We start from the raw sequence: 44,454 nt of genomic DNA on the forward strand, positions 1-44,454 counted from the left end.
CCAACCCCCCCCCCCCCCCACCCCCCACCCCCCCACCCCCCACCCTATTTGTGTACACGACGCACATCCCACCTAAGAAGGCAAGTGCGGCGAAGGTAAATGTGGCGGCGACGCAAAAGGTAAAAAAGAAGGCAAGTGCGGCGAAGGTAAATGTGGTGGCGACGCAAAAGGTAAAAAAGAGGGCAAGTGTGGCGAAGGTAAATGTGGTGGCCGTTAATTTCTTAATTTAATTAAGTTATGCTAAAGGGCCAATGGCCCTTTTTTGTTAATATCAGAGGCACTTATGACACAAATGCATAGTACTGAATTTGGAATGGTCGGCCTAGGTTTGCGCCGCGAAATGCTAGATGAGTTATTAGAACACGTCCCACAGCCAATTGACTTTCTGGAAGTCGCGCCTGAAAACTGGCTAAAACTGGGCGGCCGATTTAAAAAGCAATTTAAAACATTAACCGATGCTAATAATTTTGTGTGTCATGGCTTGTCTTTGTCAATTGGTTCGCCAGAGCCGCTTGATATTGAGTTTATTAAATCGTTAAAAGTTTTTTTTGATCAGTATAACATTAAAATGTTTAGTGAGCATTTGAGTTATTGCTCTGGTCAAGGACATATGTATGATCTAATGCCCATCCCTTTTACCGAAGAGGCAATTGCGCACGTTGTGCCCCGAATTAAGCAAGTACAAGACATGCTTGAACGACCTATTGCGATGGAAAATATATCTTATTACGGTGCGCCAGGCCAAGAGTTAACTGAACTTGAATTTACTAATGAAATTTTAGAGCAAGCAGATTGCAAATTGTTGCTTGATGTAAATAATATTTATGTTAACTCGATAAATCATGGTTATGACGCAAATACTTTTTTAGCCGGCTTACCTACAAAGCGAATAGCTTACGGGCATGTCGCGGGGCATTATAATGAGGCTGATGACTTAATTGTCGATACCCATGGTGCTGATGTGATTGATCCCGTATGGGAGCTGCTCGATAAAGCGTATAGCGTTCATGGTGTATTTGCGACTCTCCTCGAGCGTGACTTTAATATTCCTTCAATGCATGTATTAACTAAAGAGCTTGATATTATTTATCAATTACAACAAAAGCATTTGAATTATGGGCGTTCAAAAAAACATGCTTAAAGCGAATTTTAATTAAGCAGTGGGTACTCAGCTATGAGCTTTACAGATGTACAAAATGAATTTATGGCGCACATACGTGAGCCAAAAAAAAATAAAAAGCCAACTGATATTGAAGATAGACGTATGGCTATATATCGCGACCTGTTCTTTAATAATATTGAAGGATTCATTTCTTCTGGATATCCGGTCTTAAAAACCCTCTACAGTGACAAACAGTGGAAAAAGCTGGTCAGGCAGTTTTTCAGTGAATATGATTGTCAATCACCCTATTTTTTAGATATTGCAGGGGAGTTTATTCATTACTTATCCGGTAATTATAAAATGAAAAAATATGATCCTGCTTTTATGTTAGAGCTTGCGCATTATGAATGGATAGAGCTTGACGTCTCAATAGCAAACGAAGACCCTAACGAGAAAAAACTACAACAAACAGCTTTAACTAAAAGTCCATTATTTTTATCAAGCTTAGCGAGAAATTTGAGTTACCAATTTCCAGTGCAAACTATTAGCGCTCAAGTCCGGCCAAAAGCGCCATCGGTTGTACCTAACTATTTTGTTGTTTATAGAGATGAAGAAGACGATGTACAATTTTTAGCAACCAATGCAATGACGGCTTTATTACTCTCTATCATTGAAAGCGTTGAAGGCATTACATTTGATAACCTGTGTCAACAGGTCATTAATCAGGCACCTCAGTTTAACGAAGAGCAAATAACACAAGGGGCACTTGTGACAATCAATGCGCTGATTGAACGTGGTGTAATCGTGACAAAAAATCAAGATTAAGGCCTTTATTGATGTTTTTACATCGTCTATCATGGCAGCCTTATTTATCGTGCTTAATAAAAGGTTGTACCATGTCAGATGATAAAGACTTTAAAGATCCGTTTAACGCTACTTACTTTATTGCTTTTCTAGCGGTATTTGCAGGTATTGGTTGTTTAAATGCAATTTTAGGTTGGATCACTAGCTTAACCTAAAACGTATTTATAGCTTAAGGCTGTTGTCAACATCAGCCTTAATGCTTTGCCTCTCTATCCTCTATAACCCTTCAATTTTTTGTTAAAGTCACAGCAAACTCGCAATTAAAGTTCACTTAAGGTTATAATCACCTGCTTTGTAATATCAACCATTGAGCAGCAAAACTTATGACTCAAGTAACACCAGCAATTATTAAAAACAGCATTACCACAATTGCTGATTATCCAAAAGCGGGCATTATGTTTCGCGATGTAACTACATTAATGGCAAATCCTGAAGCGTTTAAAGCCACTATTGATGCGTTCATAACCGAATATAAAGACCAAGGTTTTACAAAAATTATTGGCACAGAATCTCGTGGCTTTATTTTTGGAGCGCCTTTATCTTATGCTTTAGGTATTCCTTTTATTCCTGTGCGTAAGCCTGGCAAATTACCGCGTGAAGTTATTCGCCAAGATTACTTGTTAGAATACGGTGAAGACACGCTAGAACTTCATGTTGATGCAATTGTACCCGGTGACAAAGTGCTTCTTGTTGATGATCTTTTAGCAACAGGCGGAACAATTGAAGCGACCGCTAAACTAGTTAATAAACTAGGTGGTGAAGCGACTGATGCTGCATTTGTTGTATCACTGCCTGAATTAGGTGGCGAACAACGCATTGAGAAAATGGGTATCAAAATCTTAAAGTTGGTTGAATTCGAAGGCGAATAATCGATGAGTTATCAGGTTCTAGCGAGAAAATGGCGTCCACAAACCTTTCATGAATTGGTTGGGCAGTCTCATGTTAAACAAGCGCTTGTAAACGCGCTGACACAAAATAGACTGCATCACGCGTATTTATTCACTGGAACCCGAGGTGTTGGTAAAACAACTATTGCGCGTATTTTTGCAAAAAGCTTAAATTGCGACGAAGGTATTTCGGCATTTCCTTGTGGACAATGTAGCAGCTGTACAGATATTGAAGCAGGGCGCTACATTGACTTACTAGAAATTGATGCTGCCTCTCGTACTAAAGTAGAAGATACGCGTGAAATACTTGATAATGTTCAATACGCACCTACGCGTGGGCGTTATAAAGTATACCTAATAGATGAAGTTCACATGCTTTCAAAGCATAGTTTTAATGCGCTTTTAAAAACGCTCGAAGAACCGCCAGAGCATGTGAAGTTTTTACTTGCAACAACCGATCCCCAAAAGTTACCCGTCACTATTTTATCGCGATGTCTACAGTTTAATTTAAACGCTTTGTCGCAAAGTGAAATTAAAACACAGCTCCAACACGTATTAACGCAAGAGCAACTCAGCTTTGATAACGATGCACTTAGCATTATTGCAAAAGCTGCTGATGGCAGTATGCGCGATGCACTTAGCTTAACCGATCAAGCTATAGCACAAACGAATGGTGATATTAATAACCAAGCGGTTCAAGCAATGCTTGGTTTAATGGATACACACTACAGCCAAAGTTTATTAGCGGCATTGCTGAGCCAAGATGGCGCAGCGCTCATGAGCGAAATAGCCAATGTGGCGAGCAAAAATCCAAATTATATAGCGTTACTTGATGATTTAATTTCATTAACGCATTTAATTCAGCTTACCCAATTAGTGCCTCAAGCCGCTGGGCTTGATGAAACCAATGCTGATTACATAAAACACGTCGCAGAGCACACCAGTGCAAAGCAAGTTCAGGTTTATTACCAGTTACTGTTAAATGGTAAAAAAGATTTACAATGGGCCCCTGAGCCACGTTTAGGTTTTGAAATGATCTTACTGAGGTTGCTTGCATTTCAACCTGCAGGAAACGACACTCAGCAGAGCGTGATAAATACGCCTCAATCATCGGTAAGTGATACTGAAAGCCGAGCTAATGCACTGCGTGATATTTTAAGTAAAAAAAAACCTGAAAACAGCAATAACCCTGCTGAACACAGTGACACAAGTAATATTCAGCAATCAGCCGAAAAATCGCTTGTAACTATCGATCAGCAAGCGGAAGTGACACCGAGTGTCATCGACAGGCCTGTTGATTCTGAGCAAGTAGAGCATGTACAGGTTAAAACTGAAGAGGCTCAAACTGAAGCGAGCCAAAACACGCCTAAAGAGCAATTAAGCGACGATCAAGCACAGCGTAACAGCGAAAATGAAGCTTACATGCAGCACAGTGATGTGGAGCAAACATTATCTGCACAATTTGATGACGTAATGAGCAGCGCGCTAGACCAAGGCTTTAATCCTCACATTCACAGTGATCAGCAGGTAAACGAATCACCTCAAAGCGCATCGCAACAGGTTGAATCGCAAAGCGAACAATCATCTACCGATTCATCTTCACTGCATGATAAAGAGTCTCAGGCACAATCAGCCATTGCGCGAATCTTACGTGACAGAAATATATCAGGTTCAGGGCGGTTATCGGGACATAACATAGCCCAGCCGCCAGTTCCCAAAAAACCAGAAATTGACACTAGGGAGCAAAGTAATAGGCCGGTTAGTTCGCCAATTGCACAGCAAAGCGAAGCCACTAATAAAGATAGACAAAGCCATTTTGATAATACAGAACAACAAATCCCTGCGCCTCCAACGGGATCTGCTAACCCACCGCCGTGGGATAACTACAATATAGGCGAGCATGAAAAAAAGCCTGAGCTCCCTGTTAGCGGGAGCCAAATACAACGCCCAAGTGTAGTCGCTGCAAACGCACAGAAAGTTGATTTTAAAGCTAAGCATCAAACAATCACTGAAAATTTAGCGCCTGAATTATTGGAACAAATTAATCCTCAAAGTGTGCCAACTCCAGCTCCGCAAGAGGAAAGTATTCCAGTCCCCGACGATTTTCAAAGTCCTATAAGTGAAATAAAGTTTGCTCATCAGCAAGATGAGTGGGCTTATTTAATAAAACGCATGGGGCTGGGCGGACGAATGCGCCAATTTGCGCTGCATTCAATTTTTACAAAGCAGGGAAGTAATTTACATATAGATGTTGATGAGTCGCAAAAACATCTCGATACTCCCATGCTTCGTCAAAAACTTGATGCCGCACTATCGAGTATTTACGATCACAATGTATCGCTGAGTATAAACTTTGCTCAAGGAGTTATCGATTCGCCTTACTTAATTCAGCAAAAAATAGATGCAGGGCGTCATCAGCAAGCAATTGATGTGATCACTAGCGACGAAAATATAGTACAATTTCAACAACTATTTAGTGCCGAAATTGACGAAAACAGTATTCAGGCATTGTAATTCTATACAATCGCCCTTATCTTCATGACAATTAAAGATTAAAAGAAAGAGAGAAAATTATGTTTAAAGGTGGAATGGGTAACATGATGAAGCAAGCGCAGCAAATGCAAGAGCGCATGCAAAAAGCCCAAGACGAAATTGCAACAATGGAAGTTGTTGGTGAAGCGGGTGCAGGCTTAGTTAAAGTAACCATGCTTGGTAACCACAATGTTCGTCGCGTTGAGCTTGATGAAAGCCTAATGGAAGACGACAAAGACATGATTGAAGACTTACTTGCAGCAGCGTGTAATGATGCTGTGCGCCGTGTGGCTGAAGAAACACAAGAGCGTATGAGCAAAGTAACTGGCGGTATGCAATTACCACCAGGTATGAAAATGCCGTTCTAAATAATAATGCAACTTTCAGATAGTTTAAACCAGCTTATTGAAGCATTACGTTGCCAGCCAGGTATTGGCCCTAAGTCTGCACAACGCATTGCATTTCACTTGCTTGAACGTGATCGTAAAGGCGGTGCGCAATTGGGTAACGCATTAACAAAAGCGATGACAGCCATAGGTCATTGCCAGTCTTGCCGTACCTTTTGTGAGCAACCACAATGTGATATTTGTCTAAGCACAAAACGCCAAGACAGTGGTATTTTGTGTGTCGTCGAGTCGCCTACTGATGTGCTTGCCATTGAGCAAACCGGTCAGTACTTAGGTTTATATTTTGTGCTTATGGGGCATTTATCACCGATTGATGGCATTGGTCCTAAAGAAATAGGCTTGGATGTTTTAGAGCAAAAACTTTCTCAAGGTGGTATTAACGAGGTAATATTAGCAACTAACCCAAGTGTTGAAGGCGAGACTACAGCCCACTACATTGCTCAGCTTTGCCACAAAAATAATGTGGGTGCCTCGCGAATAGCGCACGGTATTCCGGTTGGAGGCGAACTTGATTTAGTTGATGGTAGAACCCTAATGCATGCATTTAGTGGTCGCCGCGTGGTTACACAAGAATAGTTCATTAAAGCGACTGTTTGAAAAGATATGTAAAAGCCTACGTAATTAATTTATGTAGGCTTTTTTGTTTTTAAGGTAAGCTAGCTAAAAATAGTATGCAGTTAATTTGACGGCTAAGTAATCAAAGCCCTTTTTGAGATAGGTTTATTTAGAGTTAAAACGTAAGGATCACAATGAAAACGCATTCAACAAATCAAAGCGGTTTACTCAATAGTAAACGGTTTTTACCTCTGTTTATTACTCAGTTTTTCTCTGCCGTTAACGACAATGTATATAAACAATCGGTCCTTATTTTATTAGTTTTTCAAGCCGCCACGCTTGCCGATGGCGCGCTCTATTCTAACATTGCTGCCGGGCTATTTATTTTACCGTTTTTTTTATTTTCGGGTATGGCAGGGCAGCTTGCTGAAAAAACAGAGAAATCAAAATTAATCAGATGTGTAAAACTGTGCGAAATACCGATTATGGTTGTGGGTGCACTATCAATTTATACCCAGTCCATATGGCTTATGCTCACAACCATATTTTTTATGGGGTTTCAAAGTACGTTCTTTGGCCCCTTAAAATACTCTATTTTACCTCAGCACGTTGGACCAGAGGAGTTAACAAAAGCGAATGGCTTAGTTGAATCGGGCACCTTTGTTGCTATTTTACTAGGGACAATTTTTGGCACTTATTACATTACGCAAAACGTAGGCCCTGCAATTATTAGTATTGCTGTACTTGTGCTCGCTGTAATGGGGTATTTAAGTAGCCGCTTTATTCCTATGAGTGCAGCCAATGAACCTAATTTAGCGTTTACTTACAATATATATGCTTCTACAAAAAATGTGTTTTCAGCCCTTAATTCACAAACAGAGTCTGTGGGTAAATCAGTATTAGGAATAAGCTGGTTTTGGCTAATTGGCGCCATAGTGTTAACCACATTGCCAAACTATGTTAAGCACGTTATGGGTGGGAATGAATTGGTGGTTACGAGTGCGCTGGTAGTGTTTTCGTTAAGTATCGCTGTAGGTTCTTTATTATGTGAAAAGCTGTCGCGTTCGCGAATAGAATTAGGCATTGTGCCTTTCGGCGCCATTTTAATTACTCTATTTTTATACTTACTTAGCCAAGAGCCCGACATTATAAGTTATGGCATGCAAAGCGATGAATTATTAACTTTAAAACAAGTAATAAATACCGGCGATATGCAGTGGCACTTTGTTTGGATGGCAGGCATTGGAATAGCATCAGGCTTTTACACTGTTCCCTTATATGCATTGATACAGCAAAGAACAGAAGAAGCCTGTCGGTCTCGGGTTATTGCAGCTAATAATGTACTTAACGCGTTGTTTATGGTGTGTAGTGCGATTTTAAGTATTGTGACATTGTCTATTTTACAGTGGAGTATTTCGGAGCTACTGCTTTTACTTGCGGGGTTAAATTTACTGATCTCAGTGTATATTTATACCAAAGTACCTGAGTTTTTCTTGCGCTTTATTATCTATATTTTAGCTATTTGTATGTATCGCGTGAAAACCAGAGGCGAAATAAACATTCCAGAGCAAGGTGCAGCGGTTATTGTTGCAAACCATGTCAGCTTTGTTGATTGGATGTTTATTTTAGCCGCATCACCAAGGCCAATTCGTTTTATGGTTTTTGCGCCCATTTATTATTCTCCTGCGTTGCATTGGTTATTTAAAATGGCCAAAGCAATTCCCATTGACAGTGAAAAAGCAAACCCTGAAGCCTTTAAGAAAGCGTTTGACGATGTTGCAGAGGCACTTGAACGCGGCGAGCTTGTGGGTATTTTTCCTGAGGGTAAACTAACCGATGATGGTGGCATTGATATGTTTAGAAGAGGCATAGAGCGAATAATTGAGCGAACACATGTTGCTGTTGTGCCTGTGCATTTAGGTGGGTTATGGGGCAGTATGTTTAGCCGTAAAACTAAGTGGCAATTACCCCGCTTGAAGTGGTCGTTAGTATCGGTGTCAGTTGGCGAGCCTGTTTCAGCAAATAAAGTAAAAGCTGATAACCTGCGCGAACGTGTACTTGATTTAAAACAACTTCATTCTAAAAATAACGATTAATAGGCATGAATAGTAGCCAAACAAACCCTATTATCGACAATTTTATAGCGCCAAAATGTATAGATACGTTTAGTATTTTGTATGAAGATGACGATATTTTAGTTATTAATAAGCCCAGTGGGTTACTGAGTTTATCAGGGAAAAATCCAGTAAACTGGGATTCAGTACATTATCGCTTAGTAAATGGACAAAAAGGGTTAACGCCGCCCTTTTTAAACGCTAAATTAGTTCATCGATTAGATCTAGGCACATCGGGAATAATGCTTGTAAGTCTTAACGATTTGGCGTCAAAGCGCTTAAATAAACAGTTTCAACTACGTAATGTAGAAAAGCATTATGTGGCAATGCTAGAGGGATGTATTAGCGCTGATGAAGGGCAAATTGATGCCCCTATAGCTAAAGATAAACAACTATTTCCGCGTGTAAAAATCTGCAAGCTAGAGGGGAAGCCTGCTGTTACCGAGTTTAAGGTTATAGAGCGCCTTACTAACCCTGTTAGAACTTATGTACGCTTTTCTCCTTTGACTGGGCGTACTCATCAGCTACGCATACATAGTCATTTTATAGGCCACCCTATTTTAGGGTGCGACCTGTATAAGAATGCACAAAGTGAAAAGCTATCAAAACGTCTACAGTTGCATGCAAGCGATCTGTTTTTTGAACATCCCACTACAAATCAAGCAATTCACATCCATTGCCCAAGCCCATTTTAGTGTGAATTAACATTACATTTTTATTTTTTAATTTTTTCCCTTGAAGTTCTATTAGCTCCCCCCATATTAAGTGCATAACGCAGACACTTTGCTAATTGGAGATATATAAATGACTGCAGCACAAAAAGAAACATTAGGCTTTCAAACAGAAGTAAAACAACTATTAAACTTAATGATTCATTCTCTTTATTCAAATAAAGAGATCTTTTTACGTGAGCTTGTATCAAACGCATCAGATGCAGCCGACAAGTTACGTTTTTTAGCGCTTTCAAATGGTGATCTTTACCAAGGCGATGCAGACCTACGCGTTCGTATTAGTGCAGATAAAGAGGCCAATACCGTCACTATTTCAGATAACGGCATCGGTATGACCCGTGAAGAAGTTATCAACTCTTTAGGTACTATTGCAAAATCGGGCACCGCTGAGTTTTTCAAAAACTTAACGGGCGATCAAAGTAAAGATTCACAACTTATTGGTCAGTTTGGTGTTGGTTTTTATTCTGCATTTATTGTTGCTGATTTAGTGACTGTTCGCACACGCAAAGCTGGCGAAACAACTGCTTATGAGTGGGAGTCACAAGGTGAAGGCGAGTACACGCTGCAAGAAATTGAAAAAGAAGGCCGTGGTACCGAAATTATTTTACACCTTCGTGATGACGAAAAAGAATTTGCTGACGAATTCCGCCTACGTGGTATTGTGACTAAATACTCGGATCATATTTCTACGCCTGTACAAATGTACAAAGCAGAAGTACCAGAATCTGAAGGCGAAGATGGCGAAAAAATTCCAGCAGTACCGGGTGAGTGGGAAAGCATTAACCGCGCAACCGCATTATGGACACGTGATAAGTCTGAGCTTTCTGATGAAGAATACAAAGAGTTTTATAAGCATGTAAGCCATGATTGGGAAGATCCACTTAGCTGGGCACATAATAAAGTTGAAGGTAAAACAGAGTACACCAGCCTTTTATATATCCCTAAAAAAGCACCTTTCGACTTATGGAACCGTGAACGCCAAAGTGGTTTAAAACTTTACGTACAACGTGTATTCGTAATGGATGATGCTGAGCAGTTTATGCCAAGCTACTTACGTTTTGTAAAAGGATTATTAGACTCAAACGATTTACCATTGAACGTATCGCGTGAAATTTTACAAGATAACAAAGTAACGCAAGCGATTCGTAAAGGGTGTACCTCGCGTATTATTAAAATGCTTGAGCGTATGGCGAAAAACAAAGCTGACGATTACCAAGTATTTTGGAATGAGTTTGGCCAGGTAATGAAGGAAGGTCCAGCGGAAGACGCAGCAAATAAAGAAGCGATTTGTAAGCTACTTCGTTTTTCTTCAACTCATACTGATTCGCAAACGCAAGATGTGTCGCTTGAACAATATGTTGAGCGTATGAACGAAGGCCAAGAAAAAATATACTACGTGGTAGCTGATACCTTTACAGCCGCTAAAAATTCGCCGCATTTAGAGATTTTCCGCAAAAAAGGCATCGAAGTATTATTGCTAAGTGACCGTGTTGACGAGTGGATGATGAGCCACCTAACTGAGTTTGCAGATAAGCAACTACAGTCAATCACACGTGGTGACTTAGACTTGGGTAAGCTTGATGATGAAGAGACTAAGAAAGCCCAAGAAGAGTCTGAAAAAGAGATGGCAGGCTTAGTAGAGCGCATTAAAACAGCGTTAGGTGAAGATGTTAAAGACGTGCGCTTTACGCATCGTTTAACCGATTCTCCAGCCTGTGTTGTAAGTGATGAGAACGACATGAGCTCGCAAATGCAAAAGTTAATGGAGTCTGTTGGCCAAGCAGCACCAGAGGCTAAACCTGTGTTTGAATTAAACCCAGAGCACCAACTTGTTAAGCATTTAAATGACGAGCAGGATGAAGATAAATTTGCACAATGGTCACATGTATTATTAGACCAGGCATTACTTGCAGAGCGCGGAACATTAAAAGACCCAACAGGATTTGTTACACGCCTAAATAAATTAATGTTAGAGCTAAGCAAATAAAAGTATAAATTGTGTACATATTTAAAAAGGAAGCCTAGGCTTCCTTTTTTTATACGCTACAAAGTAGGCAATTAGTATAAGTTGCTTGAGTATCAGCGGCGCTTATGGAAGAATTCAGGCTTTAAAATAAACTCTCATACTAGGGGACAATGATATGCGCATTATTCTTTTGGGCGCGCCGGGTGCAGGTAAAGGCACTCAAGCTCAGTTTTTAATGGACAAGTACGGTATTCCACAAATTTCGACTGGCGATATGCTACGTGCTGCTATTAAAGAAGGCACTCCACTTGGCTTAGAAGCAAAAAAAGTAATGGACGCAGGTCAGCTAATTTCTGACGATATCATTATTGGTTTAGTGAAAGAGCGTATTGCTAAAGCTGATTGCGAAAAAGGTTTTTTACTAGATGGTTTCCCACGTACTATTCCACAAGCAGATGCAATGAAAGAAAATGGCGTAGTGGTCGATCACGTTATTGAATTTGATGTAGCTGATGAAATTATTGTAGAACGTATGGGCGGACGTCGTGTTCACCCTGGTTCAGGTCGTGTTTACCATGTTGTTTACAACCCACCAAAGGTGGAAGGTAAAGATGATGAGACGGGCGAAGAGTTAATTGTTCGCGCCGACGACACTGAAGAAACAGTGCGTAAACGTCTAGGTATTTACCACGAGCAAACGATGCCATTGGTTGATTACTACCAAGCAGAAGCTGCATCGGGTAACACCCAGTACCACAAACTAGACGGTACACAAGCCGTTGAAGCAGTAAGCCAACAATTAGGTGAGCTGTTAGGCTAAGCCTAATAACAAAAAAACCGCCAGTTGGCGGTTTTTTATTTAGACACTTATAAAGTTTTAAGTTTTTCTATTACGCTGTCGTATTCGGGCTCGGTAGATAGGTTATTCACCAATTGCTTATAAACCACTTTATGGCTCTTATCGAGTATAAAAATAGAGCGCGTTAGAAGCCCCATATCTTTTATAATCACACCATATTTTTGGCCAAAATCACGCCATACCGAATCAGATAATGTGATAACTTTATCTATGTTCTCTGCTTTACAAAATCGTTTTTGGGCAAACGGTAAATCAGCACTGATAGTCAATATTTCAATACTTGGAAATTGCAGCGCCACTTTTTCGTTAAAATGCTTTGTTTGTAAACTGCACACGCCTGTATCTAAACTTGGTACTACACTAATTAGTAAAGCTTGCCCTTTATAATCGTTAAGTGTTACTGGCGTAAAATTACCATCAACTACTTTAAAGTCAGGAGCGTTATCCCCTATAACTACGCCTTTGCCCATTAAAGTAATTGGTTTACCTTGGACCGATACTTTACCTGCATCGAGGATATTTTCTGGGTAATCGGCTGCAAAAGCAACGGAGCAAAATGCACTCAGCACAAACGCGAGCGAACGAAACATAAGGTATTTCCTTTTAAATTAACGCAATGGGTGACAGTGTATTATACTGCGTATAAGTAACCAAGAGATTATACGTTCTTGCTCAGTAAGAATTAATTATGAGATTTTAAATTGTAAACGGCTGAAACTTTGATTAACATATAGTTACAAAAAATATCTTAAATAATAAAAATAATAAGCCACTATCATTTTTTGATGTTAATACTTGGTTTAAAAATAGAGAGATAGTATGCCAACATCAGTATTAGTATGTGATGATTCCAAATTAGCGAGGCGTCAATTAGCTCGCTCATTGCCGGAAGATTGGGACATAAAAGTTGAGTTTGCAATTAACGGTGTTGATTGTATAAAGCAAATAAAAGCTGTTGAACCAGAAATTCTATTCCTTGATCTTAATATGCCTGAAATGGACGGGTATGAAGTGTTAATGGCAATGAAAGAGTTAGGGTTAAATTTGCTCACCGTTGTTGTGTCTGGAGACATACAACCTAACGCTCATCAGCGTGTACTAGACTTGGGTGCTATCGATTTTATTCAAAAACCTTGCTCACCAGAAAAGCTTGCCGAAATAATAGAGCATCATGGAATTAAAGATAAGGCCATGCGTGAGCGCTTATCTCACTCATTAGGCGAGCAAGTTGACCCTGATGTTAGAGATATTTACCAAGAACTTACAAACGTTGCTATGGGGCAAGCAGGCGACTTGCTTGCAAGATTACTCAATGTGTTTGTTGAATTACCCATTCCAAATGTCAATATTTTAGAGGTGAGCGAACTTGATATGGCGCTTCGCTCCATTGATAATAACGCCTCTACATCTGGTGTGTGCCAAGGCTTTATTGGCGGTGGTGTATCGGGAGAGGCGCTTTTATTATTAAATGATTCCAGTTTTAAAGAAATTGCGTCTTTGATGAACTACGACGGTGTGCTTAACGATAACGTAGAGCTTGAGTTACTGATGGACATTAGTAACATTTTAATTGGTGCTATTTTAACTGGGCTTTCAAAACAACTCGACATGTCGTTTAGTCAAGGCCACCCAATTGTTTTAGGCCAACACAGAGATGTTTCTGAACTTGTAAAAGCAAACAAGTCTCGCTGGCAGCGAACACTTGCAATTGAGATTAGCTACGGCATTGAAAATCACGATATAAACTGTGATTTAATGTTGTTATTCACCGAAGACTCACTCAAAACTTTGAAATACAAAGTTGCTTACCTATTAGAAGATTAAGTTATGGCTGCTGATTTAGATATGAATGAGATCCATTGGTTAATGGATATGTTTAATACCGTTGATGTGGGTTTGGTCGTTCTTGATAGAGATTACAAAGTATGTGTGTGGAATGGCTTTATGGAAAACCATTCAGGCCTGTTGCCAAGTGCGGTAAAGCATAAAGATTTATTTGATTTGTTTCCTGCAATAGATGAGAAGTGGTTCAGAAGTAAGTCTGAATCTGTATTCGTTTTAAAAAATCGCTCATTTACTATTTGGGAGCAACAGCCTTACATATTTAGATTTAAAAATTACAGGCCTATTACCGGCAAAGCCGAATATATGTATCAAAATGCCACATTTATACCATTGACTAATATTCGTGCTGAAGTGAGTCACTTGTGTATTATTTTGTACGACGTAACCGATATTGCTGTAAATAAAAAAGAATTAGAAGATTTAAACGCACGTTTAGAACAAGTAAGCCAAACAGATAGCCTTACTCAATTGTATAACCGTGGTCATTGGGAATCGACGCTTAAACAGGAGTTTTTGCGGATTAAGCGCAATGGTGGTTCTAGCGCTTTACTGATGTTTGATATAGACAGGTTTAAAGTCGTTAATGATGAGTATGGCCATACCTGTGGTGACGAAGCATTGCGCCACTTGTCAAAGTTATTAAAAACAACACTGCGCGAAACAGATATTGCAGGAAGGTACGGTGGTGAGGAGTTTGTTGTAACCTTACTTGATACTGACGAGAAGGGGGCCGAGATTTTCGCTGAACGCTTAAGGGTATTAATTGAGCAAAGTCCTGTTTTATACAAACAACTTGAAGTGAAAGTGACCGTGAGTATTGGTTTTGCTTGTTTTAGTAATGAGTTCAAGGACCATGAGCGCTGGATAGAAGCTGCAGATAAAGCCATGTATCAATCTAAAAAGAATGGGCGAAATAAAGTCACCGCCTATGCTGATATGAAAAATGACGCTTAAGCGTCATTTTTTATTAATTATTTTTAGTCTGCCGCTTTGATTTTAATTACTCGGTTGTATGGCGAAAGTCGTCTTTAGGGCATTGGCCAACTGTTGTTACTTGTTCATTATTGTCGAGTTCTTCAAGTTTTACTTTAAATCCCCATAATCTATAAAGATGCTTAAGTACTTCCTCATGTGTATTTGCTAAAGGTATATTATTGTGCGGCACATACCTAAGCGTTAACGAGCGATCTCCTCTGATATCAACATCGTACACTTGAATGTTAGGTTCGTGATTACTTAAGTTATATTGAGCTGAAAGCGCTTCTCTTACAGCTTTGTAGCCACTGTCGTTATGAATTGCACCTATTTCTAAATGCGGAGCGCTTGCGTTATCAATAAGTGTAAATAGCTTAAAGTCGCGAATTAATTTAGGGGATAAAAACTGGCTTATAAAGCTTTCATCCTTAAAGTTTTGCATAGCAAAATGCAGGGTATCAAGCCAATTACTTCCAGCGTATTCAGGAAACCACCTTTTATCCTCCTCAGTAGGGTGTTCGCATAGTCTCCTTATATCAACCATCATATTAAAACCCAAGGCATACGGGTTTATCCCCGAGTAATACTGACTATTGTAAGGTGGTTGGTAAACAACATTTGTGTGGCTTTGTAAAAATTCCAGCATAAATGAATCAGTAAGTTTACCTTCATCATATAGGTGATTTAAAATGGTGTAATGCCAAAAGGTGGCCCAGCCTTCATTCATTACTTGTGTTTGTTTTTGGGGGTAAAAGTATTGTGATATTTTACGTACTATACGAATAACTTCACGTTGCCAAGGCTCTAAAAGAGGGGCATTTTTTTCTATAAAGTACAAAATATTTTCTTGTGGCTCTTTGGGAAAGTGGCGTTCTTTCTTTTTAGCTTCTTGATGGTTTTCTGGGATTGTTCGCCATAATTCGTTCACTTGAGATTGCAAATAAGCCTCGCGTTCTTCTTGGCGCTTTTGCTCTTCAAATAACGAAATTTGTTGCGGGCGCTTATAACGATCAACGCCATAGTTCATAAGTGCATGGCATGAGTCTAGTAAGGTTTCTACTGCCGTCACACCGTATTTCTCTTCGCAGCGGCTGATATAATTTTTAGAGAATACAAGGTAATCAATGATAGAGCTGGCATCGGTCCATGTTTTAAATAAATAATTACCTTTAAAAAAAGAGTTGTGGCCATAACATGCATGCGCCATAACCAGTGCTTGCATAGGTAACGTATTTTCTTCCATTAAGTATGCAATACAGGGGTCTGAATTAATCACTATTTCATACGCCAAGCCCATTTGCCCGCGTTTATAGTTTTGCTCTGTTTGGATGAATTTTTTCCCGTAAGACCAATGGTTGTAGCCAATAGGCATCCCAACGCTTGAGTATGCATCCATCATTTGTTCGGCGGTAATCACTTCTATCTGATTAGGGTAAGTGTCTAACCGGTAATGATCTGCAACGCGGGCTATTTCTGTTTGATACTCATTTAACAAATCAAAAGTCCAATCAGGGCCGTCACTCATTCGTTTAGTATTCATATTAATACCTCGCTTAGTTATGCAGCGCCTTCTTGTTGCCGACCTTTTTTAAATAGCTCCCTAAATATAGGGTAAATGTCTTCAACACTTTGAATGTGCTGTATGGCAAAGTTAGAGTGTGTTTGCGTAATATTTAGATATTCTCGCCATAGGCTTTGATGAGCACGCGTTGTGATTTCAATGTAGGCAAAATAGCGAACAGCACCTAAAAGGCTATTACGTAATATTTGCCCGCAATGCGGAGTATCGTCAGCCCAGTTATCACCGTCAGATGCTTGTGCTGCATATATATTCCATTCGTCTGCGTTGTATCGCTCTTTAATTATTTTATCCATTAATTTAAGTGCGCTGGATACGATAGTTCCGCCAGTTTCTTGAGAGTAAAAAAACGTTTGTTCATCTACTTCAGTGGCTTGCGTATGATGACGAATATAAACCACCTCAATGTCTTTATAGCTGCGAGTTAAAAATTGATACAACAAGATGTAAAACCGTTTTGCCATGTCTTTCGTGGCTTGGTCCATAGAACCCGACACATCCATAATACAAAACATAACTGCTTTACTGGTGGGATGAGGGCGCTTCTCGTAATTTCTAAATCGCAAGTCGTAGTTATCAATAAATGGCACAGCTTTAATTTGCTGTTTAAGTAGGCTTATTTCTTTTTGTAAAAGTGCAACAGCTGCTTTATCGCTATGTTGTTCATGTATTAATATTTTTAACTGGGCTTCTAACTCGGCTAAGCGGCGCTTTTTACCTGCGCTCATAGCAACACGTCGAGCTAGTGAACCCTGTAGCGAACGTACAATATCAATATTACTTGGCATGCCTTCACTGCAAAAACCGGCACGGTGGGTTTTCATTTGTACAAGTTTATCAAGCTGATTTTCTTGAAGGTTGGGTAGTTCTAAGTCTTCAAAAAGTAGATCGAGGTATTCATCTTTTGAAATAGAGAATACAAATTCGTCTTGACCTTCACCAGAGTCGCTTGCCTCTCCTTGACCTGAACCATCACCCTGACCGCCTTTGGGGCGCTCTATTTTATCACCAGTTGCAAATTGATCGTTACCCGGGTGAACTTGTTTTTTATTACCGCCTTTACCTTGGTGAAAGCTTGGCTCACTAATATCACGTTGCGGAATAGAAATACTTTCACCCGATGTAGAGTCGGTAACACTGCGATTATTTATTGCATCGGACACTGCTTCTTTTATCTGTTTTTTATAACGCCTGATAAAGCGCTGACGATTCACGGTACTTTTATTTTTACCGTTTAAACGCCTGTCTATAAAATGCGCCATATTTACCTCCTAAAACCACAACTATGAAGGTTATTGCGATTTTCTAACACGTAGATACCACTCAGATAACAACCTGACTTGCTTTTGCGTATAGCCTTTCTCGACCATCCGATTAACAAAGTCTTCGTGCTTTTGCTGATCTTCAGCGGAGGTCTTAGTGTTAAACGAAATCACAGGCAATAGATCTTCTGTGTTCGAAAACATTTTTTTCTCAATCACAGTGCGTAATTTTTCATAGCTCGTCCAGAGCGGGTTTTTACCATTGTTGTGAGCCCGTGCGCGAAGTACAAAATTGACTATTTCGTTACGAAAATCTTTAGGATTAGAAATGCCAGCTGGTTTTTCAATTTTTTCAAGCTCAGCATTAAGCGCAGCTCGGTCAAATAATTGGCCTGTATCGGGGTCACGATACTCTTGGTCTTGAATCCAAAAGTCGGCATAAATAACATAGCGATCAAATATATTTTGCCCGTATTCTGAGTACGATTCTAAATACGCGGTTTGTAGCTCTTTACCAATAAATTCAACATACTGAGGAATTAAATAGCCTTTTAAAAAGCTCAGGTAACGTTCTTCAACATCGCTACTAAATTGTTCACGTTCTATTTGTTGCTCAAGTACATAAAATAAATGAACGGGGTTTGCGGCCACTTCAGTGTTATCAAAATTAAATACTCGAGATAAAATTTTAAATGCAAAGCGTGTAGAAAGACCTGTCATGCCTTCATCCACCCCAGCGTAGTCGCGATACTCTTGATACGACTTTGCCTTTGGATCTGTGTCTTTGAGTGTTTCACCATCGTACACTCGCATTTTAGAATATAGGCTTGAGTTTTCTGGCTCTTTTAACCGCGAGAGAGTTGTAAATTGTGCTAAAGCTTTAAGGGTACCCGGCGCGCAAGGGGCGCTATGAAGTTCACTATGCTGAAGAAGTTTGTCGTAAATTTTAATTTCTTCAGTGACACGCAAACAATAAGGTACCTTAACTATATACACACGGTCTAAAAAGGCTTCATTATTTTTGTTATTTTTAAAAGTTTGCCATTCAGATTCATTTGAATGCGCGAGGATCATGCCATTAAAGGGGAGAGCGCTAATACCTTCAGTCCCATTGTAATTACCTTCTTGTGTGGCAGTTAGTAGTGGATGGAGCACTTTGATAGGGGCTTTAAACATTTCTACAAATTCCATCAAGCCTTGATTTGCCATACAAAGTGAACCTGAATACGCATAAGCATCGGGGTCATTTTGGGCAAAATGTTCAAGCTGACGTATATCTACTTTACCGACTAATGCGGATATGTCTTGGTTGTTTTCATCGCCAGGTTCTGTTTTAGCAATACCTATTTGATTAAGAATTGAGGGGTAGCGTTTTACCACTTTAAATTTACTTATATCGCCGTTAAACTCTTTGAGCCTTTTACCTGCCCATGGTGACATAATTGTTTTTAAATAACGCGGCTTAATTCCGTATTCTTGCTCTAGTACATTTGCGTCTTCAATGGGATCAAATAGAGACAGTGGATGATCGTTTACCGGCGAGCCTTTAATTGAATAGATTGGTACTTGTTGCATGAGGTACTTTAGTTTTTCAGCAATAGATGATTTACCACCACCTACAGGACCTAATAGGTAAAGAACCTGTTTACACTCTTCGAGCCCTTGGGCTGCATGTTTTAAATAAGAAACAATTTGTTCAATGGCATCCTCCATACCATAAAAATCGGTAAAGGCAGGGTAGCGTGCAACTACTCTATTAGAAAATAACCGACTGAGGCGTGCATCCGTTGCGGTATCGACCATGTCAGGTTCACCAATGGCCATTAAAAGGCGCTCTGGTGCACTGGCGTAGGCAGACTTATCGGTTTTACATATATCAAGAAACTCGGCGATACTGTACTCTTCTTCTTGTGCCGCTTCGTAACGTGCTTGGTAATGCTCAAAAATCGTCATAATAACCTCCGAAACCCGCTGTAAAAGGTGCTTACATTTTAAAGTTTAGTCGCGAAAGTGTATGTTTGTGTAATAAAAATAAAAATTTAAGTGAAAAAAGATCATGTTGGAGAAGGTTATTTTGTCAAATTACAGAGTGTAAAAGTACAAATAACAGGCACAAAAAAAGACGCTGAAGCGCCTTTTTTAAATTAGTGGTAAGTACTAATTAAGCGAAGTTTGCGTTTGCAAATTCCCAGTTAACTAGTGACCAGAAACCTTTAAGGTAATCTGGACGCACGTTACGGTAATCTATGTAGTATGCGTGTTCCCATAAATCCACTGTAAGAACAGGTGTAACGCCTTCGTCAGTTAATGGTGTCGCAGCGTTAGATGTATTAACGATGTCTAATGAACCATCAGCAAGCTTTACTAACCAAGTCCAGCTTGAACCGAAGTTGTTTACTGCTTTGTCGTTTAATGCATCTTTAAACGCATCAAAAGAACCCCATTTAGCGTTAATTGCATCTGCAACTGCGCCAGTAGGCTCGCCGCCGCCATTTGGAGATAAGCTGTTCCAGTAAAACGTGTGGTTCCAGATTTGCGCTGCGTTGTTAAATACACCGCCTTCTGATGAACATACGATTTCTTCTAGAGATTTGTTTTCAAACTCTGTACCAGGGATCAAACCATTAAGCTTTACAACGTAAGTGTTATGGTGCTTACCGTGGTGAAACTCTAATGTTTCTTTTGAAATATGTGGCTCAAGTGCGTCGATTGCATATGGTAGTGACGGTAGTTCAAATGCCATTTTTTATCTCCATCTTTTTTAGTTGATAGTCCATTTGGTAATACGTAATGCCTGTTGAAACAGACCACTTACCTATACCAAGCGGGAATATAGTGTTACTATAATTGTTGAGTATTTTACTCAAGTTTAAGCAAACAGCAATGCTATTGCGAAAGACTATTTCAATTGTGGCTTTATTTGCCCATTTTAAGTTATATATTTATGGTCACGATGAGTTATTTTCAAGACCTAAGTATATTTAGCTATCGTTACTTTGAGGTTGTAGATGGAAACCATTGATAAAATTAAACAGCAAATTTCAGAAAACCCAATTATCCTTTTCATGAAAGGGTCACCTAAGTTACCAAATTGTGGTTTTTCTTCACAAGCTTCACAAGCACTTATGTCGTGTGGCGAACCGTTTGCATACGTTGATATTTTACTAAACCCAGACATTCGTGCTGAACTTCCTGCGTACGCAAATTGGCCTACATTTCCACAACTTTGGGTTGAAGGTGAGCTAATTGGTGGGTGTGACATCATCATCGAAATGTTTCAACGTGGTGAATTACAACCGTTAATCACAGAAACAGCGGCTAAGTACAAAGAAGCTGACGCTGAGTAATCTTACTTTGCGAGTGCTATTTTTATAGTGCTGTGATGATAAAAGCCACGTTAAGTGGCTTTGTTGTTTTTAGCTGTTTTTAACAACATCAATTATGTGCATGGCAAGGTAATTTGCACGTTTAGGCCACCACCTAATTTATTATGTAAGCTTATTTGTCCCTTATGTGCTTCAGCAATCTCTCTGCATAACGCTAACCCTAAACCACTTCCTGTACTTTTTGTTGAATAAAAAGGTACGAGTGCATTAGCCATGACCTGCTCACTCATCCCTTTTCCGCCATCGCTTATATCTACTATGCAAGCATTATTAAAAAACGCTACAGATATATTTACTTTAGACGGATCCGAGCCTGACTCGTGTGCATTTTTGAGTAAGTTGATAAGCAATTGCTCAAGTTGTGCCTGATCTGCATGTAATATGCTTTGAGTTGTGTTTACTGTGTAGCTAAACTGCCATTGCCTATTCAGATCACTTAATGTGTTTTGCCAATTTATTGCTGATTTTTGTGGTGTAGGTAGCTTTGCAAATTTGCCATAGCCTTGAACAAATTCAGTTAAGTGGCTTATTCTCTCATCGATTGTTGAAAACACTCTTGCAAGACGCGGCTCATCTACGCGGCTAGCTAAAAGCTGAGCGCTATGCAGCATCGATGACATAGGGCCAAGTGAATTATTAAGCTCGTGGCTTATTATTCGAATAACTTTTTTCCATACTGCTACTTCCTGGCGGCTGAGCTCACGGGTAAGTTGTTTAAATATGTATAAGTGATGTTTTTGGTTATTAAGTAAAAACTCGCCAGTAGATAAATGCCAAGTTTGAGAATCGTGATTGTCTACTTCAATATTAAATAAACCATCTACGCCTTGCTCAATAGCATTAGCAAGCTGAATAGGCGCATCAGACAATAATTGTTGAAGCTGCGTGCCTTCCAATTGTGTTGTGCTATTAAATAACGTACGGCTGATTAAGTTACTAAATACAACAATACTGTTATCGTTAACGAGTAAAAGGGCTTGTGGAGAGCTTTGTAATACCTTGTCTAGCATTAACTCTCGTTGATAAATCCACTGTTTTTCTTGGCGAAGTTGTTTTGCAGTTTGATTATAAAGCTGACATAGCTTTCCTAACTCATCGTTGTTTTTATAAGCTAATAAACTTGAAAGCTCACCATCCTTAAAATTAAGCAAGCCAGTTTCTAACGATTGCAACCCTAACTTAATGGGCTTTGTTAAGGCTCTAGCAAGTAATAAACTTGTAAGCATAGCTGCTATGACTAACAACACAGAGTAATAAAGCGGGGGTTGTGCAATTATTGTAATGCTCATAACAGGTAAAACGCTGCATATAATGCATATGCCTACCACTTTGTGAGTTAATGATAAGCGACTAATAAAATTAAACATTAGTAATCAATACCCATTTTTTGTAAGCGCCTATATAGTGCTTGGCGGCTTAAACCAAACTCTCGTGCTACTTTGGCAATAACACCCTGATTAGCGCGTATTGATTGTTCAATTTCGAGTTTTGAAGGCTCTTTTTTTTCGTCATTAATTTTTATTGGCAGTGATGGTGTTAGGCCAAAGTCTTCAGCGCTAAGCAAGCCATCAGGCTTTATAACACCCACACGTTTACAGGCGTTTTCAAGTTCTCTCACATTACCTGGCCATTGATATTGATTAAGCGCCTGCTCTGCATCAATGCTTAGCTCTCTATGTGGTAAAAAATGATTGATGAGTGGGGTAATATCATCAATACGTTCACAAAGCGCAGGTACGTTTAACTCAATAACATTAAGACGATAGTACAAATCTTCTCTAAAACGACCTTCGGTTATTGCGTGCAATAAATTTTCGTTGGTGGCAGATATAACACGAACCGTAACTTTGCGCGTTTGTGTAGAGCCTAATCGTTCAAATTCACCTGTTTGTAATACTCTCAACAACTTCATTTGCCCAGAAAGTGGCAAGTTGCCAATTTCATCTAAAAATAATGTTCCACCATCGGCCGCTTCAAAGCGACCTATACGTTGCTTGGTTATACCTGTGTAGGCACCGGCTTCTGCGCCAAATAATTCAGCCTCTAAAAGTTCTTGGGGTAGGGCGCCAGCATTTACTTTTATGAAAGGCTGATTTATTAGTGAAGAGTTTTTTTGAATTATAGTCGCAATGCATTCTTTTCCGCTGCCATTAGGGCCTGTTATGAGTGCAGAGATATCAGATTTAGCCACTTGTAATGCCATTATGACTAATCGCTCCATTGCGGTACTTTTAAAAATAAGGCCTGCTAAGTTAGCCGTATTATATTTATCATCCCGCTCTTTTTGTAGGCGGTTGTGCGTGGCCACAAGTTGCTTAGTGCGCCCCAGCTCTATTAAATTATTAATGCATGTAAGAAGCTTGTGGTCATCCCATGGCTTTGGAAGGTAATCGGCAGCGCCTGCTTTAACAAGTTCAATAGCCGTTGAAAGTTCAGTCCAGGCGGTTATTAATATAATAGGGAGGTGTGGGTTTTCTTCACGCAACGCATAAAACAAAGTTTTACCTTCTTCGCCGGAGGTAGTATCGCTGGTAAAATTCATATCTTGAATAACGAGAGCAATGCGTTGGTATTGCACAATTTGAATGGCTTCAAAGGGCGTTGATGCGGTAACTACATTAAAGTCATGTATCTCTAGTAGTAATGATAATGCCTCTAAAACGGCCGGATTATCATCAACAATAAGTATTTTTTCCATGTGAATTTAATCGCTGTTTATTATTATTTAAATATTGAAAATGCTACACCGTGTTTGGTCAGTGTAGCATAGGTTGGGAGCTGTACTATATGGTTCGGGTTGCGATACTGGGCGAAATATTTGCAGCGCGTTTAGCTGGGCCTAATACAGCCAAAAGACTCATTATAAAAACCATAATGGCAGTAGCTGCAACATAGCCTAAGGGTAACGCAGCAATTGAAAAGTGTTGCATTAGCAATTGCCCAAGTACGAGGGCAGCAATTACGCCTAAAACTAATCCAGCAATGCAAATCAAGGCATTTTCAACTAAAAAGTAATTGATAATAGCAGATTTACGAGCGCCTAAAGCACGACGGGTTCCAATTTGCTTGGTGCGCTTACTTATGTTGAACAAGGTTAAGCCAAATATTCCTAAAGCGGTGACAAGTAAAAGGATAGTTATAAGCACAACTAACATACGCATCATTAATGTGTCTTCAGCCATATATTGCGCTTTATCTTGGTCTAGCCCACGAATTCGGATAATTACACGTTTGTTATAATTTTTAAGCATTTCGTCTTCAATCTGTTTGGCTATTTCTGCACGGTCATTAGAAGCAGTACGAACTAAAAAGTTGCCAGATATATTGGGGTTAATGTAAGGAATTAATGCGATATTATTTGGGCGGCTGTCTTTTAACCAAGGCCCTTTTGCATGCTTAATTACACCAACAACTTTCAGTGGAATATCACCAAGGAAAATTGTTTTTCCTAGGCCATTTTCACCAGGAAAAAGCTCATTTAGTAATGCTTGGGTCACAATAGTTACATTAGCGCGTTGATCATTATCGTTGGTTACGACAATGTCGTCTTGGGTGAAATTTCGTCCTGCAACCAGCTCAACACCAAGTGTGTTAATTGCATGATCATCAGTAAAAAAGTAAGCCGTCCTTGCTGAAAGTCCAGGTTCTGGCGCTGAGTTAACACTGAAGTCAGAAGAGCTACCACTACCTGATAACGGTATATTATTAATATACACGGCGTCTTTAACACCGGGTATAGCTCTAAGCATGGTTTCATCCAGTTCAAATTGCTGGTGGCTTTGAACATCTTTACCAAAATGCATGACATGAAAAGCAAGTATTTCGTCTTCTGGGTAGCCAGTTTCTTGGTTAAGGTAGGTTACTCTGTCTTGAATAATAAAGGCTGCGTTACTAACAATTGCAGTGGTAATCGCTATTTGGATGAGTAGCAAAAGTGCACCCACTTTAGATCGACACAGCGCATGAAAAATAGGTTTAATTTCTAATATCATTGCGTTCGCCCTTATTGGCTTTTTAGATAAATTGCAGGGTTGGTTTTACATACCAGCCAAGCAGGGTAAAGCCCGGCAATTACACAGGTACTGATAGCAATAACAGGGGCGCTCAGTAACATACTTAAATCCATCGTCGCTAAGCTTTCGTAATAACGGTAGCTCTGACGAACACCTAATAAACCTAACTGAGCAAATACAATCCCCAGTAGCCCGCCCAAAAGCCCTAACATAGCGACTTCAACAATATGTTGCATAAAAATCTGACGTTTATTAGCACCAAGTGCACGACGCACACCAACCTCCGGCGCTCGACGTAAAAATTTGGCAAGTAGTAAGCCAAGAATATTAGCCAAACACACAGCTAAAAACATAAAACTGAGTGCCACTAAAATTTTGTTATCTTCACTAACCACATTATTGTAAGCCATCCATTGGTTAACATCTCGAATGCTGAAGGCGAGCTCTTTGCGATCAAATCGACCAAGCTTTTGCTGATCTTGCATATAAGCTAATAAATAATTTTCGTAAACATTTTTTTGTTGCTCGGTAGTTAACTCAACCCAGAATTGAATCCAGACCATTTCTGACTGTAACTTGGCAGTAAAGCTTCGAACATCTTCATGCTTCCAACCATTAGTATTGCCCCAATTACCCAGTTGTTTTGCTTCAAGAAGGCCAAATGGCATAAAAAGTTGTTCGGGATCGTTAAATGCGCCATTATTTAAATCGTAATATTTAATGGTTAGTGGCCAGTTTTTTGTAACACCAATTACTTCGTAACTTGCATCGTCAAGATAGATAATCTGACCTACTGAATTTTTACCAGCAAATAACTTATCGTTTAACTCCTCGCTAATTACAACAACGGGCGCTGCATCGTCTTCTTGCTGCTGTGACCACTTGTTACCATAAATAAATTCGAGGTCAAACATATTAAAAAACTCAGGAGTAGTAAGTCTTGCACTTTGGCTAAACGGTTTTACTTTGTCTGAATCTATGTATACAGAAAAACCACTTCGTACCATTTTTAAACGTTGAGCACCTAATTGAGACTGATAAAGATTTGCAGCATCTTGATACGTCAGTTGAAGAGGGAGGTTATCGGACGTCCACCATGTACTCCCATCATCCATTATTTGTAATTGCACACTGAAAAGCTGGCTGCTTTTATGTGGAATTGGATCGGCCGACATCATGTGGTAAACGCTCAAACTAGTCATGGTGATGCCAATACCAATTGCTATAGCAAGTACCATTAAAGAGCTTACAAGTGGTGTGCGCTTAAAGCTACGCCAACTTAGGTCAATATAATGAACAAGCATGAATTATACTCCTTGTGCTACATTTATTGGCTGTGCACCTTGGTACAAAGTAAAGTCGGCTAGTTGTCCATCAACTACTTGAATGTTGCGCGGTGCACGGCGGGCTAATTCGCTATCATGTGTCACCATTATAATAGTGGCGCCATCGCGATTTATTTGCTCAAGTAACTCCATAACTTGGCGAGCCATCAGGCTGTCTAAGTTACCGGTGGGCTCATCGGCAAGTAAAAAACGAGGTTTTCCGGCAAGTGCGCGGGCTATTGCCACTCGTTGTTGCTGGCCGCCCGATAATTGCTGGGGTAGGTGTTTAGCGCGAGAGGCTAAGCCTACTTGTTCTAAACATTGCTCTATTGTGCGTTTACGTTCTTTTGCTTTAATACCTCTATAGCGAAGAGGTACCTCAATATTTTCATATAAATTTAAATCTGGTATTAAATTAAAACCCTGAAAAATAAAACCAATTTTTTGATTTCGACAATCAGCACGTTGGTTGTCGTTTAAACTGCCAACATTGACACCATCCAAAATATAGTCACCTTCACTAAATGGTTCTAACATCCCTGCAATATTTAAAAAGGTTGTTTTCCCAGAGCCGCTCGGGCCTGTGACAGCTATAAATTCACCTTCATTTACATTTAAGTTAAAGTCCCTCAATGCGTGAGTTTGAACCATTTCAGTTTGGTATACTTTACTTATATTTTTCATTTGTAACATGATTTTTTCCTTAACTTGGCGCTGGTTGGGAGCGTTTTTAATTTAGTAAAAGCGTATCTGCTTGATTAAATTGGTTGTAGCTAGAAATTATTATTTCGTCATTTTCATTTAAGCCGGTTAAAACCTCTACAGCATTAATGCTGGTGGCACCTACGGTTATAGGTACACGCCTTGCAACGTTGTCGTCTATTTTATAAGCAACAATGCCACCTTGTTGCATAAAGGCTCCTCGCTGCACTTGCAGCACATTTTGGCGATTGTCGAGCAAAATGCGAGCAGTCAAACGTTGATTTTGACGAATATTATTGCTGTTGCCTGCAAAACGAACCCGTGTGGTTACTTCACGATTATTAACTTCAGGCGATATAGCTGATAGCACGCCCATTATTGTTTCGTTTCCTAATTTAAGCTCTACGTCCATCCCTAACCCTAGTTCGTTTGCATAACTTTCTGGCACCTGTAATTGCGCTTCAAAATGACTTAAATCAACCAGTGTCATTAAAGGCTGACTTTGTGTAACCGCTGCTTTTTGTTGCACAAGCAAATTACCAACAATACCTGTAACTGTTGCTCTAATTGACAGCTCACTTACTTTTCTATGTAAATCATCAACAATAAGCTGCTGGCGTTCTACATCACTTTTAGCGGCTTGCAATTCAAATGCGAGTGTATCTTTAGCAAGCGCTACTTCTTGTTGTGCGTGTTTATAAGTAAGTTGTGCTCGTGATAAGTCATCTATTGCTTTTTCAAGGTCTATTTGACTAATTAAATGCTTTTTAATTGATAGCTTTGCGCGGCGATTTTCTCTTTGTGCTGCGTTTAATTCTACACTGGCCATATCGAGTGTTTTTGTAAGAGTTAAAGTATCTCTTCTTGATTGTAAGTGTTGCCTCTTAAGTTCACCTTCTAATCGTTGCAGAACAGATTGTTGTTGTTTTAATTCATTAGTAAGTTCAGGGCTATGAAGTAAAGCGAGCTCGTCGCCTTTGGTAACGGTATCGCCGGCTTTAACGTGCAAGCTAACAAAGCCTCGCTCTGGGCTGTAAATACTTGGCGCGTTGGCGGCAACGATTTTTCCACTTGCGGCTACGTCACGGACAAGCGTTTTAATTTCTACTTTTGCTATTTGCACCCTTTCTCTACTAAATGAGCTGGTTGCATCAGAGCCTGACATAACGCCATAAACAGCAGAAATAATAAGTAATAACGCAGCGATAATTAAAAGAAGACGTTTTTTATAGTTTGCAGGTTTATTAACTTGTATGTCTTGAGCACTGGTGTCTTTAATCATTATTGAACCTTAGCTAAATGAATTTATATTTTTTTCAAACATGACATAAAGTGATGCTGCAAAAATAGCGGCCATAGGCGAGAGTAAAAACAAGCTTAAAGTGAACATAATTCTTCCAAATAATAATGACTAAATTACACTATACGATTAGCATGCCAAAAGTTAAGTTATTGATATTAAATAGCTTGATAATTTATTTTTTAAAATGATACGTCCGCGGACACTTTATGTGTCCGCTGCGGACACCTTAAAAGCAATATATAAAGAGTAAGTAATTTGTTACGGGTACTTGGTAACCAATAACGTAGGCGCTTCAGTGAAATCAAAAATGTAAGCGTGTTTAAAGGTAAGCTTCTCAGGCGATTAAATAGAAGGATGAGATTCAAGTCTTGCCTGATAAAGTTTTCTTCTGTTTGCGAATAATTAATCAAGGTATTTAGTCATTAAATGATAATTATTAAGCTGAATGAGTAATAAAGAACATAATTCTGCCTTTATTTACCCCTTTTATAATACGTTAATGAAAGGGGATAATATTATTTGCATAATCCGAGCACTTTATTAAAACCCTTTACTTGAATATTTATTCACTAATGCTGAGGTTTACGTTTACGTAAACTGTGTTTTTATTTATGGCTATTTTTACAAAATGTTAAACTTGACACCAGTGTCATGAAAAAATAACGGTGAAAACACCGCTAAATGTTAATAAAAATGATAAAAAAGAAATCTTGCTATGAAGTGAGAAATATTCAAGAATGTGAATATGTATTCAAATTACTGTTGACTCTATTTAATATAGAGGCTAGTTTTGACCGGCTGTTAGCAAATCGTCGAGCAGTTCATTAACGCTAACAGTGCAGCAAGGGGAGGGGTCTATGTTATACGACTCGAAATTAGAGAAAGAAAATTGTGGCTTTGGCTTAATTGCCCAAGTTAATGGTCAGGCTAGTCACCGGCTTATTCGTACTGCTATTACAGGGTTGGATCGTATGCAACACCGCGGCGGTATATCTGCTGATGGTAAAACAGGCGATGGCTGTGGTTTACTTTTGCAAAAGCCAGATAGTTTTTTCCGTGCTATTGCAAGTGAGCATAATTGGCACCTTGGTAAAAACTATGCAGTTGGCATGATCTTTTTAAATTCAGATCCTGTTTTAGCACAAACTGCAAAGCAAGTTCTTAGCGAAGAATTAGAAAAAGAAACGCTAAATATTCTAGGTTGGCGCGAAGTGCCTACCGATCCATCAATGCTAGGTCCAATTGCGGTGCAACAGCTACCTGGTTTTGAACAAATTTTTGTAAGCGCGCCCGAAGGTTGGCGTTCAAAAGACTTAGAGCGTCGCTTATACGTAGCGCGCCGTCGTGCTGAAAAACGTTTAGCAGACGATGAATCATTTTATATTGCAAGTTTATCCGGGTTAGTGACTATCTATAAAGGCCTTATGATGCCTGCTGATTTGCCTAATTTTTATTTAGACTTAGCTGACATCCGTATGACCAGCGCAATCTGTGTTTTTCATCAGCGCTTTTCAACAAACACACAGCCTCGTTGGCCACTAGCTCAACCTTTTCGCTATTTAGCGCATAATGGTGAAATTAACACCATCGAAGGTAATCGTCAGTGGGCTCGTGCTCGTTCGTACAAATTTTCGTCGCCACTTATTCCAGATTTACAAAGCGCGGCGCCATTTGTTAATGAAACTGGCTCAGATTCGTCAAGCCTCGATAACATGTTAGAGCTATTTTTAGCGGGTGGCATGGATTTATTCCGTGCAATGCGCATGCTTGTGCCACCGGCATGGCAAAAAAACCGTGCCATGGACGACGATTTACGTGCTTTTTATGATTTTAACTCCATGCATATGGAACCCTGGGATGGCCCAGCGGGTATTGTTATGTCAGATGGTCGTTTTGCAGCCTGTAACTTAGACCGAAATGGTCTGCGTCCTGCGCGTTATGTAATCACACAAGATGGTTTTATTACCCTGGCTTCTGAAGTAGGTATTTGGGATTACACAGCCGATGAAGTGGTTGAAAAAGGCCGGGTTGGTCCAGGTGAATTACTCGTCATAGATACCAAGTTGGGTAAAATTTGGCATTCAGATGAAATAGATCAAGATTTAAAGTCTCGCCATCCTTATAAGTCGTGGCTTGAAGAAAATGTCAAGCGTTTAACCCCTTTTGAAGAGTTAAAAGAGCAAGATGCAGGCAACCGTTCATTTGACGACGAAACGTTAGCTAAATATCAAAAAATGTTTGGTTACACCAACGAAGAGTTGGATAGCGTTATTCGTGTAATGGGTGAAAACGGGCAAGAAGCAACCGGTTCTATGGGTGATGACACGCCTTTTGCAGTATTGAGCGAAGGGCATCGTTCACTTTATGATTATTTTCGTCAAAAATTTGCACAAGTCACTAATCCGCCAATTGATCCCCTGCGCGAAAATCATGTGATGTCTTTGGCTACGTGTATTGGTAGCGAGCAAAATGTGTTTAACGAAACAACAGGCCACGCTAAGCGCTTACAGTTTGATACTCCAATTTTGATGTATGCAGACATGCAGCAGCTACTTAACGCAGATGAAGCGCACTACAGCTATTGTAAAATTGATATTACTTACACTGTTGAGGAAGGCTTAGAAAACGCAGTTAAACGCATTTGCGATAAAGCAAAAGAAAAAGCAGCTGCCGGCTCAATCATGCTTATTTTAACTGACCGTAATTTTGATGATGTAAACCTACCTATCCCTGCTGCTATGGCCGTAGGTGCTGTACAAAAGTGTTTAGTTGATAACAACTTACGTTGTGAATCAAACATCATAATTGAAACAGGAAGTGTAAGAGACCCGCATCAGTTCGCTGTGCTGCTTGGTTTTGGGGCAACCGCTATTTACCCATACCTAGCGTATGAGTCGTTAGTTGCGATGAGCGACAGCAAAGTCATTGATAAATCTTATTGCGAGGTAACCCTTGCTTATCGTAAAGCGGTAAACAAAGGTTTATACAAAATAATGTCTAAAATGGGTATTAGTACAGTCGCTTCTTACCGTTGCTCAATGTTATTTGAGGCAGTGGGTTTATCTGATGCGGTTGTTGATATGTGTTTTAAAGGTGTGGCTAGCCGCATCAAAGGTGCATGTTTTACAGACTTTGATGACGACCAACAAAGCCTACATAAGCTAGCACTAAGCAAGCGTAAGTTACTTAGTCACGGCGGTTTATTTAAATATGTACATGGTGGTGAATACCATGCCTATAACCCAGATGTAATTCAAACGCTGCAAGTAGCAGTTCGCTCTGGTGAATATAAAGATTACAACGAGTATGCAAAGCTTGTTAACAATCGCCCGATTTCAACTTTGCGCGACATGCTGGCACTTAAATTACCAGAAAATGGGATTAGCATTGATGATGTAGAGCCTGCAGAAGCACTTTACAAACGCTTTGATTCAGCTGCAATGAGTATTGGTGCGTTATCGCCTGAGGCTCATGAAGCGCTAGCAATTGCAATGAATCGCTTAGGTGGCTGTTCAAATTCAGGTGAAGGTGGTGAAGATAAACTTCGTTACGGAACAGAGAAAAATTCACGTATTAAGCAAGTGGCTTCAGGTCGATTTGGTGTTACACCGCATTATTTACGTAGCGCAGATGTAATACAAATAAAAGTCGCGCAAGGTGCAAAACCTGGTGAAGGTGGACAACTTCCAGGTGAAAAAGTAACACCTTACATTGCTAAACTTCGCTATTCGGTACCTGGCGTGACGTTAATATCACCGCCACCACATCACGATATTTACTCAATTGAAGATTTAGCTCAGCTAATTTTTGATTTAAAACAAGTTAATCCAAAAGCACTTGTATCAGTAAAACTCGTTTCGGAACCTGGTGTTGGCACTATCGCAACGGGTGTAGCTAAAGCGTATGCCGATTTAATTACTATATCGGGCTATGACGGTGGCACAGGCGCAAGCCCGCTTACATCTGTAAAATATGCAGGCAGCCCATGGGAATTAGGCCTAGCTGAAACCCAGCAAGCTCTTGTTGAAAATGGTCTTCGCCATCGCATTCGTTTACAAACTGATGGTGGTTTAAAAACAGGTTTAGATATTATTAAAGCCGCTATTTTGGGTGCTGAAAGCTTTGGTTTTGGTACAGGGCCAATGGTGGCGTTAGGGTGTAAATACTTACGTATTTGTCATTTAAATAACTGCGCGACCGGTGTTGCAACGCAAGACGAAACACTTCGTCAAAAGCATTACCACGGCTTACCTGAAATGGCGATGAACTACTTTAAGTTTATTGCACAAGAAGCGCGTGAAATCATGGCAAGCTTAGGGGTTGCAAACTTAACTGATTTAATTGGTCGTCTTGACTTACTTGAAGCAATTGAAGGCAAAACAGCTAAACAGAAAAAGATAGATTTATCTGCTGTTATTGCACAGCCAAATAATCCAACAGGCGAAACACTGTTTTGTAGCGCACCCAATAGTTCACACTATCTAGGTGAGCTGAACGAGAGCCTATTAGGAAAGGCGCAAGAAGCGATAGATGCTTCAAGTGGGATTTCATTAGTAAGCCGAATTTGTAATACAGACAGATCAGTTGGCGCAATGTTATCAGGCTATATTGCTGATAAACACGGTAACCAAGGTATGGCCGCCGATCCTGTTGCCATTGAGCTACATGGAACGGCGGGTCAATCGTTTGGTGTTTGGAATGCAGGTGGCCTTGAAATAACCCTCGTTGGTGACGCTAATGACTACGTTGGTAAAGGCATGGCTGGTGGTAAGCTGATAGTACGTCCACCTGTGGGCTCATCATTTGAAAGTCATAAAGCAACGATCATTGGTAACACGTGTCTATACGGTGCAACGGGTGGTAAATTGTTTGCTGCAGGGTGCGCAGGCGAGCGCTTCGCGGTACGCAACTCAGGCGTTCAAGCCGTTGTTGAAGGCGTTGGAGATAACGGCTGTGAATACATGACCGGTGGTGTAGTGTGTGTGCTTGGTAATGTTGGCGTTAACTTTGGGGCAGGGATGACGGGTGGTTTTGCATATGTGTTAGATGAGCGTAACGACTTTGAAAAACGCATAAACCCAGAGCTTGTCGAAGTTGTGACATTAGAAGCATTAACGTCACATCAAGAGCATTTACGTGGCTTAATCGCTGAGCATTTAGAGCTAACTGGCTCATGCCGAGCGGAAAGTATCTTAGCTAATTTTGAGCTCTACTTACCTATGTTTAAATTAGTAAAACCTAAATCAAGTGACGTAAAAAGTTTACTCGGGCACCGCGCTCGCAGTAGTGCCGAACTACGTGTTCAGGCGCAATAAGGGGGAAGTATGAGCGAAAATGTATATCAATTTATAGACGTGCAGCGTGTAGACCCACGCAAAAAACCAATTTCGTCACGCAAAAAATCATTTGTAGAAATTTACGAACCCTTTTCAGAAAATCAGGTTAACTCTCAAGCGGATCGTTGCTTGGATTGTGGTAACCCATACTGTGAATGGAAGTGTCCGGTACATAACTACATCCCACAGTGGCTAAAATTAATACGCACAGGGCGTATATTAGAAGCCGCAGAGCTTTCTCATCGAACAAATAGCTTACCTGAAGTGTGTGGGCGAGTTTGTCCGCAAGACCGTTTGTGTGAAGGCTCATGTACGCTTGATGAAGAGTTTGGTGCCGTAACGATAGGTAATATTGAAAAATATATTACCGATACGGCGTTTAAAATGGGTTGGAAGCCAGACATGTCTTACGTGAGATGGACGGATAAAAAAGTGGCTATTATTGGTGCAGGCCCAGCGGGTTTAGGTTGTGCAGATATTTTAGTTCGAAATGGTGTTAAACCTGTCGTGTTCGATCGTCACCCAGAAATTGGTGGGCTACTCACATTTGGTATTCCATCTTTCAAACTTGAAAAAGAAGTAATGCAAAAACGCCGTGAGATTTTCACTGAAATGGGCGTAGAGTTTAAGCTGAATGTTGAAGTAGGTGTTGATATCACTATGGATGATATTTTAGCTGACTATGATGCAGTATTTTTGGGCGTGGGTACATATCAAAGCATGCGCGCAGGGCTTGAAAATGAAGATGCGCCGGGTGTTCACGATGCGTTGCCGTTTTTAATCGGTAATACTAATCGTGTTATGGGCTACGATGAAACGAATCAAGCCTATATTGATATGGCAAACCAGAAGGTAGTTGTATTAGGTGGTGGCGATACTGCCATGGACTGTGTGAGAACCTCTATACGACAGGGTGCCGCAAAGGTAACGTGTGCGTACCGCCGTGATGAAGAAAATATGCCGGGCTCTAAGCGTGAAGTTAAAAATGCCAAAGAGGAAGGGGTTATATTTACATATAATGTCCAACCGAAAGGTATTGTTCTAGACGATAATGGCCATGTTGCAGGCGTAAAAATGGTTAAAACTAAACTGGGTGAGCCTGATGGGAATGGTCGTAGCCGCGCAGAAGAGGTAGCCGGTTCAGAGCATATAATTGACGCAACGCAAGTGATCATGGCGTTTGGTTTTAAGCCACACAAAATGGACTGGTTAGAAAAGTATGATGTAGAAATAAATCACTGGGGCGGTATTAATGCACCAGAGCAAGGCGAATTCACACATCAAACAACTAACCCTAAAATATTTGCCGGAGGCGATATAGTGCGTGGTTCGGATTTAGTAGTAACTGCTATTTTTGAAGGCCGCAATGCAGCTGAAGGCATTATGGATTATTTAAAAGTTTAACTTAATTAGCCCAGTAATCCATCATCCAAAAGCAAGCCATGTGGCTTGCTTTTTTGTGCCTTTAACTAATTAATATCAATCCGCAATAATACTTAATCATTTTGCGGGGCTAAAGGTGTTGCTAATTGCGTTAAAAAATCTTATTTACGACTGCATGGATGCAGAAGGTAGAGCTATGCAGGAACAAGCGCTGAGAACAGATAAATAGCGAATTTATTGCCAAGTATCAACACTTTTCCCTAGCCTCTAAATAGATCACTTAATTAAGCAAATTGGTATAAGTATCACTTATTTTTAACTTTAACTATTTTAGTTATCGATAATAATTTGGTTGTGTGAACAAAATATACTAATGCGTAGTTTTAAAATTCATAAAGTTATAATTCGCTTAAAAGGTACCAGTATTAATTTTTCATGAGTAATACTTTAATCTTGATTTAACTGCTGAAAAAGGAGAGTATTGAATGTTACTAAGAAAAATTAGTAGCAGCCTTGCTGAAAATTAATTCAATAATAAAAGAAAAATCGCGCTTGCTATGCATGAATATTCAAACAACCCAGAAAGAAAACTGATAGTTAGGTTTTTTTCATCAATAGGCTTTATTGCTACTTTAGTGATGGCTTGCATAGCCTATACCAACAGCGATTATTTCTTATTTTTTACCTTACTGTGTTCCTCATTTATTTATGCGTGGGCATTGAGTATTTATAAATCGGTAGAAAAATCAGCCAGTGCAATACTTTATAACTTATATGCATTGATGATTTACCTGGTTTTAACTGGAGGCGCGCAGGGAACTGGCCCTATTTGGATTTTTATCGTTTCGCCAGTTACGTTTTCAATTAGAGGTTTAAGACGCGGTATTTTTGATATTTTATTATTTTTACTCGCTGTAGTTTTGGCCTTTTATTGCGCTCATACTTTCAGCTTTTATGACTACCAACCGAGTCAGTTCCCTTATCGAATTTTGTTCTCATTTATTATTGTTGCAATGTTGAGTGGTTTTTATGAAAACTCAAGGGAAAAATATAATCAAAAAATATTAGCACTAAGTAAAAAAAATGAATTGTTAGCGACGATTGATCCTCTAACGGGTTTACCTAACCGGCGCTACACCATGAATAAGTTAAAAGAATTTAAATTAGCTCTCACCAAAGAGCAAACACCGTTTGTACTTATTTTGTGCGATGTAGACAACTTTAAAAAAGTTAACGATGAATACGGGCATAGCTTTGGTGATGAAGCCCTTATTCACCTAGCAAATATTTTAAACCAACATATTCCAAATAATGCCGTAGCATCTCGCTGGGGCGGGGAAGAATTTTTGATTGCCATTCCGCATGTATTTAATGCAAAGGGTGAAGAAATCGCAAATAAAATTCATGCTGCGTTAAAACAATTTCCGGTTGATACATCTTCTCAGAGCTTGAGCTTGACGATAAGTATGGGGGTTGTTCAATCCCGTGAAAGTGATTCTATAGATATCGATATCAAGCGCGCAGATGAATTGCTTTATAAAGCAAAAGAGCAAGGTAAAAACAGAACTTGCTCCGAGTAGCTTTATTGCTATTCCATTGAGAATGAATCAAGCGTTGGCTTTACCTTAGCAATTCGCCTTTTTAAACTCATATAACAAAATACATTACACAGTATTTGAGCCAGCAAAACACATGTACAACTAACAATGAAATTATTTAAGTTATCATTTTGGTTACTAGTTAAATTGTAAATGCTTAAAGTTATTTGAGTAAGCAAGGTAATATTTAAAAAAACCATCAAGTGTTGTTTAAATTGTGTGTGTTTATAGCGGCTAAATAGGGTTAGCACTATACTAATTAAAACTAGCAGCCAGCTTATAATCATAAAAGTTAAAGCAGAATCACTTAACATAAAACGCCTTATTTAAAATTGAAATCATGTTATGCAGTTAATTAGCTTTAATTTAAACATGCGCTTTTATTAACTCTTTTGCGTTCGCTTTTGCTGTTTTACTTATATTGTCACCGCCAAGTAATCTTGCTATTTCGTCGACCCTACCGTCTTTTGTTAGTGCCAACATGTTGGTAAATGTTTCACCTTTAGCAATTTCTTTTGCTACAAAAAATTGCTGATGTGCACTACTTGCAACCTGCGGTAAATGGGTTACACAAATCACCTGAGTCGACTTACCAAGTTGCCTTAATAGTTTGCCAACTGCAGAGGCAGTAGGCCCAGAAATGCCTACGTCTACCTCATCAAATATTAATGTTGGTGTTGTTACTTTTTGGGCAATAATCACCTGAATAGCTAGGCTAATACGTGAAAGCTCACCACCAGATGCTACCTTAGCTAGAGGTTGAAGGGGCTGTCCAGGGTTGGTCGACACTAAAAACGAAACACTATCATGGCCCAAAATGTTGGGTGCTCGTTCTGGCTCTTCAATAAGTGAAATCTCAAATACACCATTTTCCATGGATAGATTTGCCATGCTTTCACTTATTAAGGTGTTTAAGGTGTTAGCATACCCTCTGCGACTAATACTTAGCGCTTCACTTGCTTGCTTGTAGTTAAGTAATGCATCGTTTATTTCAGAGTCAAGTTGCTCCAACCGCGAACTATTATTACTAATAGACTCTAGCTCTTGTGAAATTGACTGATGAAATTCAACTAATACCTGCGGTTTTATATGGTGCTTGCGGGCTAAATCCATTGCGCCACTTAACCTGTTTTCTATTTCAGTTAAACGCGCAGGGTCTAAATCAACCTGTTCTGTATAGTTACGGATTTCTCTGCTAGCTTCTTCAACCTGAACAGCCGCTTCTTCTAACATTGTAGCGACACTGGCTAAGCTTTCATCATATTGCGCTAAATCTGCAAATTGCTGTGCACTGTGCTGTAATACAGAACACGCACTTTGCTCTTCGCCTTCATACAGGTATTGGAGCTCTTTTTGACATGACTCTAAAATTGTTTGGCTGTTACTTAACTTGTAATGCTCAGCCTCAACTTGTTCAAACTCACCTGCTTGTAAGTTAAAGTCGTCAAGCTCTGCCACTTGGTATTCTAGCAGTTGCTTTTGTGCTGCTTGTTGCTGTTGTTGCTGTTCTAAATGTTTAAATTCTTTTTGAAGGCTAGCAAATTGTTTATAACTTTCACTAACTTTGGTAACCAGCGCTTGGTGGCCAGCATATGCATCAAGAAGATGTAATTGATGTTCTGCTTTTAAAAGGTGTTGATGGGCGTGTTGTCCATGTATAGAGATTAAGTACTGACCAAGTTCTTTAAGCTGAGATGCAGTCACTGAGCTTCCGTTAATATAACTTTTGCTCCTGCCGTTCTTGCATACCACACGTCTGAGTAAGCAATCGTTATCAGTACTAGTTAGAAAGTGTTGTTCCAAAAATGCTTGAGCTAGCGGGAGTGCGCTTATATCAAATTGAGCGCATACCTCGGCTTTGTCTGCAGAAGGTCTTACCGCAGAGGCTTCAGCGCGCTCTCCAAGACATAATGAAAGTGCATCAATAGCAATAGATTTACCAGCGCCTGTTTCACCGGTAATGGCAGTCATGCCATTTTGCCACTCAGTGCTTAAGTTACTAACTATCGCAAAATTTTTAATTTCTAAACCAACTAACATACTGTTTATCCATCCAGTTAATTAACTGGTAATTTATACAGTGTTTAGCTTTTTTGCAAATTAATTTTTGATTATTTAGGCCATATTAGCAAGTTGATTGAGCTGGTTGTTCGAGTCTTGACTTTCTGGGGTGTATTCATTTTCTGTATTATCAAGGGGTTGTGGTGTGTCATTCGTTTTTATTAATTCGATAAGGTTTGGTAATGCCTCTGAGTAAAACGTTTTGTTATACGAAATACCTTGCTGCGGAAGTTCAGACACAAAGTACTGGATGTTTTCCTCCAAACTTTGGCCATTGCCAATTTGGTTAGCTTTGGTTAATTCGTTAGATAGTGTATTGATTAATAGGTCAGATACATCTTCAAGGGTTTGTAAATTCTCGTCCGTGTGTTTTTGAACGACAAAAAAGTTAGACACTATTGCTTGAATTCGCGGTGCGTATTTAGGACGAAGAATTTTCACCTCTACTAATTCATTTAATTTTGACTTTAGGCGTCCGCCAACTTGCGACACTCGTTCATTAAATTGTTTTTTTTGAGCTTCGATTGCTTTGCGTCGATTGCTTTCTATTTTTAAGTAGGTTGCTAAAAGGGTAATTAACAGTAGCAAAGCAAAAAATACGACATATGTCATTGCTATTTGTTCCTAAAAATTGGTGTATTGTTGTTATAAGCTGCATTTTGCGCTAAAGATAAACCTTTAGCAATAAAATTAGTATAAACGGCTGCCCCAATTTAATTTTGTACGTAAAACGTTGTAGTAAGAGTAGTTTTTTGGATGAATTAACCGCAATTTTTTATCCGCTTTTTTTATTACCACTTCGTCACCGGGTAAAACGGCGAGCACAACGTGGCTGTCGCAACTGACTTGCAAACTGTCTGTATTGTCTAAGCTAAGTTTTAGCCTTACTTCGTTATCGGCGTCGACAACTAAAGGTCGACTTGATAGCGTGTGTGGAAACATAGGCACTAAAGATATTGCATTTAATTCAGGCGTTAATATTGGACCGCCACCAGAAAGCGAGTAAGCAGTTGAGCCCGTTGGTGTAGATACAATTAATCCATCAGAGCGCTGAGAGAATACAAAGTCGCTATTAATAAATGCCTCAAACTCAATCATGTGGGCCACTTTATCGGCATGCAATACAGCTTCGTTTACCGCTAAATTTGCACTTTTCAATTCATTGTGGCGATAGACTTCTACTTCCAATAAAAAGCGGTTTTCTTCTATAAACTGGCCACTCAGAACATGTTCGAGGCTAGCTTCAAAGCCTTCAGGATCTAAGTCGGTTAAAAAGCCGAGGTTTCCTCGGTTAACGCCAATTACAGCAATGTTGAAACGAGCAAGTACACGCGCTGCTCCCAACATATTACCATCACCACCCACAACGATTGCAAGGTCAGCGTGTTCGCCCAAATCGACTAGTTTAACAAGGTTTTCTTTGGGCACATCGACTAATTGCCCACCAGTTCGCTTTTCAACAATAACTTCAAAACCAAGTGCCAGTAAAAATGTATGCAAGCGCTGCAGCGTTGCAGCAGCTTTCGGATGATTTGGTTTGCCAATAAGGCCAATAGTTTTGAAAGGAGAATCCATAGTCTGCACACAATAAGTTTTAATAATTGTAGAGTAACTCAAAAGCAAAGTGTTTGAAAATACAGATTTTAACTAAATGAGTTTGATTCAATTTAGTTTAATTTTTTTTGTTTTATATTGCTTAACAAAAGCACGTATGACTTGAAATAACATTAAATGCCCCGATATTAGTTTCATGCAACAAGATGTAGATAACATGAAACTAAACCCGCGCGATCAGCAAATATTCTCAGCTGTAATGAACATGTACTGTAATGGTGAGGGGTTGCCCGTTCCATCAACAAAAATTGCTAAGCTAAAAAGCATGGCTGTGTGTTCAGCAACCGTTCGTAATGCAATGGCCCGTCTTGAAAAAGTGGGTTTATTGTATTCACCTCATACTTCTGCAGGACGTGTCCCTACAGATGAAGGGTTTAATTATTGGTTTGATGAGTTTTTTCCGTTATCAGATATTGCTAACTACTGGCAGCCAGAACAAGCCCAGCTAGTTGAATTAGCACATGGCTTGAGTCAAAAATACCAAGTGTGTTGTTGTGTTGGTTTACCGCAAGTGAGCTCACAGCATGTATTTAGAGTCGAGGTACTTGATTTTGATTCTACTGATTGGCTTATTTTACTGATCGATCGAGCAGGGCAAAGTCATAATATTTGTATTGATAAGCCACATGATGCCTCAGATACGGTTCGGTACCAATTTGCAACATGGTTAAATACAGTGTTTAGCCAACAAACATTGATGGAAGGCTTGTACAGAATGCAAGCAATGGCAAACACCGCGCCTAAAAACTGTCACGACTCGCTCACTCAGTGGACACGACAGCTAAGTCAAAAATTAGGCTCAGACAACAGTATCGTTGTAGGTGAAAACTACCTCTATAAAAAAATAAATTGTGAAAAGAGTTTAAATATTGGGGTGTCGTTTTTGAACTTTGTTGAAGACGCGCTGGCATTTAAAAATGGTGTATCGGTGATCAGCGGTAAGAAGCTTCCGTTTAGTGAGTGTAATGATTTAATAACCATCAGCGTCCCGTACTTTCAAAATCAAGAATACCAAAGCCGCTTTTGTATCATTTGCCCAAAATCAGCGCAAATAGAACAAATAATCCAAGAATTTAAATTAATTGAGACATCAAACTCTTGAATCTTTTTATTCAATCCCCATAATTACCGCAGTTGAAAAGAATTGGAGCACGTATTTTATGTCTGAGCAGACACAAAACCCTGAGCAAGAAGTAGAACTAAACGAAGAAGTAGCTCAAATGGAAGCTGACGTTGAAGCAGCGGTAGAAGCTGCAGAGCAACACGAAGCAGATCAAGAGCAAAGCCCTGAAGCTGAAATTGCGATGCTTTACGCAGAGCTAGAAGCTGCTAAGCAAACTATTGCAGATCAAAAAGACGGTGTTATACGTGCCGCTGCCGACGTTGATAACATTCGACGTCGTGCTGCACAAGATGTAGAAAAAGCACACAAATTTGCATTAGAAAAGTTTGCAAACGAATTACTACCTGTAATTGATAACCTTGAGCGTGCTATTGAGTTTTCTGATAAAGAAAACGAAACGTTAAAGCCGCTGCTTGAAGGTATTGATATGACGGTTAAAAGCTTTAACGATGCTGTTGCTAAATTTGGCGTTGAAATTGTTAACCCACAAGGCGAGCAATTTAACCCAGAGTTCCATCAAGCAATGTCAATTCAGCCAAGCAACGATGTAACACCTAATACTGTATTGGCAGTAATGCAAAAAGGCTACACATTAAATGGACGTTTATTACGCCCAGCTATGGTAATGGTTTCAAAAGCAGCTGATGCTTAATTTAGCTCTTTATAAAATTTAAAAAATGCCTCAAATTGAGGCATTTTTTTTGTCTTTTTTATAATGAATTATCTGCACTAATATAGTCAGTAGCACGGCGCTAAACATGAGGCTCGAAAATGGCACCGAGCTTTGAGCATGCATAACAGCAAGAATAGGACCCACCAAGGCACCGCTGCCAAACCTAAGCGTACCAATCACGGCAGTCGCTGTGCCGGTGTTTTTTTCAAATTTCATGAGTATTAACGAATCGGCATTACTGGCAGTTACACCTAAACTCATCATTAATGGTGCGATTGCAGCGACTATATAATAAAGCGATAAATGCAAAATACTAAAAGTTAAAAGGCATAGCCCTGATATAAAACCGCACACCAAGCCAATATATAACATTTTGCGTGAACCGATACGGGGCACAATGCGTGTATTTAAAAAGTTACCAAACATCAATGCCATTACGTTAAAGGCAAATAGTACCCCAAACACTTGCTCCGACACTTTGTATAAGTCTAAATAAATAAAAGGCACTGAGGTTAAAAAGCAAAAAAAGCCAAACGAGACAAACATTGAGCTTAAAATATCTGCGCGTGCATCGGTATTACTCAAAACAGTTTTATAACTGTCAAAAAACAGTGCTAAGCCTTTCTTTTCGCTGGTATGAATAGGTATATCAATTAAATATATTTGCACAGACACAAGGATTATAAAGCTATAAGCCGCTAATACTAAAAATATGGTAGACCAAACCGAAAATCCTAAAATAAATGAGCCCACAGATGGTGCTATTAATGGTGCAACCATCATGATCATCGATACATACGACATGCCTTTTGCCGTGTTTTGCTGATAAATATGCCTTATTATCCCTGGCACAACCACCGTAGCTGCAGCGCCAGTAAAGGCTTGTACTGCTCTTAGTGCCCAAAAAGTATGGATCTCTGTTGTAAATGCTAACGCGGTAGAGGTTAACCCAAATAACGTTAAACCAATTTTAGCCAGTTTTCGACGGCCAATTTGATCCGCTATTGGGCCAAAAAACAACATGCCTAACGAGTAACCCGCTAAATAAATGCTGAGCGATATTTGTACGTTTGGCATACTTGTTTGTAAATTATTCGCAATGACTAACATTGCGGGTAAGTACATATCAATTGCAAGGGGGGTAATAGCAACAATACTGGCTAATAAAGGCAATAAAATACGGGTATTAAAAGACGTAGACGAGGCGCCCATACATAAACTCAAGGTAACTAAAACAAGGGCTATAGTTTAGCAGGGCATTGTATATGTATAAACTTAGTTTAGCTGGTAGGTTACTTACTTCATCGCAAAGCACTTCACTTAAACCAATGATTTTAAACTGGCACTGTGTTTGCTATCCTAATTGCAGTATAAATGACTTAAGGTAATACAATGAAAAAATTGGTATTGGCACTAATAGCAACGGCTGTTTTAGCTGGGTGTAAAACATCGCCAACAGGGCGTACTCAAATAGCGCTTTATTCAGATCAGCAAATGAGTGAAATGGGTACGGCGAGTTTTGCTGACATGAAAAAAAATCAGCCAATTAATAAAGATCCAAAAACCAATACATATGTAAATTGTATTGCTAATAAAGTAATTGCCGTTCTACCTAATGAGTATGCGTCCCAAAACTGGGAAGTGGTCGTGTTTGAAGATGACTCAGCAAATGCCTTTGCTTTGCCTGGCGGTTATATTGGTGTCCACACTGGGTTGCTTAAAATAGCGACTAATCAAGATCAAGTAGCTACCGTTTTAGGGCATGAAGTAGGGCACGTAATTGCAGAACACTCTAATGAACGTGTGTCACAAAGTTCATTGTTAAGCACGGGAATGCAATTGGGGAGTGTTGCGCTAGAAATGGGTAACGTGCAATACCGCAATGAAATTATGCAAGGGCTGGGCTTGGGCGCTCAATATGGTGTGGTTTTACCGTTTAGCCGCTCACATGAATCAGAGGCCGACACCATAGGTTTAGAACTTATGGCGCAAGCAGGGTTTAATCCTAAAGAGTCTGTAACGCTTTGGCAAAATATGAGCCAAGCGGGAAGTGGTGCAACGCCGGAATTTTTGTCTACTCACCCAGCACCAACGAGCCGTATTGCAAATTTGCAGTCGCAAATGACAAAAGCATTAAGTAAGCAAAATAGTGCAAACTCTCAAGGGAAAAGGCCACAGTGTACACTTTAGTTAAGTTAATAACTGTATGAAGTAGTGGATTATAGTGTTGATGCGCTAATAAAATAAAACCCCTGAAAG

General features: G+C 39.6%; 36 protein-coding genes. 21 read left to right on the top strand and 15 right to left on the bottom strand.

Going from position 1 to position 44,454, the window contains the following annotated elements; all coding sequences use genetic code 11:
* The 12 genes from CWB62_RS18765 to adk all read left to right on the top strand — a co-directional run.
* Window positions 1-230 (top strand): hypothetical protein (locus tag CWB62_RS18765; RefSeq protein ID WP_212747499.1); only part of this gene is annotated, 230 nt, incomplete at its 5' end.
* A 53-nt stretch (window positions 231-283) separates the two neighbouring features.
* Window positions 284-1,141 carry an HvfB family MNIO-type RiPP peptide maturase gene (locus CWB62_RS16530; RefSeq protein WP_502704955.1) on the top strand — a complete coding sequence of 286 codons (858 nt, stop codon included), beginning with the start codon at window positions 284-286 and terminating at the stop codon, window positions 1,139-1,141.
* A 33-nt stretch (window positions 1,142-1,174) separates the two neighbouring features.
* Window positions 1,175-1,927 carry an HvfC family RiPP maturation protein gene (locus CWB62_RS16535; RefSeq protein ID WP_058404297.1) on the top strand — a complete coding sequence of 251 codons (753 nt, stop codon included), beginning with the start codon at window positions 1,175-1,177 and terminating at the stop codon, window positions 1,925-1,927.
* Window positions 1,928-1,998: 71 nt separating this feature from the next.
* Complete coding sequence (locus tag CWB62_RS18950; protein ID WP_008132255.1) at window positions 1,999-2,121, top strand: hypothetical protein; 123 nt, start codon at window positions 1,999-2,001, stop codon at window positions 2,119-2,121.
* A gap of 168 nt (window positions 2,122-2,289) precedes the next feature.
* Window positions 2,290-2,835, top strand: a complete 546-nt coding sequence (apt, locus tag CWB62_RS16540; RefSeq protein ID WP_058404298.1) for an adenine phosphoribosyltransferase — start codon at window positions 2,290-2,292, stop codon at window positions 2,833-2,835.
* A 3-nt stretch (window positions 2,836-2,838) separates the two neighbouring features.
* The gene (gene dnaX, locus CWB62_RS16545; protein WP_138527929.1) at window positions 2,839-5,367 is read left to right on the top strand and encodes a DNA polymerase III subunit gamma/tau; all 2,529 of its coding nucleotides are present in this window, start codon (window positions 2,839-2,841) and stop codon (window positions 5,365-5,367) included.
* A gap of 59 nt (window positions 5,368-5,426) precedes the next feature.
* Window positions 5,427-5,753 carry a YbaB/EbfC family nucleoid-associated protein gene (locus CWB62_RS16550; RefSeq protein ID WP_006792396.1) on the top strand — a complete coding sequence of 109 codons (327 nt, stop codon included), beginning with the start codon at window positions 5,427-5,429 and terminating at the stop codon, window positions 5,751-5,753.
* Window positions 5,754-5,759: 6 nt separating this feature from the next.
* Complete coding sequence (gene recR, locus CWB62_RS16555) at window positions 5,760-6,368, top strand: recombination mediator RecR (protein WP_058404300.1); 609 nt, start codon at window positions 5,760-5,762, stop codon at window positions 6,366-6,368.
* Window positions 6,369-6,541: 173 nt separating this feature from the next.
* A complete protein-coding gene (locus CWB62_RS16560; protein WP_058404301.1) occupies window positions 6,542-8,443 on the top strand; it encodes an MFS transporter in 1,902 nt (633 codons plus the stop codon).
* A gap of 5 nt (window positions 8,444-8,448) precedes the next feature.
* The gene (locus CWB62_RS16565) at window positions 8,449-9,156 is read left to right on the top strand and encodes an RluA family pseudouridine synthase (RefSeq protein ID WP_058404302.1); all 708 of its coding nucleotides are present in this window, start codon (window positions 8,449-8,451) and stop codon (window positions 9,154-9,156) included.
* A gap of 109 nt (window positions 9,157-9,265) precedes the next feature.
* Window positions 9,266-11,179: a molecular chaperone HtpG gene (gene htpG, locus CWB62_RS16570; protein ID WP_058404303.1), complete on the top strand. Its 1,914-nt coding sequence runs from the start codon at window positions 9,266-9,268 to the stop codon at window positions 11,177-11,179.
* A 154-nt stretch (window positions 11,180-11,333) separates the two neighbouring features.
* A complete protein-coding gene (gene adk, locus CWB62_RS16575; RefSeq protein ID WP_058404304.1) occupies window positions 11,334-11,978 on the top strand; it encodes an adenylate kinase in 645 nt (214 codons plus the stop codon).
* A gap of 47 nt (window positions 11,979-12,025) precedes the next feature.
* Here the strand turns inward: adk and tpx are convergent, their stop codons facing one another.
* A complete protein-coding gene (tpx, locus tag CWB62_RS16580; RefSeq protein ID WP_058404305.1) occupies window positions 12,026-12,607 on the bottom strand; it encodes a thiol peroxidase in 582 nt (193 codons plus the stop codon).
* 229 nt (window positions 12,608-12,836) lie between these two features.
* Here tpx and CWB62_RS16585 point away from each other — a divergent pair, with 229 nt between their 5' ends.
* Both CWB62_RS16585 and CWB62_RS16590 read left to right on the top strand, forming a co-directional pair.
* Window positions 12,837-13,841, top strand: a complete 1,005-nt coding sequence (locus CWB62_RS16585; RefSeq protein WP_058404306.1) for a response regulator — start codon at window positions 12,837-12,839, stop codon at window positions 13,839-13,841.
* A 3-nt stretch (window positions 13,842-13,844) separates the two neighbouring features.
* On the top strand, window positions 13,845-14,816 hold the full coding sequence (locus CWB62_RS16590) for a sensor domain-containing diguanylate cyclase (protein WP_058404307.1): 972 nt from the start codon (window positions 13,845-13,847) through the stop codon (window positions 14,814-14,816).
* A gap of 46 nt (window positions 14,817-14,862) precedes the next feature.
* Here CWB62_RS16590 and CWB62_RS16595 read toward each other — a convergent pair whose 3' ends face one another.
* The 4 genes from CWB62_RS16595 to CWB62_RS16610 all read right to left on the bottom strand — a co-directional run bounded on the left by CWB62_RS16595 (window position 14,863) and on the right by CWB62_RS16610 (window position 20,421).
* Window positions 14,863-16,377: a SpoVR family protein gene (locus CWB62_RS16595; protein WP_058404308.1), complete on the bottom strand. Its 1,515-nt coding sequence runs from the start codon at window positions 16,375-16,377 to the stop codon at window positions 14,863-14,865.
* A 17-nt stretch (window positions 16,378-16,394) separates the two neighbouring features.
* Window positions 16,395-17,678 carry a YeaH/YhbH family protein gene (locus CWB62_RS16600; RefSeq protein ID WP_138527927.1) on the bottom strand — a complete coding sequence of 428 codons (1,284 nt, stop codon included), beginning with the start codon at window positions 17,676-17,678 and terminating at the stop codon, window positions 16,395-16,397.
* Window positions 17,679-17,708: 30 nt separating this feature from the next.
* On the bottom strand, window positions 17,709-19,631 hold the full coding sequence (locus CWB62_RS16605; protein WP_138527925.1) for a PrkA family serine protein kinase: 1,923 nt from the start codon (window positions 19,629-19,631) through the stop codon (window positions 17,709-17,711).
* Between the two features lie 208 nt (window positions 19,632-19,839).
* The gene (locus CWB62_RS16610; protein WP_058404311.1) at window positions 19,840-20,421 is read right to left on the bottom strand and encodes a superoxide dismutase; all 582 of its coding nucleotides are present in this window, start codon (window positions 20,419-20,421) and stop codon (window positions 19,840-19,842) included.
* Window positions 20,422-20,686: 265 nt separating this feature from the next.
* On the opposite strand from CWB62_RS16610, the gene CWB62_RS16615 reads away from it, so the two are divergent.
* Entirely contained in the window at window positions 20,687-21,025 is a 339-nt protein-coding gene (locus tag CWB62_RS16615) for a Grx4 family monothiol glutaredoxin (protein WP_006792409.1), read from the top strand.
* A 92-nt stretch (window positions 21,026-21,117) separates the two neighbouring features.
* Here CWB62_RS16615 and CWB62_RS16620 read toward each other — a convergent pair whose 3' ends face one another.
* The 6 genes from CWB62_RS16620 to CWB62_RS16645 form a co-directional block, all read right to left on the bottom strand.
* Window positions 21,118-22,431, bottom strand: a complete 1,314-nt coding sequence (locus tag CWB62_RS16620) for a sensor histidine kinase (protein ID WP_058404312.1) — start codon at window positions 22,429-22,431, stop codon at window positions 21,118-21,120.
* Window positions 22,431-23,762, bottom strand: a complete 1,332-nt coding sequence (locus CWB62_RS16625) for a sigma-54-dependent transcriptional regulator (RefSeq protein WP_138527923.1) — start codon at window positions 23,760-23,762, stop codon at window positions 22,431-22,433. The genes CWB62_RS16620 and CWB62_RS16625 overlap by 1 nt, the downstream gene beginning before the upstream one ends.
* An 85-nt stretch (window positions 23,763-23,847) precedes the next feature.
* Window positions 23,848-25,056 (bottom strand): ABC transporter permease, encoded by a 1,209-nt coding sequence (locus CWB62_RS16630; protein ID WP_082653605.1) that lies wholly within the window; start codon window positions 25,054-25,056, stop codon window positions 23,848-23,850.
* An 11-nt stretch (window positions 25,057-25,067) separates the two neighbouring features.
* A complete protein-coding gene (locus tag CWB62_RS16635; protein ID WP_138527921.1) occupies window positions 25,068-26,381 on the bottom strand; it encodes an ABC transporter permease in 1,314 nt (437 codons plus the stop codon).
* A 3-nt stretch (window positions 26,382-26,384) separates the two neighbouring features.
* Window positions 26,385-27,095: an ABC transporter ATP-binding protein gene (locus CWB62_RS16640; protein ID WP_138527919.1), complete on the bottom strand. Its 711-nt coding sequence runs from the start codon at window positions 27,093-27,095 to the stop codon at window positions 26,385-26,387.
* 37 nt (window positions 27,096-27,132) lie between these two features.
* On the bottom strand, window positions 27,133-28,386 hold the full coding sequence (locus CWB62_RS16645; protein ID WP_058404315.1) for an efflux RND transporter periplasmic adaptor subunit: 1,254 nt from the start codon (window positions 28,384-28,386) through the stop codon (window positions 27,133-27,135).
* Window positions 28,387-29,264: 878 nt separating this feature from the next.
* Here CWB62_RS16645 and gltB point away from each other — a divergent pair.
* The 3 genes from gltB (at window position 29,265) to CWB62_RS16660 (ending at window position 36,706) form a co-directional block, all read left to right on the top strand.
* Window positions 29,265-33,722, top strand: a complete 4,458-nt coding sequence (gene gltB / locus CWB62_RS16650) for a glutamate synthase large subunit (RefSeq protein ID WP_058404316.1) — start codon at window positions 29,265-29,267, stop codon at window positions 33,720-33,722.
* A 9-nt stretch (window positions 33,723-33,731) separates the two neighbouring features.
* The gene (locus CWB62_RS16655; protein ID WP_138527917.1) at window positions 33,732-35,147 is read left to right on the top strand and encodes a glutamate synthase small subunit GltD family protein; all 1,416 of its coding nucleotides are present in this window, start codon (window positions 33,732-33,734) and stop codon (window positions 35,145-35,147) included.
* A 536-nt stretch (window positions 35,148-35,683) separates the two neighbouring features.
* Window positions 35,684-36,706, top strand: coding sequence for a GGDEF domain-containing protein (locus CWB62_RS16660; protein WP_235591442.1), 1,023 nt, complete (start codon window positions 35,684-35,686; stop codon window positions 36,704-36,706).
* Between the two features lie 384 nt (window positions 36,707-37,090).
* On the opposite strand, the gene recN is transcribed toward CWB62_RS16660, so the two are convergent.
* The 3 genes from recN to nadK form a co-directional block, all read right to left on the bottom strand.
* Complete coding sequence (gene recN, locus CWB62_RS16670; RefSeq protein WP_058404319.1) at window positions 37,091-38,764, bottom strand: DNA repair protein RecN; 1,674 nt, start codon at window positions 38,762-38,764, stop codon at window positions 37,091-37,093.
* Window positions 38,765-38,839: 75 nt separating this feature from the next.
* On the bottom strand, window positions 38,840-39,397 hold the full coding sequence (locus CWB62_RS16675; protein ID WP_058404320.1) for a hypothetical protein: 558 nt from the start codon (window positions 39,395-39,397) through the stop codon (window positions 38,840-38,842).
* A 78-nt stretch (window positions 39,398-39,475) separates the two neighbouring features.
* A complete protein-coding gene (gene nadK / locus CWB62_RS16680) occupies window positions 39,476-40,360 on the bottom strand; it encodes an NAD(+) kinase (RefSeq protein WP_058404321.1) in 885 nt (294 codons plus the stop codon).
* 175 nt (window positions 40,361-40,535) lie between these two features.
* Between nadK and CWB62_RS16685 the strand changes: the two genes are divergently transcribed.
* Together CWB62_RS16685 and grpE are read left to right on the top strand one after the other, a co-directional pair.
* Window positions 40,536-41,501: an HrcA family transcriptional regulator gene (locus CWB62_RS16685; RefSeq protein WP_058404322.1), complete on the top strand. Its 966-nt coding sequence runs from the start codon at window positions 40,536-40,538 to the stop codon at window positions 41,499-41,501.
* A gap of 58 nt (window positions 41,502-41,559) precedes the next feature.
* Window positions 41,560-42,174 carry a nucleotide exchange factor GrpE gene (grpE, locus tag CWB62_RS16690; protein ID WP_058404323.1) on the top strand — a complete coding sequence of 205 codons (615 nt, stop codon included), beginning with the start codon at window positions 41,560-41,562 and terminating at the stop codon, window positions 42,172-42,174.
* A 30-nt stretch (window positions 42,175-42,204) separates the two neighbouring features.
* Here grpE and CWB62_RS16695 read toward each other — a convergent pair whose 3' ends face one another.
* Window positions 42,205-43,407: a multidrug effflux MFS transporter gene (locus CWB62_RS16695; protein ID WP_058404324.1), complete on the bottom strand. Its 1,203-nt coding sequence runs from the start codon at window positions 43,405-43,407 to the stop codon at window positions 42,205-42,207.
* 180 nt (window positions 43,408-43,587) lie between these two features.
* On the opposite strand from CWB62_RS16695, the gene CWB62_RS16700 reads away from it, so the two are divergent.
* A complete protein-coding gene (locus CWB62_RS16700; protein WP_058404325.1) occupies window positions 43,588-44,385 on the top strand; it encodes a M48 family metallopeptidase in 798 nt (265 codons plus the stop codon).
* Window positions 44,386-44,454 lie beyond the last annotated feature (69 nt).

This window comes from Pseudoalteromonas sp. S408, from assembly GCF_005886645.1.
Lineage (GTDB): Bacteria > Pseudomonadota > Gammaproteobacteria > Enterobacterales > Alteromonadaceae > Pseudoalteromonas.

What these genes read in the sequence shown, in the direction of transcription:
- CWB62_RS16595 (WP_058404308.1), bottom strand. Translation starts at nt 16,377, where the DNA reads ATGAATACTAAACGAATGAGTGACGGCCCTGATTGGACTTTTGATTTG.
- CWB62_RS16550 (WP_006792396.1), top strand. Translation starts at nt 5,427, where the DNA reads ATGTTTAAAGGTGGAATGGGTAACATGATGAAGCAAGCGCAGCAAATG.
- CWB62_RS16685 (WP_058404322.1), top strand. Translation starts at nt 40,536, where the DNA reads ATGCAACAAGATGTAGATAACATGAAACTAAACCCGCGCGATCAGCAA.
- CWB62_RS16675 (WP_058404320.1), bottom strand. Translation starts at nt 39,397, where the DNA reads ATGACATATGTCGTATTTTTTGCTTTGCTACTGTTAATTACCCTTTTA.
- CWB62_RS16535 (WP_058404297.1), top strand. Translation starts at nt 1,175, where the DNA reads ATGAGCTTTACAGATGTACAAAATGAATTTATGGCGCACATACGTGAG.
- grpE (WP_058404323.1), top strand. Translation starts at nt 41,560, where the DNA reads ATGTCTGAGCAGACACAAAACCCTGAGCAAGAAGTAGAACTAAACGAA.
- CWB62_RS16600 (WP_138527927.1), bottom strand. Translation starts at nt 17,678, where the DNA reads ATGGCGCATTTTATAGACAGGCGTTTAAACGGTAAAAATAAAAGTACC.
- gltB (WP_058404316.1), top strand. Translation starts at nt 29,265, where the DNA reads ATGTTATACGACTCGAAATTAGAGAAAGAAAATTGTGGCTTTGGCTTA.
- nadK (WP_058404321.1), bottom strand. Translation starts at nt 40,360, where the DNA reads ATGGATTCTCCTTTCAAAACTATTGGCCTTATTGGCAAACCAAATCAT.
- CWB62_RS16585 (WP_058404306.1), top strand. Translation starts at nt 12,837, where the DNA reads ATGCCAACATCAGTATTAGTATGTGATGATTCCAAATTAGCGAGGCGT.
- CWB62_RS16565 (WP_058404302.1), top strand. Translation starts at nt 8,449, where the DNA reads ATGAATAGTAGCCAAACAAACCCTATTATCGACAATTTTATAGCGCCA.
- htpG (WP_058404303.1), top strand. Translation starts at nt 9,266, where the DNA reads ATGACTGCAGCACAAAAAGAAACATTAGGCTTTCAAACAGAAGTAAAA.
- CWB62_RS16605 (WP_138527925.1), bottom strand. Translation starts at nt 19,631, where the DNA reads ATGACGATTTTTGAGCATTACCAAGCACGTTACGAAGCGGCACAAGAA.
- CWB62_RS16560 (WP_058404301.1), top strand. Translation starts at nt 6,542, where the DNA reads ATGAAAACGCATTCAACAAATCAAAGCGGTTTACTCAATAGTAAACGG.
- CWB62_RS16695 (WP_058404324.1), bottom strand. Translation starts at nt 43,407, where the DNA reads ATGGGCGCCTCGTCTACGTCTTTTAATACCCGTATTTTATTGCCTTTA.
- CWB62_RS16660 (WP_235591442.1), top strand. Translation starts at nt 35,684, where the DNA reads ATGCATGAATATTCAAACAACCCAGAAAGAAAACTGATAGTTAGGTTT.
- CWB62_RS16645 (WP_058404315.1), bottom strand. Translation starts at nt 28,386, where the DNA reads ATGATTAAAGACACCAGTGCTCAAGACATACAAGTTAATAAACCTGCA.
- tpx (WP_058404305.1), bottom strand. Translation starts at nt 12,607, where the DNA reads ATGTTTCGTTCGCTCGCGTTTGTGCTGAGTGCATTTTGCTCCGTTGCT.
- recR (WP_058404300.1), top strand. Translation starts at nt 5,760, where the DNA reads ATGCAACTTTCAGATAGTTTAAACCAGCTTATTGAAGCATTACGTTGC.
- CWB62_RS16610 (WP_058404311.1), bottom strand. Translation starts at nt 20,421, where the DNA reads ATGGCATTTGAACTACCGTCACTACCATATGCAATCGACGCACTTGAG.
- CWB62_RS16655 (WP_138527917.1), top strand. Translation starts at nt 33,732, where the DNA reads ATGAGCGAAAATGTATATCAATTTATAGACGTGCAGCGTGTAGACCCA.
- CWB62_RS16620 (WP_058404312.1), bottom strand. Translation starts at nt 22,431, where the DNA reads ATGTTTAATTTTATTAGTCGCTTATCATTAACTCACAAAGTGGTAGGC.
- recN (WP_058404319.1), bottom strand. Translation starts at nt 38,764, where the DNA reads ATGTTAGTTGGTTTAGAAATTAAAAATTTTGCGATAGTTAGTAACTTA.
- CWB62_RS16700 (WP_058404325.1), top strand. Translation starts at nt 43,588, where the DNA reads ATGAAAAAATTGGTATTGGCACTAATAGCAACGGCTGTTTTAGCTGGG.
- apt (WP_058404298.1), top strand. Translation starts at nt 2,290, where the DNA reads ATGACTCAAGTAACACCAGCAATTATTAAAAACAGCATTACCACAATT.
- CWB62_RS16615 (WP_006792409.1), top strand. Translation starts at nt 20,687, where the DNA reads ATGGAAACCATTGATAAAATTAAACAGCAAATTTCAGAAAACCCAATT.
- CWB62_RS18950 (WP_008132255.1), top strand. Translation starts at nt 1,999, where the DNA reads ATGTCAGATGATAAAGACTTTAAAGATCCGTTTAACGCTACTTACTTT.
- CWB62_RS16625 (WP_138527923.1), bottom strand. Translation starts at nt 23,762, where the DNA reads ATGGAAAAAATACTTATTGTTGATGATAATCCGGCCGTTTTAGAGGCA.
- CWB62_RS16640 (WP_138527919.1), bottom strand. Translation starts at nt 27,095, where the DNA reads ATGTTACAAATGAAAAATATAAGTAAAGTATACCAAACTGAAATGGTT.
- adk (WP_058404304.1), top strand. Translation starts at nt 11,334, where the DNA reads ATGCGCATTATTCTTTTGGGCGCGCCGGGTGCAGGTAAAGGCACTCAA.
- CWB62_RS16530 (WP_502704955.1), top strand. Translation starts at nt 284, where the DNA reads ATGACACAAATGCATAGTACTGAATTTGGAATGGTCGGCCTAGGTTTG.
- dnaX (WP_138527929.1), top strand. Translation starts at nt 2,839, where the DNA reads ATGAGTTATCAGGTTCTAGCGAGAAAATGGCGTCCACAAACCTTTCAT.
- CWB62_RS16635 (WP_138527921.1), bottom strand. Translation starts at nt 26,381, where the DNA reads ATGCTTGTTCATTATATTGACCTAAGTTGGCGTAGCTTTAAGCGCACA.
- CWB62_RS16630 (WP_082653605.1), bottom strand. Translation starts at nt 25,056, where the DNA reads ATGATATTAGAAATTAAACCTATTTTTCATGCGCTGTGTCGATCTAAA.
- CWB62_RS16590 (WP_058404307.1), top strand. Translation starts at nt 13,845, where the DNA reads ATGGCTGCTGATTTAGATATGAATGAGATCCATTGGTTAATGGATATG.